The organism is Mesorhizobium album (assembly GCF_033977205.1).
Classification (GTDB): Bacteria; Pseudomonadota; Alphaproteobacteria; order Rhizobiales; family Rhizobiaceae; genus Mesorhizobium; species Mesorhizobium album.
The window spans coordinates 1-43,747 of record NZ_JAVIIW010000054.1 but is presented as its reverse complement, the minus strand read 5'-3'; the positions used below and the strand labels follow the sequence as shown (position 1 = coordinate 43,747).

At 64.4% G+C, this 43,747-nt stretch carries 39 protein-coding genes, 1 tRNA gene and 1 pseudogene; 18 read left to right on the top strand and 23 right to left on the bottom strand.

Annotated features, from left to right (window positions below):
* Positions 1–142: 142 nt before the first annotated feature.
* Together RFN28_RS29980 and mscL are read right to left on the bottom strand one after the other, a co-directional pair.
* Entirely contained in the window at positions 143–1,309 is a 1,167-nt protein-coding gene (locus tag RFN28_RS29980) for a pyridoxal phosphate-dependent aminotransferase (protein WP_320290749.1), read from the bottom strand.
* Positions 1,310–1,411: 102 nt separating this feature from the next.
* Positions 1,412–1,831, bottom strand: coding sequence for a large conductance mechanosensitive channel protein MscL (gene mscL, locus RFN28_RS29975; protein WP_320290748.1), 420 nt, complete (start codon positions 1,829–1,831; stop codon positions 1,412–1,414).
* 244 nt (positions 1,832–2,075) lie between these two features.
* Here mscL and RFN28_RS29970 point away from each other — a divergent pair, with 244 nt between their 5' ends.
* The gene (locus RFN28_RS29970; RefSeq protein ID WP_320290747.1) at positions 2,076–5,561 is read left to right on the top strand and encodes a PAS domain-containing hybrid sensor histidine kinase/response regulator; all 3,486 of its coding nucleotides are present in this window, start codon (positions 2,076–2,078) and stop codon (positions 5,559–5,561) included.
* A gap of 120 nt (positions 5,562–5,681) precedes the next feature.
* Here RFN28_RS29970 and RFN28_RS29965 read toward each other — a convergent pair whose 3' ends face one another.
* Positions 5,682–5,804, bottom strand: coding sequence for a hypothetical protein (locus RFN28_RS29965; protein WP_430679202.1), 123 nt, complete (start codon positions 5,802–5,804; stop codon positions 5,682–5,684).
* 10 nt (positions 5,805–5,814) lie between these two features.
* Between RFN28_RS29965 and RFN28_RS29960 the strand changes: the two genes are divergently transcribed.
* Complete coding sequence (locus RFN28_RS29960; RefSeq protein ID WP_320290746.1) at positions 5,815–6,492, top strand: O-methyltransferase; 678 nt, start codon at positions 5,815–5,817, stop codon at positions 6,490–6,492.
* 137 nt (positions 6,493–6,629) lie between these two features.
* Here the strand turns inward: RFN28_RS29960 and RFN28_RS29955 are convergent, their stop codons facing one another.
* Positions 6,630–7,289 carry a response regulator transcription factor gene (locus tag RFN28_RS29955; protein WP_320290745.1) on the bottom strand — a complete coding sequence of 220 codons (660 nt, stop codon included), beginning with the start codon at positions 7,287–7,289 and terminating at the stop codon, positions 6,630–6,632.
* A 118-nt stretch (positions 7,290–7,407) separates the two neighbouring features.
* Complete coding sequence (locus RFN28_RS29950) at positions 7,408–7,845, bottom strand: hypothetical protein (RefSeq protein WP_320290744.1); 438 nt, start codon at positions 7,843–7,845, stop codon at positions 7,408–7,410.
* A gap of 113 nt (positions 7,846–7,958) precedes the next feature.
* Here RFN28_RS29950 and RFN28_RS29945 point away from each other — a divergent pair, with 113 nt between their 5' ends.
* Both RFN28_RS29945 and RFN28_RS29940 read left to right on the top strand, forming a co-directional pair.
* Positions 7,959–8,309 (top strand): DUF952 domain-containing protein, encoded by a 351-nt coding sequence (locus tag RFN28_RS29945; RefSeq protein ID WP_320290743.1) that lies wholly within the window; start codon positions 7,959–7,961, stop codon positions 8,307–8,309.
* On the top strand, positions 8,306–9,385 hold the full coding sequence (locus tag RFN28_RS29940) for a quinone-dependent dihydroorotate dehydrogenase (RefSeq protein ID WP_320290742.1): 1,080 nt from the start codon (positions 8,306–8,308) through the stop codon (positions 9,383–9,385). Before RFN28_RS29945 ends, RFN28_RS29940 begins: the two co-directional genes overlap by 4 nt.
* On the opposite strand, the gene RFN28_RS29935 is transcribed toward RFN28_RS29940, so the two are convergent.
* Positions 9,378–10,718, bottom strand: coding sequence for an MATE family efflux transporter (locus tag RFN28_RS29935; protein ID WP_320290741.1), 1,341 nt, complete (start codon positions 10,716–10,718; stop codon positions 9,378–9,380). The genes RFN28_RS29940 and RFN28_RS29935 overlap by 8 nt on opposite strands.
* Before the next feature lie 161 nt (positions 10,719–10,879).
* Here RFN28_RS29935 and RFN28_RS29930 point away from each other — a divergent pair, with 161 nt between their 5' ends.
* Complete coding sequence (locus RFN28_RS29930; protein ID WP_320290750.1) at positions 10,880–11,782, top strand: histone deacetylase family protein; 903 nt, start codon at positions 10,880–10,882, stop codon at positions 11,780–11,782.
* 11 nt (positions 11,783–11,793) lie between these two features.
* On the opposite strand, the gene RFN28_RS29925 is transcribed toward RFN28_RS29930, so the two are convergent.
* Positions 11,794–12,063, bottom strand: coding sequence for a DUF6460 domain-containing protein (locus tag RFN28_RS29925; RefSeq protein ID WP_320290740.1), 270 nt, complete (start codon positions 12,061–12,063; stop codon positions 11,794–11,796).
* A gap of 245 nt (positions 12,064–12,308) precedes the next feature.
* Here RFN28_RS29925 and RFN28_RS29920 point away from each other — a divergent pair.
* Together RFN28_RS29920 and RFN28_RS29915 are read left to right on the top strand one after the other, a co-directional pair.
* Positions 12,309–12,382, top strand: a tRNA-Gly gene (locus RFN28_RS29920).
* A gap of 250 nt (positions 12,383–12,632) precedes the next feature.
* A complete protein-coding gene (locus RFN28_RS29915) occupies positions 12,633–13,892 on the top strand; it encodes a D-amino acid dehydrogenase (protein WP_320290739.1) in 1,260 nt (419 codons plus the stop codon).
* Positions 13,893–13,911: 19 nt separating this feature from the next.
* Here the strand turns inward: RFN28_RS29915 and RFN28_RS29910 are convergent, their stop codons facing one another.
* The 7 genes from RFN28_RS29910 to RFN28_RS29880 all read right to left on the bottom strand — a co-directional run bounded on the left by RFN28_RS29910 (position 13,912) and on the right by RFN28_RS29880 (position 21,063).
* Positions 13,912–15,276, bottom strand: a complete 1,365-nt coding sequence (locus RFN28_RS29910; RefSeq protein WP_320290738.1) for an FGGY-family carbohydrate kinase — start codon at positions 15,274–15,276, stop codon at positions 13,912–13,914.
* Entirely contained in the window at positions 15,273–15,587 is a 315-nt protein-coding gene (rhaM, locus tag RFN28_RS29905; RefSeq protein WP_320290737.1) for an L-rhamnose mutarotase, read from the bottom strand. Before rhaM ends, RFN28_RS29910 begins: the two co-directional genes overlap by 4 nt.
* A complete protein-coding gene (locus tag RFN28_RS29900; protein ID WP_320290736.1) occupies positions 15,587–16,588 on the bottom strand; it encodes an ABC transporter permease in 1,002 nt (333 codons plus the stop codon). The genes rhaM and RFN28_RS29900 overlap by 1 nt, the downstream gene beginning before the upstream one ends.
* Positions 16,585–17,562 carry an ABC transporter permease gene (locus tag RFN28_RS29895; protein ID WP_320290735.1) on the bottom strand — a complete coding sequence of 326 codons (978 nt, stop codon included), beginning with the start codon at positions 17,560–17,562 and terminating at the stop codon, positions 16,585–16,587. The genes RFN28_RS29900 and RFN28_RS29895 overlap by 4 nt, the downstream gene beginning before the upstream one ends.
* Complete coding sequence (locus RFN28_RS29890; RefSeq protein WP_320290734.1) at positions 17,559–19,118, bottom strand: sugar ABC transporter ATP-binding protein; 1,560 nt, start codon at positions 19,116–19,118, stop codon at positions 17,559–17,561. The genes RFN28_RS29895 and RFN28_RS29890 overlap by 4 nt, the downstream gene beginning before the upstream one ends.
* Positions 19,119–19,202: 84 nt before the next feature.
* Positions 19,203–20,198 (bottom strand): rhamnose ABC transporter substrate-binding protein, encoded by a 996-nt coding sequence (gene rhaS / locus RFN28_RS29885; RefSeq protein ID WP_320290733.1) that lies wholly within the window; start codon positions 20,196–20,198, stop codon positions 19,203–19,205.
* A 55-nt stretch (positions 20,199–20,253) separates the two neighbouring features.
* Positions 20,254–21,063: a DeoR/GlpR family DNA-binding transcription regulator gene (locus RFN28_RS29880; protein ID WP_320290732.1), complete on the bottom strand. Its 810-nt coding sequence runs from the start codon at positions 21,061–21,063 to the stop codon at positions 20,254–20,256.
* Positions 21,064–21,250: 187 nt separating this feature from the next.
* Between RFN28_RS29880 and RFN28_RS29875 the strand changes: the two genes are divergently transcribed.
* The 3 genes from RFN28_RS29875 (at position 21,251) to ggt (ending at position 26,791) form a co-directional block, all read left to right on the top strand.
* The gene (locus RFN28_RS29875) at positions 21,251–23,353 is read left to right on the top strand and encodes a bifunctional rhamnulose-1-phosphate aldolase/short-chain dehydrogenase (protein WP_320290731.1); all 2,103 of its coding nucleotides are present in this window, start codon (positions 21,251–21,253) and stop codon (positions 23,351–23,353) included.
* Between the two features lie 160 nt (positions 23,354–23,513).
* Complete coding sequence (rhaI, locus tag RFN28_RS29870; protein ID WP_320290730.1) at positions 23,514–24,806, top strand: L-rhamnose catabolism isomerase; 1,293 nt, start codon at positions 23,514–23,516, stop codon at positions 24,804–24,806.
* 245 nt (positions 24,807–25,051) lie between these two features.
* A complete protein-coding gene (gene ggt / locus RFN28_RS29865) occupies positions 25,052–26,791 on the top strand; it encodes a gamma-glutamyltransferase (protein WP_320290729.1) in 1,740 nt (579 codons plus the stop codon).
* A gap of 59 nt (positions 26,792–26,850) precedes the next feature.
* Here the strand turns inward: ggt and RFN28_RS29860 are convergent, their stop codons facing one another.
* The 3 genes from RFN28_RS29860 to RFN28_RS29850 all read right to left on the bottom strand — a co-directional run bounded on the left by RFN28_RS29860 (position 26,851) and on the right by RFN28_RS29850 (position 30,571).
* Complete coding sequence (locus RFN28_RS29860) at positions 26,851–27,198, bottom strand: hypothetical protein (RefSeq protein ID WP_320290728.1); 348 nt, start codon at positions 27,196–27,198, stop codon at positions 26,851–26,853.
* Positions 27,199–27,365: 167 nt separating this feature from the next.
* Positions 27,366–28,715, bottom strand: coding sequence for a sigma-54-dependent transcriptional regulator (locus RFN28_RS29855; protein ID WP_320290727.1), 1,350 nt, complete (start codon positions 28,713–28,715; stop codon positions 27,366–27,368).
* On the bottom strand, positions 28,712–30,571 hold the full coding sequence (locus RFN28_RS29850; protein WP_320290726.1) for a sensor histidine kinase: 1,860 nt from the start codon (positions 30,569–30,571) through the stop codon (positions 28,712–28,714). Before RFN28_RS29850 ends, RFN28_RS29855 begins: the two co-directional genes overlap by 4 nt.
* A gap of 234 nt (positions 30,572–30,805) precedes the next feature.
* Between RFN28_RS29850 and RFN28_RS29845 the strand changes: the two genes are divergently transcribed.
* Both RFN28_RS29845 and RFN28_RS29840 read left to right on the top strand, forming a co-directional pair.
* Positions 30,806–32,137, top strand: coding sequence for a dicarboxylate/amino acid:cation symporter (locus RFN28_RS29845; protein WP_320290725.1), 1,332 nt, complete (start codon positions 30,806–30,808; stop codon positions 32,135–32,137).
* Positions 32,138–32,267: 130 nt separating this feature from the next.
* A complete protein-coding gene (locus tag RFN28_RS29840; protein ID WP_320290724.1) occupies positions 32,268–32,849 on the top strand; it encodes a histidine phosphatase family protein in 582 nt (193 codons plus the stop codon).
* Between the two features lie 173 nt (positions 32,850–33,022).
* Here the strand turns inward: RFN28_RS29840 and RFN28_RS29835 are convergent, their stop codons facing one another.
* The 3 genes from RFN28_RS29835 to RFN28_RS29825 all read right to left on the bottom strand — a co-directional run bounded on the left by RFN28_RS29835 (position 33,023) and on the right by RFN28_RS29825 (position 36,364).
* Positions 33,023–33,787 carry a pseudouridine synthase gene (locus RFN28_RS29835; RefSeq protein ID WP_320290723.1) on the bottom strand — a complete coding sequence of 255 codons (765 nt, stop codon included), beginning with the start codon at positions 33,785–33,787 and terminating at the stop codon, positions 33,023–33,025.
* A gap of 299 nt (positions 33,788–34,086) precedes the next feature.
* Positions 34,087–34,572: a hypothetical protein gene (locus tag RFN28_RS29830; protein WP_320290722.1), complete on the bottom strand. Its 486-nt coding sequence runs from the start codon at positions 34,570–34,572 to the stop codon at positions 34,087–34,089.
* Between the two features lie 88 nt (positions 34,573–34,660).
* On the bottom strand, positions 34,661–36,364 hold the full coding sequence (locus RFN28_RS29825; RefSeq protein ID WP_320290721.1) for an AfsR/SARP family transcriptional regulator: 1,704 nt from the start codon (positions 36,362–36,364) through the stop codon (positions 34,661–34,663).
* Positions 36,365–36,488: 124 nt separating this feature from the next.
* Here RFN28_RS29825 and RFN28_RS29820 point away from each other — a divergent pair, with 124 nt between their 5' ends.
* Together RFN28_RS29820 and RFN28_RS29815 are read left to right on the top strand one after the other, a co-directional pair.
* Entirely contained in the window at positions 36,489–37,154 is a 666-nt protein-coding gene (locus RFN28_RS29820) for a peroxiredoxin (protein WP_320290720.1), read from the top strand.
* Positions 37,155–37,280: 126 nt separating this feature from the next.
* Positions 37,281–38,423, top strand: coding sequence for an NAD(P)/FAD-dependent oxidoreductase (locus RFN28_RS29815; RefSeq protein ID WP_320290719.1), 1,143 nt, complete (start codon positions 37,281–37,283; stop codon positions 38,421–38,423).
* Between the two features lie 90 nt (positions 38,424–38,513).
* On the opposite strand, the gene RFN28_RS29810 is transcribed toward RFN28_RS29815, so the two are convergent.
* The 3 genes from RFN28_RS29810 to RFN28_RS29800 form a co-directional block, all read right to left on the bottom strand.
* Positions 38,514–38,954 carry a hypothetical protein gene (locus RFN28_RS29810; RefSeq protein ID WP_320290718.1) on the bottom strand — a complete coding sequence of 147 codons (441 nt, stop codon included), beginning with the start codon at positions 38,952–38,954 and terminating at the stop codon, positions 38,514–38,516.
* Between the two features lie 312 nt (positions 38,955–39,266).
* Positions 39,267–40,052, bottom strand: coding sequence for a glucose 1-dehydrogenase (locus tag RFN28_RS29805; RefSeq protein ID WP_320290717.1), 786 nt, complete (start codon positions 40,050–40,052; stop codon positions 39,267–39,269).
* 17 nt (positions 40,053–40,069) lie between these two features.
* Positions 40,070–40,801 (bottom strand): FadR/GntR family transcriptional regulator, encoded by a 732-nt coding sequence (locus tag RFN28_RS29800; protein ID WP_320290716.1) that lies wholly within the window; start codon positions 40,799–40,801, stop codon positions 40,070–40,072.
* Positions 40,802–40,979: 178 nt separating this feature from the next.
* Between RFN28_RS29800 and uxuA the strand changes: the two genes are divergently transcribed.
* The 4 genes and pseudogenes from uxuA to RFN28_RS29780 all read left to right on the top strand — a co-directional run.
* Positions 40,980–42,164 carry a mannonate dehydratase gene (gene uxuA / locus RFN28_RS29795; RefSeq protein WP_320290715.1) on the top strand — a complete coding sequence of 395 codons (1,185 nt, stop codon included), beginning with the start codon at positions 40,980–40,982 and terminating at the stop codon, positions 42,162–42,164.
* Between the two features lie 164 nt (positions 42,165–42,328).
* Positions 42,329–42,715: pseudogene (locus tag RFN28_RS29790) on the top strand (ATP-binding cassette domain-containing protein); the annotation flags it as partial.
* Positions 42,716–42,848: 133 nt separating this feature from the next.
* On the top strand, positions 42,849–43,127 hold the full coding sequence (locus tag RFN28_RS29785; RefSeq protein ID WP_320290714.1) for a hypothetical protein: 279 nt from the start codon (positions 42,849–42,851) through the stop codon (positions 43,125–43,127).
* 196 nt (positions 43,128–43,323) lie between these two features.
* Positions 43,324–43,747, top strand: a 424-nt coding sequence (locus RFN28_RS29780) for an ATP-binding cassette domain-containing protein (RefSeq protein ID WP_320290713.1), incomplete at its 3' end; no start/stop codon positions are given.

Here is a 43,747-nt window from a genome sequence, read left to right as displayed (position 1 = left end):
CGCCGAGCTGCAGGACGCGCTGGTCGAGACCTGGGATGCACTCGGCATCCCCTACGGCGCAGCAGGCCGCCCTGCCGTCGCCGAGAGCGATCGCATCGTTCCGCTCTTGGTGCCGAAGTCAGGCGGCTGAACTCGCCTTGCCTCACACCGCCTTCATCCATTTCGCCAGGCGATTTGCCGCTTCCTCGAGCTGATCGAGACGGCGGTGGAAGCATAGCCTGAGGAAGGCTTCGCCGCCGGGGCCGAAGGCGGTGCCCGGCGCCAGGCCGACATTGGCGTTGTCGACGATGTCGAAGGCGGCGGTGCGGGAATCGGTGATGCCGTCGACAGTGAAGAGCAGGTAGAACGCGCCTTGCGGCACGGTGAAGCGCGCCCTGCCGGTGGCGCCCAGGATATCGCAGACGAGGTCCCTTGCCGCCCGCGCCCGCTCGACTTGGCTCTCGATGAAGCCGTCGCCCTCGTCGAGAGCTGCGACTGCGCCGCGCTGCATGAAATGGGCGACGCCCGAGGTCGAATATTGGATCAGGTTCTCGAACACCTGCTGCAGGGACGGATGCGTCTTGATCCAGCCGACGCGCCAGCCGGTCATCGCCCAGTTCTTGGAGAAGCTGTTGACGAAGAGGATGCGATCCTCATCGGCCATCACGTCGATGAAGGACGGCGCCCGGCCATGGCCGTAGTGGAACAGCGAATAGATTTCGTCGGCGATGATCCAGAGATTGCGGGCGCGGGCGAGATCGAGGATCGCTTTGAGCGTTTCCCTGTCGGCGGTCCAGCCGGTCGGGTTGGACGGCGTGTTGATGAACAGCGCCTTGGTCCGCGGCGTGATTGCCGAAGCGATCTTGTCGACATCGCAGGACCAGCCATTGCCGGACTGGTCGAGCACGACCGGCACGGGCGTAGCACCAGCAACACCGGCGGCGGCGGCGAAATTCGGCCAGGCCGGCGAGAGGTAGATTACCTCGTCGCCGCGGCCGGCGAGCGCGTCGATGGCGAGCTGGATGGCATGCATGCCGGAGCCGGTGACGATGAACTCTTCCTCGGCGAAGCGCTTGCCGAAATGCCTGCCGTAGTAGCGGGCAAGCGCTTGCCTGAGCTCGGGAATGCCCTTCTGCCAAGTGTAGAAGGTCTCGCCGTTGGCGAGCCCCTGGGCGGCGGCATCGCTGATGAAGGCGGGCGTCGGCAAATCGCCCTCGCCGGCCCAGAGCGGGATCAGGCCTTCGCGCAAGCGGCCGTGGTTGACGACGGCGACGATGCCGCTTTCGGGGGCGGCAAGGGCCTCAGTGCGCAGCGACTGAATCAAGGTCATGGACAAATCCGTGGTCGTCTTTTCAGCGCTCTTACCAGATAGCGAAATGAAAAACCCCGGCCGCGAGCGGCCGGGGTTTTGGTCCAGAGTGTCCGTCCCAGGTTACTTCTTGGCGAGCAGGTCGCGGATTTCGGTCAGAAGCTGGACATCCGCCGGCGGCGTCGCGGCGGCAGGCGCGGGCTTCTCGGTCTCAAGCCGCTTGCGCAAATTATTCACGGCCTTGACCATCAGGAAGATAATGAAGGCAAGGATGAGGAAATTCAGCGCCACTGTGATGAAGTTGCCGTACGCGAAGACTGCGCCTTGCTTGCGCGCGTCGGCCAGGTTCGTTGCAGTCACATTGTGAGAAAGGCCAATAAAATAGTTAGAAAAGTCGACACCTCCGAGCGCGCCGATAAATGGCATGATGATGTCGTTGACCAGCGAATCGACGATCTTGCTGAAGGCGGCGCCGATGATGACACCGACGGCCAAGTCCATCACATTGCCCTTGGAAATGAATTCCTGAAATTCTTTCAGCATTCGACCCTCCTTGCCATGGTGTCGTGCTGCCGCCCTTTGCCCTCCGGCGCCGACGCAAGTCCCACAATAACAAAACGCCCCGGTTGCAAAACCGGAAAAAGGGAAAAGCCACCGGTTTGCGTTTATCCGGGTTGTGTTTCTGCATCAGCCACATATGCGTCGAAAGCCGCGATGGACTTGGGCCTCAAGCTGTGATTGCGTTTCCTGACCGGATGAGGAACCGGTCAGGGAGGAAGTTCGAACCGTGCAAGGCTGGTTCGTCGTCATAATCGCCATCGCCTATGTGACGCTGCTTTTCGCCATAGCGAGCTTCGGCGACCGGCGCTCGGTGGCGGCCGGGCTCGGACGGGCACGGCCCTTCATCTACGCGCTCAGCCTCGCCATCTACTGCACCTCCTGGACCTTCTTCGGCTCGGTCGGCCTTTCCTCCGAGCGCGGCCTCGAATTCCTCGGTATCTACACTGGCCCAGTGCTGGTCTTCGTCTTCGGCTTCCCGCTGCTCAACCGCATCGTAAAGCTGGCCAAGAGCGAGAAGATCACCTCGATCGCCGACTTCCTCGGCGCCCGCTACGGCAAGAGTTTCACCGTCGCGGCGATCGCGACGCTGATCGCGACGATCGGCGCCGTGCCCTATATGGCGCTGCAGCTCAAGGCGATCTCCGGTTCGGTCAGCCTGATGATCGAGCACTATACCGGCTCACCGCCTTCCTTCGATCCGTTCGTCAGCGACATCTCGCTGGTGGTGGCGATGCTGCTGGCGCTGTTTGCCGTTCTCTTCGGCACGCGCCACGCCGACGCCACCGAGCATCAGGATGGACTGGTGCTCGCAGTGGCGGTCGAGACCGTGGTCAAGCTCGCCGCTTTCCTTGCCATCGGCCTGATGGTGACTTTTCTCATCTTCGGCGGCCCGGGCGACATGATGACGGCGCTCGCAGGCAACGGCCAGGTGCGCCGGGCCATGGGCTACAACACCTCCTTGGCCACCTGGCTGGTGCTGACAACCTTGAGCGGCTTCGCCATCCTGCTGCTGCCACGCCAGTTCTACGTGACCATCGTCGAGAACCGCAGCGAGGCGGAGCTGCGCACCGCGACCTGGCTGTTCCCGCTCTATCTCGTGGCGATCAACCTGTTCGTGCTGCCGATCGCCTTTGCCGGCCTGTCGCTGGTCGGCACAAGGACCAGCAGCGACCTTTACGTGCTGTCGCTGCCGCTGTTCAGTGGCCACGACGTGCTGGCCATGGCCGCTTTCATCGGCGGTCTGTCGGCGGCGACCGCCATGGTCATCGTTGAGAGCGTAGCGCTGTCGATCATGATCTCCAACGACCTCGTCATCCCGCTGTTCGTGCGCCGGCTGCTCAAGACCACGTCTTCGCAGAATGAGGACTGGTCGACGCTGATCCTCAACGTCAGGCGGGCGTCGATCTTCATCATGCTGTTCATCGCCTTCCTCTACTATCGCGAGAGCACCAACAGCGCGCGGCTGTCCTCGATCGGGTTGATGTCGTTTGCCGCGATCGCCCAATTCGCGCCGGCGCTGATCGGCGGGCTGATCTGGCGCCGCGCCAACGGCCGGGGCGCCGCGCTCGGCATGGTCGCCGGCATTGCGGTCTGGGGTTACACGCTGCTGCTGCCTTCGCTTGTCGGTCCCGGCTCCGACTTTGTCGTCCATGGCCTGTTCGGCTTCGAGGCGCTGAGACCTCAGGCGCTGTTCGGCACCGTCGGCGAGCCGCTGAACCACGGCGTGCTGTGGAGTCTCTCGGTCAACACACTGTTCTTCGTGCTGGGCTCGCTCTCCCGCGCCTCGATCCCGCTGGAGCGCATCCAGGCGGCGATCTTCGTGCCGCGCGAGGCAGGCCCGATGCCCAGTCTCCGGCGCTTCCGCACCGCCGTCACCGTCAACGACCTCAAGGACACGATCTCCCGCTATCTCGGCGTCGAGCGCACCGAGCGTTCCTTCCAGTCCTTCGAGAAGAACGCCGCCGTCTCCCTGCACGGCAAGGAACAGGCCAGCATGGACGTCATCCGCTTCTCGGAGCAATTGCTGGCGAGCGCCGTTGGCTCGTCCTCGGCGCGGCTGATCCTGTCGCTGCTCTTCCGCCGCAACGACCGCGATTCCAAGGATGCCTTCAAGCTGCTCGACGATGCCACCGAGGCGCTGCAGCACAATCGCGACCTTTTGCAGATCGCGCTCGACCAGATGGAACAGGGCATCACCGTCTTCGACCGGGATTTCCGGCTGATCTGCTGGAACCGGCAATACCGGGCGCTGTTCGACCTGCCGGACGAGATGGGCCAGGTCGGCGTCTCGCTCGACCAGATCCTGCGCCACCTCGCCGAGCGCGGAGACATTCCCGCCGACCAGCGGGTGACGATGCTCAACCGGCTGACCAGCTTCGTCAGCCCCTGGCAGATGGAGCTCAAGACCAGCGGCCGCATCCTGGAGCTGCGCTCCAACCCGATGCCCGACGGCGGCATCGTCGCCACCTATGCCGACATTTCCGGCCGCGTCGAGCAGGACCTGGCGCTGAAGCGTGCCAATGAATCGCTGGAACAGCGGGTCAGGAGCCGGACCGCCGAGCTCACCCGCGTCAACGAGGAGCTGGCGCAGGCGCAGATGCTGGCCGAGGAGGCAAATCTCAGCAAGACGCGCTTCCTCGCCGCCGCCGGCCACGACATCCTGCAGCCGCTCAACGCCGCCCGGCTCTACTGCTCCTCGCTGATCGAGAAGGCCGGCAAGGGGCCGGCCGGCAAGGCCGCCATCAACATCGAATCTTCGCTCGAGTCGGTCGAGACCATCCTCGGCGCGGTGCTCGACATCTCGCGGCTCGATGCGGGCGCATTGAAGCCCGAGGACACCGCCTTCAGCCTCGGCGGGCTGCTCAGCCAGATCGGCAACGATTTCCGGCCGCTTGCCGCCAGAAAGATGCTCGGCCTGAAGATCATGCCGTCGTCGCTCGGCGTCATGACCGACCGCAACCTTCTGCGACGGCTGATCCAGAACCTCGTTTCCAACGCCATCAAATACACGCGCGAGGGCCGCATCCTGGTCGGAGTGCGGCGGCGCGGCGAACTGGCGGAAATCCAGGTGATCGACACCGGCATCGGCATTGCCGGCGATAAGCTGAACACCGTCTTCCACGAATTCACCCGGCTGGACGAAGGCGCGCGCGAGGCCGAGGGCCTCGGCCTCGGCCTCTCGATCGTCGACCGCATTGCGAGGGTTCTCAGGCTCGAGATCCGCATCTACTCCGATCCCGGCAAGGGCACGCGCTTTTCCGTCATCCTGCCGGTTGCGGCGGTCGCGGCACCCCGGCGCGAGGTCGAGAAGGCGCCGGCGCGCGCCGCCTCGTCGCTCGCCGGGCTCAATGTGCTGTGCATCGACAACGACGCGCGCATCCTGGACGGCATGCGGCTGCTGCTAGAAGGCTGGGGCTGCAGCGTCGAGACGGCTTCGGGATCGGGCGATTTGCTGAGGCCCGGCGCGGTTAGGCCGGATGTCGTGCTTGCTGACTACCATCTCGACGGCAGCACCGGTCTCGACGCGATCGGCAGGCTGCGCGCCGCCTACGGCCGGGACCTGCCTTGCGTGCTGGTCACCGCCGACCGCTCCAGCGAGGTGCGCGCTGCGGCAGGTCAGCTCGACATTCAGGTGGTCAACAAGCCGCTGAAGCCGGCCGTGCTGCGCTCGATGATGGCAAGGGTGAGGGCGCTGGCGCCGGCGGCGGAGTGACGTCGAGGCTCGGTCTAGAGCAATTCCAGGAAAAGTGTGTAACGGTTTTCCGTCCGGAATTGCGTAAAAACAAATAGTTAGAGCAGTACAGCGTTTCCGTGAAACGATGAACTGCTTATCTCAGTCTTGATGGCCGAGGCTTTTGAGATAGGCGCAGAACATATCGGCGAGTGCGTCCGAATACGCTTCGATCTCAGCTGGTGTTCGCCGGCTGGCTGAGAAATCCGGTCCTACCGCCGCCAACGTCGTGATGATGAGCTCGCCTGCCCTGGCACGAACAGCTTCCGAGGCGGCGGCGCTCGCGCCGCTCCTCGCCCGCCTGTTCAAAGAAGCCGCCTCGGCGACCAGCCCGGCTATAGCCCGGTACTCGCGCGAGGAACGGGCGCGCCTGCTCGGCAGCAAGACCGAATATCTCGATTTCTACGGCAGCCTGAAGGACCTCTGGCTCGCGGTTTCGCCGGAGACCGGCACGCTGCTCTACATGCTGGCGCGCAGCACGGGAGCGCGCATCATCGTCGAGTTCGGCACCTCGTTCGGCATCTCGACGCTCTACCTTGCCGCGGCGCTGCGCGACAATGGCGGCGGTCGCCTGATCACGACGGAGTTCGAGCCGTCCAAGGTGATGCGCGCCAAAGCCAATCTGGCGGAAGGTGGCCTTATTGACCTGGTGGAGGTCCGCGAGGGCGATGCGCTGGAGACGCTCGCCGCCGACCTGCCCGACCGAATAGACCTTCTGCTGCTCGACGGTGCCAAGGCGCTCTATCCGGAAATCTTAAGCCTGGTAGAGAGCCGGCTCAGGCCTGGCGCGCTGGTCATCGCCGACAATGCCGACTTCTCGCCCGAATATCTGCAGCGGGTGCGCTCGCCGGCGGGCGGCTACATGTCGACGCCGTTCGGCGACGATGTCGAACTGTCGATGCGGCTCGGCTGAACAAGCCCGGCAACGGAGGGGAAATTTTGAGTTCTAAAGCATGTCTCCCGAAAGTGGGAACCGGTTTCGGGACAAAGACATGCGTAAAATCAAAAAACTAAAGCGCATGGAGCGAATCTGAAAGATCGCGACGCGCTTTAGCCCACCGGCTGCAGCGGGTCGTTGCCGATCTTGGAGAGCTGGATGACCGCCTGGGTGCGGCTGTCGACGCCGAGCTTCTGCAATATGGCCGAGACATGCGCCTTGATGGTGGCCTCAGAGACGCCGAGCTCGTAGGCGATCTGCTTATTGAGCAGGCCTTCCGCCAGCATGCCGAGCACGCGCGTCTGCTGCGGCGTCAGCGCCTGCAGGCGCTTGATCAGGTCCGAGATTTCCGGATCGCGCTCGACGCCGAGCTCGATGCCGGCGGGCGCGGCAATGTCACCGGCAAGCACCGCCTGCACGGCATCGCGGATTTCTTCCATGCTTGCCGATTTGGAAATGAAGCCGGAAGCGCCGAGATCGAGCGCGCGGCGGATGGTCACCGGATCGTCATGCGCCGACACTACCACCAGCGGCACCGACGGATGGATGCCGCGCAGCGAGATAAGGCCCGACAGGCCGCTGGCGCCCGGCATCGAAAGGTCTAGCAGCACCATGTCGATATCTTCATTGGCGATGACCAGCGCCTTGGCGCTTTCGAAATCGCCGGCTTCGTGGATGACTGCTACGTCGCCGATCCCGGCAAGCGCCTCCTTCAAGGCGCCGCGAAAAAGCGGATGGTCGTCGGCAATGACGAAAGTGTGGCCCGGCGGCAAATATTCCTCCCCGGATCCCATCGGTGATTATGTGCTTCTTGCGGGATCGGAATAATTATGCGGCGGCGCGGCCGGTTTTCAAGCGGCAAAGGCCGCGCCCGAGTTTCCCCAGAGCGATTCAGGTCTTTTGCGGGTCGGGCTTCGCGCTGCCGTCGCCGTTTTCCTTGTCCATGTCCTTGACGATGTCCATGAAGCGGCGGAAGAAGCGCTCCATGTAGTTCATCGTCTTATTGAAGTCCTCCTCGCTGGGCAGGTTGGATTCGAGCCGGGCGGAGGGAGTATTCTCGAGCTTGGCGACGCGCTCATCCAGCGCCTTGACCGAGCTCTGCAGTCGGTCGATCTCTTCCTGGAAGGCTGCGCGCTCGTCGGTCGCCATCTTGCAGACCAACTGGCCGGTGCGCTCCTCGCAGATCGACATGGCGCCGGTCCTGGTGTCCATGCGGACATAGCCGTTGGCAGACTTTTCGAGCTGGTAGCGGTCCGTCTCTTCGGAAGAAGCGGAAGCCGCGACCAGCGAGCAAAGCGCCGCCGGGATCAGGATGTGTTGCAGACGCATGTTGTTTATCCTCCATGAGCCGTTGAGCAACAATATCACAGGTTTGCGCCTGAAATGGGGACGAGTCGCGGTCGAGCCTTCCCCATGTCTGCGGTTCGGACTATAGCGCGACAATGTCTCAGATTATCTACAAGATCGCGCCTGAGGCGCTCTGGCGCGAGGCGGAACAGAACGGCCGCTTCAAAGGAGCGGCGATCGACATTGCCGACGGCTTCATCCATTTCTCCACCGCTGCCCAAGTGCGCGAGACGGCGGGCAAGCATTTCGCCGGCCAGGCGGACCTGCTTTTGATCGCGATCGACGAAGCAAAGCTCGGCGAAGCCTTGAAATACGAGGTGTCGCGCGGCGGCGCGCTGTTCCCGCACCTCTACGCTCCGCTCGGCCTCGATGCCGTTCTCTGGGTCAAGCCGCTGCCGCTCGGGGCGGATGGCCGGCATGAATTTCCCAAGCTGGAGGACGAATGACCGTGCTCGACCGGATCGGCCAGAAACTGCTTTTCTCATTCGATCCGGAAACCGCGCATGGCCTCTCCATCGCGGCGCTGAGATGCGGCCTGCCGGTCGTCTCGCTTCCCCCGCGCGATGCACGGCTCAAGGTCAGACTTTGCGGCCTCGACTTCCCGAACCCACTCGGCATGGCCGCAGGCTACGACAAGAACGCAGAGGTGCCGGACGCGCTGCTCAGGCTCGGCTTCGGCTTCGCCGAAGTCGGCACGATCACGCCGCTGCCGCAGCCGGGCAACCCAAAGCCGCGCATCTTCCGGCTGACCGCCGACGAAGCGGTGATCAACCGGCTGGGCTTCAACAATGAGGGCCACGCTGCCGCCGAAAAGCGGCTTGCGGCGCGCAGGGGGCGCTCAGGCATCGTCGGCGTCAATATCGGCGCCAACAAGGACAGCGCCGACCGCATTGGCGACTATGAGCGCGGCGTTGCCCGCTTCGCGCCTTATGCCTCCTATCTGACGGTCAACATCTCCTCGCCCAATACGCCCGGTCTGCGCAACATGCAGGCGCGCGAGCAACTCGGCGAGCTGTTGTCGCGCGTGATGGCGGCGCGCGCCACGGCCTCGGCGCAGCCGCCTGTCTTCCTCAAGATCGCGCCGGATCTTGTCGAAGCCGAGCTGGAGGACATCGCCGCCGAGATTGCCGAAAAGAAGATCGACGGCGTGATCGTTTCCAACACGACGCTGTCGCGCACGGGATTGCGCACAACTAGTCTGGCTGGCGAGGCCGGCGGACTCTCTGGCAAGCCGCTGTTCGAGCGCTCGACCGCGGTCCTCGCCCGCATGCGCAAGCTGCTTGGCCCAAAAATAGCGATCATTGGCGTTGGCGGCGTCAATTCCACCGAGACGGCGCTGGAGAAGATCCGCGCCGGCGCCGACCTCCTCCAGCTTTATACCGGTATGATCTATGCCGGTCCGGCATTGCCGGGGCGCATCATTGGCGGCATGGCCCGTTTCGCTGAGAGGGAACGCCTCGGCTCGATCGGCGAGTTGCGCGACACGGCCTGTGAGCGTTGGGTCTCGAAGTCTCTCAGCTAAAAGCGGTTCTCGCCCTCAGCCGCAGCACGGTGAACAGGCTCAATCCGCGCACCAGCAGGAAGACATGCAGCGCGGCCCACAGGCCGTTGTTGCCGAAGGCGGGCGCCAGCGTGATCAAAGCGGCGGTGAAGGCCAGGAAGGACAGAAGCATCATGTTGCGCATGTCGCGCGACCAGGTGGCGCCGATGAAGACACCGTCCATCTGGAAAGCCAGCACACCGCTCAGCGCCGTGAACGCGGCCCAGGGCAGATAGGCGTCGGCGGCCGCGCGGACATCCGCAGAGGTCGTCACCAGCGCCACCAGATTGGCCCCGGCCGTCAGCAGAACAAGACTGGCGACGGCCGCCAGGCCAAAGCCCCAGATCAGCGTCAGCCGCACGGCCTGGCGGAAGGGGGTTGCCGCATGCGCGCCGATGGCGCGGCCGGCCAATTGCTCGGCGGCGGTGGCGAAGCCGTCGAGGAAATAACCGGCGACGAGGAAGAAGTTCATCAGCACGGCGTTGGCGGCGAGCGTCACCGTGCCGAACTGCGCGCCCTGCCGGGTGAACAGCGCGAAGGCGGCAAGCAGCGAGAAGGAGCGGATCATGATGTCACGGTTGAGCGACAGCATGCGCCGGTAGGCCGGCAGATCGAGGATGCGCCGGCGCGACGGCCGCTCCAACTTGCGGAACCGCGCAAGCACGATGGCAAGGCCGAGCAGCATGGCCAGGAACTCACCGGTGACGGTCGCCCAGGCAACGCCGGCGACGCCCCAGCCGAGCTCGAGGCCGAGGAGGAAACAGAGCAGGATGTTGACGCCGTTGAGCACCGCCTGCAGCATCAGGCCCAGCCCGCCTTCGCCGCGCCCCAGCACGTAGCCCAGTATGGCGTAGTTGATGAGCGAGAAGGGTGCGGCGAGCAGCCTGATGCGGATATAGACCGACATCGCGGCGCCGACGCGCGGCTCGGCGCCCATGAACCACTGACCGCCCACCGCAAAGAGCGGCGCAAGCGCTGCAAGCACCACGCCGGCGACGATCGCGATCAGCACGGCCCGCCAGAGGACCGCCTGTTCCTCCAGCGCATCGCCGCGCCCGAAAGCCTGCGCAACCAGCCCGGTGGTGCCGGAGCGCAGGAAATTGAAGGTGGTGAAGACGACATCGAAGACCAGCGCGCCTGCGGCCAGGCCGCCGAGAAGGGCCGCGTCGCCGAACTGGCCGACCACCGCCGTGTCGACGAGGCCGAGCAGCGGCGTCGTCAGATAGGCGAGCGTCATCGGCACCGCGATCGCCAGCACCGAGCGGTTGGTGACGATGAAGGATCTGGCGTTGATCTGGGTCGCACCCTTGTCCAAGGATCGCTGCCTTAATTGTTGCGGCTTGATCGAACAGCCGATGTGCCGCAGTTTGCCGCTGCCGCGCAATCGCCATCGACTGGCGGCCAACCGAATTCCCGGACTGGTGCAGAAACACTGGCGCAGGAAGACTGGTGCAGGAAGAACTAGCCGCCCCCATCATGCCTTTGCAGATCGTCCACCACTCCGACTATGACGCCGGCTTCGCCGTCAACCACCGCTTTCCAATGAGCAAATATCCGCTCCTGATGGAGGCCTTGCGGCGCCGCGGGCTCGCCATGCCGCGAGCGCTTTCGATGCCGGAGCCGGCGCCGCCAGCGTGGCTGAAGCTCGCGCATGCGGCCGACTATGTCGACCAGGTGCTCGCCTGCGAAGTGCCTGAAAAGATCGAGCGCGAAATCGGCTTCCCGGTCGGGCAGCGCGTGTCGCTCAGGGCTCAGCTTGCCACCGCCGGCACAGTGCTGGCCGCGCGGCTGGCGCTGAAACACGGTATTGCCTGCAACGCCGCCGGCGGCAGCCATCACGCCAGGCGCGCTCAGGGTGCAGGCTTCTGCACCTTCAACGACGTTGCCGTCGCTTCGCTGGTGCTGCTTGCCGAAGGCGCCGCCCGCAACATCCTGGTCGTCGATCTCGACGTGCATCAGGGCGACGGCACCGCGGACATTCTTCAGGACGAACCCCGAGCCTTCACCTTGTCCATGCATGGCGAGCGCAACTACCCTGCGCGCAAGATCGCCTCGGATCTTGATGTCGCCCTGCCCGACGGCACCGGCGACGCGGCCTATCTCGATCGGCTCGGTGACATCCTGCCGGAACTATCGGAAAGGAGGCGCTGGGATATCGTCTTCTACAACGCCGGGGTCGACGTCCATGCCGAGGACAAGCTCGGCCGGTTGGCGCTGACCGACGACGGCCTGCGCGTCCGCGACGGGATGGTGATCAGCCATTTCCGCGCTCGCGGCATTCCGCTGTGCGGCGTCATCGGCGGTGGCTATTCAGCCGACGTGCCGGCGCTTGCCGAGCGCCACGCCATCCTGTTCGAGGCGGCAGCCGGCTATGCGTGATGCTGTCCGGGCTATTTCCTGTAGTTGGCGATCCTGATGAGGATGAAGGCCGGCACGACGATCGCGGCGCCGAGCAGGATGTAGCCCAGGAAACGATCGATGGCGTGGAAACCGAGGTTCCACAAGTCGATGAAGAACTGCCGGATGCCATAGAATACGTCCATCGGCGTCCAGCCGAAGGCGTGCATGACGAGGCCGACGAGAAAGGAAACCACCAGCAGCTTCACGAGCACCTTAAGTGGCGTATCGCCGAGGAAGCGTGTCAGTGCGGACAAGGCCATTCTCCGGTTCGAGCTGCCCCGATTCGGGCAGGATGGTCCCAGAAATACGCACTCGGTTGTCCGGCATCAAGCAGTGCGGCGCCGTTAGCTCCGGGCGAGCCGGAGAGCGGTCTTCCGTGGCAGCACCGATTTCCGCCACGCGCGGACGGAACTACGGCGCGCACCCTTGGACGTCGAAACATACCCAGATCTTGCAACCGGAGCCGATTGCTTGAGGCACCGCCGCCATGCTAACGAGAGCGCGCGCGGGTATGATGTAATGGTAGCTTGTCAGCTTCCCAAGCTGAACGCGCGGGTTCGATTCCCGCTACCCGCTCCATGATGCCTCGCGATAATGGCGGCACCTGTTAGAGCGCGTCGTGCTGATACAGCTTCAGGGCGCGCGTTTGAAACTTATGTTTTATGCATGCTGTTCGCCCAAAACCGCTGAGCGCTTTGGGCCGACATGCAATAGAAACAGCAAGCCGTTGGGCCAGGGGCTCGTCCGGCGTTTCGGGACGCGCTATTCAAGCTTCCTGAAACCGGTGCGCTCAGGCGCATCGCCCTGTTCGATCCTTGAGAGGGGTGGCATGAAGATTTTGGTGCTCGGAGCCGGCGTCGTTGGCACGGCGGCCGCCTACTATCTGGCAAGCGACGGCCATGAGGTGACGGTCATCGAGCGCCATGAGGCGGCGGCGCGCGGCACCAGCCAGTCGAATGCCGGCCTGGTCTCGCCGGGCGATGCCACCGCTTGGGCCTCGCCGGCGGCGCTCAAGACCTTCCTGCGCGGGCTCTGGAATCACGACCTCGGCATCAAGGTCAGGCTGCGCCTCGACCCCTATTTTTATGCCTGGAGCCTGCGGTTCCTGCGCGAATGCACGGTGGCGCGGCTGCGCGCCAACACCAACGTCAAGCTCCGGCTCGCGCTCTATTCGCGCGACTGCATCAATGCCCTCTCGGAAACGACCGGCATCCGTTACGACGAGCGCAAGAAAGGCATCCTCTACTTCTTCCGCTCGCAGAAGAGTTTTGACACCGGCACCGACAATTACCGCTATCTCGGCGAGCACGGCCTGCCGATCGAGATTGTCGGCCGCGACCGGCTGGCCGAACTGGAACCCGGGCTCGCCGGCGTGAAGGACAAGATCGCCGGCGGCATCTATTCGCCGATCGACCAGACCGGCGATTCCAAGCAGTTCGTCGACAAGCTTGCCGCCTATGCGGCAGAGAAGCTCGGCGTCAGATTCCTGTTTGGCACGACGGTCCAGGGCCTCGATATCGAAGGCGATCACGTGCGCGCGGCCATGACCTCGGCCGGTCCGCTTACGGGCGACGCCGTTGTCATCTCCATGGGACCGGAAAGCGGCCTCATCGGCCGCCGCTACGGCATCGACCTGCCGGTGTATCCGGTGAAAGGCTACACCGCGACCATCCCGCTGGAAGACGAGGGCAAGGGGCCGACAATGGGCGGCGCCGACGAAGACCGGCTGATCGGCTATTCGAGACTTGGCAACAATCGCTTGCGCATGTCCTCGACGGCGGAATTCACCGGCTTCGACCGCAGCTTCAAGCCACGGGATTTCAGAACCATCCTGGAGACCGGCAAGGACCTTTTCCCGGACGCCTTCGACGAGAACAAGGCCGTGTTGTGGGCCGGCTTGAGGCCGATGATGCCGAACTCGGTGCCGGTCATCGGCCAAGCGAAATACCGCAACCTCTACCTCGACACCGGCCACGGCCATGTCGGCTGGACCATGGCCTGCGGCTCCGGAAAATTCCTCGCCGACATCGTTGCCGGCCGCAAACCGGAGATCGATCCGAGGGGTTTGCTCTACGGGACAGCCGGCTGAACCAGTTAGGTGGCCCGGGTTAGAGCTTTACGGCCTGCTGCCACGCCCGCGCATAATCGCTCCAAGCGCGCTCAGCTGGCGCTCCAGTCCGCTCGCCCTTGCTCATAACGGTAGCGCCACGCGACGCCAGCAAGGCGGCGCCGATGCTGGTCCCGGTAGACGTCTGCGACGCAATGACCGGCCTGCCTGTCGCGGCCGCCAGCATTCGGATGAAGAGCCGATTCTGCGCAAAGGGTCCTTCGACCGTCGTCGGTCCGTCGCCGCCGATCAGCTCGAGGCAGGTCGCGGTCATCAGCGCCAGATAGAACGAAACGGTGGCGAAGCGCTGACCGGGGCTTGACGCTTCGGCGTTGCGCCACTGCGCAGCCCGATGCGGAAACGGCCCGGAACCCTGCTGAGTGGAAGGCAGCAGCAAGACCTGTCGCGCAAGCACAGCAGCGACGTCGGCCTCTGTCCACTCCTGCGGTTGGCGGTCGGTCAGCAAAGAGAACTCGCGCCCGCCCATGAAGCGCGCCGAAGGGACTGGGTCGCCGAGCGCATTGACATTGACCAGCGTGTCGCGCGCCGGGTCGAGCTCGACCTTCCGGCCGCCGACCGCCATCGACACCACCCAGGTGCCGGTCGAGACGACGGAGAAGGGCGGCCGATCGGACAACAGATGCGGCAGCAGCGAAGCATTGGAATCGTGCAGGCCGCAGAACACCGGCGTTTGCGGATCGAGACCGGTCTGTCGCGCGATCGCCGGCAGGATCGGCCCGAGCCGGTCTTTCGCCGGCCGCACCGGCGCCATCAGCCGGCGCCAGCCCATCTTGTCGACCAGCGAAGAATAGTCGGCCTGCCACGGGTTCCACAGATCGGTGTGGCAGCCGAGCGATGTCACTTCGTTGGCCGCGACGCCGGTCAGTCGCAGCGCCCAGTATTGCGGGTACATCAGGATCGCCGCGGCATGCGCGAACTCGGCAGGAAAGCGCTTCTGCTGCCAGCAGAGCTGCGCGCCGATGTTGAGGCCGGCCGGCAGGCGCGGCGTCCCTGTCTCGGCAAAAGGCGGGCGGACGGCGTCATAGTCTTGCGCCAGCTCGTCGATGCCTGCGAACTCATAGTCGATCACCGGCAGCGCAAGCCTGCTTTCGGCATCGACCAGCACCGCTGTGGCGCCATGCGTCGTGATGGAGATAGCGTCGATGCGCTGTTCGCGGTGGAGGACGCAGAGGCTATTGAGGATGAAGGCCCACAGGCGCTCGACATCGTGACGCGGGTAGGGGCCGTCCGTAGCGACGGCATTGGCCGTGCGACGCACGGCAATCTCGGCCATGCGCTCCAGGTCGACCAGCGCCAGCTTGGCGTTGGTCTTGCCGATATCGACGACGGCGACGTGGCGGATCATGCCATATGGAACATTGTTTCCAGCGGCACCGCCACCGGCTCGTTGTCGGCCTTGGTCTCCATCACGTCGGCCATATGCGCCCACCAGCGCTGCATCACCGGATGCCTGGGCAAGTCCGCCATGCCATGGTCGTCGCGGCGCCACAGCACCCCGAACAGGATATTGGTCTCCTCGTCGAGATGGATCGAATAGTCGGAAATGCCGGCCTGTTTCAGCAGCGCCACCAGTTCAGGCCAGATCTCGTCGTGGCGGCGCCTGTACTCGGCCTTCATGCCGGGATTGAGCTTCATCTTGAAGGCGTATTTTTCCATCAGACGAAGCGTCCTTCGCGCAGCCGCCGCCAGAGGATGGGCAATGCGATCACGATGATCAGCAGCAGGCCGATGAAGATTGACATGACGATGCCGGGAACGTTGAGCAGGCCGAGGCCGAAGGTCACCAGCCCCATGATGAAGGCGGCAAGCACGACGCCGAGGATGCTGCCCGCGCCGCCGAGGATCGACACACCCCCAAGCACCACCATGGTGATCGCCTCCAGCTCGTAGCCCTGCGCGATCGACGGCCTCGTCGAGCCGAGTCTCGAGGTGATCAGCACCGAGGCGATGCCGGACATTAGTCCGGTCAGGCAGAACAGGATGAATTTTATGCGATCGACGCGCACGCCGGAGAACTGGCAGGCGACCGGGTTGTTGCCAATGGCAAAGACCCGTCGCCCGAAGCTGGTGCGATGCAGCACGAACCAGTAGATGAGCGCCGCGACAAGGAACAGCGCCAGCTCGAACGACACCACCCACCACACATAACCCTGGCCGAAGAAGGCGAAACTCCCCGGATAGCCTTTATAGGCCTGGTCGCCGAGGATGATGAAGGCGATGCCGCGGAACAGGCTCATCGTGCCGATGGTGACGACGATCGACGGCAGGCCGAGCCGGGTGACCAGCAGCCCGTTGAAGGCGCCGCAGCCGAGGCCGACAGCGATGCCGATCGCTACCAGCAAAGGCGTTCCCGCGCCAGCCTGCACGGCCATACCCATCATCGTCGAGGCGAGCGCGACGATCGCGGCGACCGATAGGTCGATCTCGCCGGAGATGATCAGAAGTGCCATCGCAAGCGCGATCAGGCCCTTTTCGGTGAAGTTGAAGGTCAGGTCCGACAGCGACCACGGATCGAGGAAATAGGGTGAGGCGAAGCTATTGATCGCGAAGATGAGAACCGCGATGACGACGAGCAACGCCTCCCAGGAGAAGATCGCGGAGGAGAGCGGCTTGTCGAGCCGGTCGGGGATGTGGCGTGGGTGCGGGGTATCGGTCATGCCGCTTCCGCCTTTCTGAGGATGATGCGGCCTTGCCGGCGCTCGCCGCGCGCGTTGAGCACCACGGCCAGGATGATGGCGCTGCCCGAGATCGCCATCTGCCAGAAGGGCGAGATGTTGATGACCGGCAGCGCGTTGGAGATGATGCCGAGGAACAGCGCGCCGAGCACCGCGCCGCCGACCGAGCCGATGCCGCCGGCAATCGATATGCCGCCGATCACGCAAGCCGCGATGATGCTGAGCTCATAGCCGTTGGCGACCTCGACCGAGGCGATCACGTAGCGCGAGATCCATAGGTATCCGGCGAGCCCGCCGATCATGCCGGAGATGCAGAAGACGATGAACTTGGTGCGGCCGACATCGATGCCGGCATAGACAGACGCGGTCGGGTTGACGCCGATGGCGTAGATCGAGCGGCCGATCGCCGTGCGCGTCATCGCCAGGAAGAACAGCGCGATGACCAGAAGCGCGATCCAGGATAGCACCGGCAGGCCGAGGAAGGCGGCGCGCTGGAAATTGATGAAGTCCGGGCTCATCTGGTCGGCATTGACCCAGGCGCCGCCGGAAACGACGAAGGTCGCGCCGCGATAGATGGTGAGCGTGCCGAGCGTGACCACGATCGAGGGGATGTTCAGCCGCCACACCAGGAAGCCGTTGATGGCGCCGAGCACCAGCCCGACGGCGAGCGCGATGACGATCAGCGCCGGGATTGGGATCGCCGGATGCGCGGCGTTGAGCATCGCCACCACCATGCCGGTGAAGCAGAGGTTGGACGCCATCGAAAGATCGATCGAGCGCGTCAGGATCACCACCATCTGACCGAGCGCCAGGATCATCAGGATCGACGTGTCGTTGAACACTTGGCGCAGATTGGCCGGATCGGCAAAGCCCGGGAAGCGGGTCGAGATCAGGCCGATCAGCACGGCGATGCCGGCAAGCAGCCAGATCTCGCGATATTTGAGAAAATTCTTCATGCCGCGATCCCCGCTGCTGTCCGGACCAGCGTCTCGGCATCAAGGCCTTTGTTGTCGTAAGTGGCCGCGATGCGGCCTTCGCGCATGACGACGACACGGTCCGACATGCCGAGAATCTCCGGTAGTTCCGACGAGACCATGATCACCGAAAGGCCTTGCGCGACGAGCTCCGCCATGAAGCCGTGCACGGCGGCCTTGGAGCCGATGTCGATGCCCTTGGTCGGCTCGTCGAGGATGATGACCTTCGGCGTCGTCGCCAGCCATTTGGCGATGACCACCTTCTGCTGGTTGCCGCCGGAAAGCGTGCCGACATCCTGGCTGAGCGAGGAGGCGCGCAGATCGAGCCGCTCGGTATAGGAGCGGGCAAGCGAGAATTCTTCCGCGAGCCTCAGCATGCCGGATTTCGAGGTGCGCTTCAGCGAAGGCAGGGACACGTTCTGGAAGATCGGCAAGCCGATCACCACGCCCTGCTTGCCGCGCTCTTCCGGCACGTAGACGATGCCGGCCTCGATCGAGTCTGCCGCCGATTTCGGCGTGATCGCTTGGCCGTCGAGCAAGATGGTGCCTCGGCTCGTGCGGGTGATGCCGGCGATCGCCTGCATAACCTCACTGCGTCCGGCGCCGACCAGGCCGTAGAAGCCGAGGATCTCGCCCTTGCGCAATTCGAAGCCGATGTCATCGAACTCGGTCGGATGCGACAGGCCGGACACGACAAGCACCGGCGCGCCGATCTTCGGCTCGCGCTGCGGAAAAATGTGGTCGACGTTGCGGCCGACCATCATGCGCACGATCTCGTTCTGGCCGGTGTCCTTGAGCAGGCCTTCGCCCACCATCTCGCCGTCGCGGAAGACGGTGTAACGGTCGGCGATGCGGTAGATCTCGTCGAACTTGTGGCTGATGAAGAGCACGGCCTTGCCCTCGCTCTTCAGGAATTCGATGAGCAGGAAAAGCTCCTCGATCTCCTTCATCGAGAGCGCCGCCGTCGGCTCGTCCATGATGACGATGCGCGCATCGATCGACATGGCGCGCGCCACCGCCACCAGATGCTTGTTGGCGATGCCGAGGTCCTTCAGCCGCGTGTCGGCGTCGATATGGCCGGCGCGCATCGTCTCCAGCACTTCGCGCGCATTTTTGCGCATGGTGCGCCAGTCGATGGTGCCGAAGCGGGTGCGCGGCGCATGGCCGAGGAAGATGTTTTCTGCGACCGACAGGTCGTCGAACAGCACCGTCTCCTGGTGGATGGCGGTGATGCCGTGGCCGAAGGCGGCATGGGCGCTGGGCAGCGTCGTCGCCTGGCCGTCGATGCTGATTTCGCCTGAATCGGGCTGGTAGATGCCGGTCATGATCTTGACCAGCGTCGACTTGCCGGCGCCGTTCTCGCCGATCAGCGCCGTGACCTGCCCCGGATAGAGCGACAGGCTGACATTGTGCAGCGCGCGCACGCCGGGAAAACTCTTGGAGATGCCGGAGAGAGTCAGGCGCGGGGCGGCGTTCTGGGCCGGGCTTGAAGGGTCGGGCCGGTCCGTCTCCACTTTGCGATGGGCTGTCGTGTCCATATTCGTATCAGGCCCTGAAGTAAGGTCCGTTTGAAGATGCGGCGGGACAATTGTCCCGCCGCATGAGCTCGAAGTCACCCAGGATCAATAGATCTTGGAGAACTTCTCGATGTTGGTCTTGTCGAACTGGAAGGGCGGAGCCATGGCAGCCGAGTTGGTGTCGTCGAGCGTCACCTTGCCGACGCGGCCGATCGACAGCGTGGCGCCCGGTTTGGCCTCTTCCTTCTTCACCGCGAGATCATGGGCGAGGTAGATCGCCGAGTAGCCGAGGTCGATCGGGTTCCACAGCGCCACCGCCTGGCTGGCGCCGTTGTCGATGAACTTCTTGAACTCGGACGGCAGCGCCAGACCGGTAACGTTGACCTTGCCGATCAGGCCTTCGTCGGTCACCACCTGCGCAGCCGCGACAACACCCACCGTGGTCGGCGCGATGATCGCCTTGAGGTTCGGATAGGACTTCAGCAGGCCCTTGGCCTCGTCGGTGCTCTTGGCCGAATCGTCATCGCCATAGACGGTGGCGACCAGCTTGATCTTCGGGAACTTCTCCGGCAGCACCTTCTTGGCCGCCTCGATCCAGGAGTTCTGGTTGGTCGCGGTCGAGGAGGCCGACAGGATGGCGACGTCGCCGCCTTCAGGCAGGTAGTCGGCGGCGAGCTTGATGATGGTCTCGCCGATCAGGTTGGTGTCGGACGGGTTGAGGTGGAGCTGGCGGCCTTCCTTGGCGACGCCCGAGTCCCACGAGATCACGGTGATGCCGCGATCCATCGCCTTCTTCAGCACCGGCACCAGCGCATCGGCGTCATTGGCCGAAACGGCGATCGCGTTGACCTTCTGCGCGATCAGCGAGTTGATCACCTCGATCTGCGCTTCCGCCGTCGCCTTGGTCGGGCCGGTGTAGATGACGTCGACATCGCCCAGTTCCTTGGCCGCTTCCTCGGCGCCCTTGTTGGCGGCGTCGAAGAAGCCGTTGCCGAGCGACTTCACCACCAGCGCGATCTTGACGTTCTCGGCATAGGCGGCATTCACGAACATGGCGGCGGAAAAGGCCGCCGTGACCAGCAGTTTCTTCAAAAAGCTCATCGAATATCCTCCCTTGAGCGTTGCATTCCATCGCCGCTGCGGGCGCGAGTTCTCCTCAGGCCTGCAGTGAAGATTCTTCCTTGTCGCTTGACTGTTTGCGGGCGACGACCAGCGCTACGCCCGCGGTTTCCAGCATCTTGGCTTCGCGGTCCTCGATGCCGTCGTCGGTGATCACGGTGGCGATGCGCGACAGCCCGCACAGGATCAGGCTGGAGCGCATGCGGAATTTCGAGGAATCGACCAGCACCACCAACTCGTCAGCCTGGTCGATCAGCTTCTGCTCGGCCTGGATCAGGAGCGGATCGCCCTCCATCAGCCCGAGCGGTCCGAGCCCCTGTGCGCCCATGAACATGCGCCGCGCATAGAAATTGCGCGTCACGTCATTGTCGAAGGGCGACAGGATGATGTTCTGCTCGCGGTAGATCGTGCCGCCCGACAGCATCACCGTGTTCTTCGAGTGCTTGAGCAGATGCTCGGCGATCGGGAAGGAGTTGGTGAAGATCGGCATGCGGCGGCCGGTCAGGAAATGCACCATCTGGAAGGTGGTGGTGCCGCCGTTGATGATGATCGGCTCGCCGTCTTTGCAGAGGTTCACCGCCTCGCGGGCAATCGCCCGCTTCTGCGCCGCGTTCAGCGTCTCGTTGACCGAGAAGGGCCGGCCGGCAAGGCCGATGAACTGCGGCGGCGAGATCGCCTCGGCGCCGCCGCGCACCCGGCGCAGGCGCTTCTGCACATGCAGCGCCGCGATGTCGCGTCGGATCGTCGCCTCGGAGGAGTCCGTCAGCTCGACCATTTCCTGCACCGTCACCACAGGCTTTTCCTGGACGGCGGACAGAATGATCCTGTGGCGTTCTTTCTCGTGCATGGTTCCTCCCTGCCTGTCCATCAGGCACTAGAAAACGCGCAGTGTCAATCATTTCCGATCACATAATTTCATTGTGCAATGCAATATGATCGATATTGATCGTTTGTGATTGACAAGCGGGCCGCTTGCGTAGACATTCCCGGCGAGAAAGAGGAGCGCACGGTCCGCGCTCCAAGGGAGGATACCTATGCTCGACAAGCGCTCCGGCTCGCGCCTCGCCAATCTGTGGGACGATGCAAAGGCCGAGGGGATGAGCGGCCCCGAGCTTCTGGTCTATCGCTCGAACACGCTGGGTTCCGACAAGCGCGTCACCAATTATGGCGGCGGCAACACCTCGTCCAAGGTCTGGCAGAAGGACCCGCTGACCGGCGAGGATGTCGAGGTGCTGTGGGTCAAGGGCTCCGGCGGCGACAGCGCCTCGATCAAACTCGACGGTTTTGCCACCCTCTACATGGAGAAGCTCCGCGCCTTGAAGGGCCTCTATCGCGGTGTCGAGCACGAAGACGAGATGGTGGGTTATCTGCCCCACTGCACCTTCAACCTCAATCCGCGCGCGGCCTCGATCGACACGCCGCTGCACGCCTTCGTGCCGAAGCCTTGCGTCGATCATATGCATCCCGACGCTATCATCGCCATTGCCGCAGCCAAGGATTCGAAGGCGATCACCAAGGAGGTCTTCGGCGACGCGATCGGCTGGCTGCCGTGGAAGCGGCCGGGCTTCGAACTCGGCCTATGGCTGGAGAAATTCTGCCTCGAAAACCCGGAGGCCAAGGGCGTCGTGCTCGAAAGCCACGGCCTGTTCACCTGGGGCGACACGCCGAAGGAATGCTACGAGACGACGATTTCGGTGATCAACCAGGCGATCGACTGGTTCGAGCGCAAGTCGCAGGGCAAGGCGATCTTCGGCGGCGAGGTGGTGAAGGCGCTCGACGCGCCGGCCCGTCGTGCCATCGCCGCCAAGCTGATGCCGCGGATCCGCGGCCTGATCTCCGAGAAGAGCCACAAGCTCGGCCATTTCGACGACCAGCCGGCGGTGCTCGAATTCGTCAACTCCAGGGACCTGAGGCCGCTGGCGGCGCTCGGCACTTCCTGCCCCGACCATTTCCTGCGCACCAAGATCCGGCCGCTGGTGATCGAGTTCGATCCGGCAAAGCCGGATGTCGACGCCGTCATCGCGCGCCTCGCCGACGACATCGCCGAATACCGCGTCGGCTACCAGGCTTACTATGACGCCTGCAAGCACGCGGACTCGCCCGCCATTCGCGATCCCAATGCCGTCGTCTATCTGATGCCCGGCGTCGGCATGTTCACCTTCGCCGGCGACAAGGCGACGGCCCGCATTTCCGGCGAGTTCTATGTCAACGCCATCAATGTCATGCGCGGCGCCTCGACGGTCTCGTCCTATGTCGGTCTGCCCGCACAGGAAGCCTTCGACATCGAATACTGGCAGCTCGAGGAAGCGAAGCTCCAGCGCTTGCCAAAGCCGAAGGCGCTGGCCGGCCAGATCGCGCTGGTCACCGGCGGCGCGGGCGGCATCGGCCGCGCCACCGCCAACCGGCTGCTGCGCGAAGGCGCCTGCGTCGTGGTCGCCGATATCGACGAGGCCGCGCTCGCCGCTGCCAATGAGGAGCTTTCGAAAGCCTATGGCAAGGACTTCGTCCGCCCGGTGCGGATCGACGTGACATCCGAAGACCAGGTTGCAGCAGGCTTTGCCGAGACTTCGGTCGAATTCGGCGGCATCGACATCCTGGTTTCCAATGCCGGTCTGGCCTCCTCGGCGCCGATCGAGGAGACGACGCTGGCGCTGTGGAACAAGAACATGGACATCCTGTCCACCGGTTATTTCCTCGTCTCGCGCGAGGCCTTCCGGCTGTTCCGCGCGCAGAAGATCGGCGGCAATGTCGTCTTCGTCGCTTCCAAGAACGGCCTCGCCGCCTCGCCCAATGCCGCCGCCTATTGCACGGCCAAGGCAGCCGAAATCCATCTCGCGCGCTGCCTCGCGCTGGAAGGCGCGGAGGCGCAGATCAGGGTCAACGTCGTCAATCCCGACGCTGTGCTGCGCGGCTCCAAGATCTGGAGCGGCGAATGGAAGGAGCAGCGCGCCGCCGCCTACAAGATGTCGACCGACGATCTCGAGGAGCATTACCGGTCTCGCTCGATGCTGAAGCGCTCGGTCTTCCCGGAGGACATTGCCGAAGCGATCTATTTCTTCGCCTCGGACATGTCGGCCAAGTCGACCGGCAACATCATCAACGTCGACGCCGGCAACGCGCAGAGCTTTACGCGGTAAACTATCGACGGCGGCGCTGCCCTCACCCTTATCCTCTCCCCGTGAAGAACGGGGAGAGGGCGCCGACGCAGGAGCTTCTTCCTTCTCCCCGTCTCTATACGGGGAGAAGGTGCCGGTAGGCGGATGAGGGGTAGCGCCGACGAATATTGGGGAGGATACAATGTCTGAACAGATCATCTCAGCCGAGCTCGTCTCTAGCCACAACGCCGCGCGCAAAGCCGATCTGGAGCGCGACTACGCCTCGCTCGGCGAGCGCCTCGACCGGCGTGGCATCGCCATCGATGCCATTCGCGACAAGGTCGAGAAATTCGGCGTCGCGATCCCGTCCTGGGGTGTTGGCACCGGCGGCACGCGCTTTGCCCGCTTCCCCGGTCCCGGCGAGCCGCGCGACATTTTCGACAAGATCGAGGACTGCGCCGTCATCAGCCAGCTGACGCGGGCGACGCCGACGGTCTCGCTCCACATCCCGTGGGACAAGGCCGATCCGAACCGGCTGAAGCAGGCCGCCTCCCGTTTCGGCCTCGGATTCGACGCCATGAACTCCAACACCTTCTCCGACGCCAAGGACCAAAAGCTCTCCTACAAGTTCGGCTCGCTGTCGCATGCCGATGCCGGTACGCGCCGCCAGGCGGTCGAGCACAATCTCGAATGCATCGAGATCGGCAAGACGCTGGGCTCAAAGGCGCTGACGGTGTGGATCGGCGACGGCTCGAACTTCCCCGGCCAGGTCAATTTCGCAAAAGCCTTCGAGCGCTATCTCGACGCGATGCGCGAAATCTATGCCGGCCTGCCGGCCGACTGGCGGCTGTTCACCGAGCACAAGATGTACGAACCGGCTTTCTATTCGACGGTCGTGCAGGACTGGGGCACCAACTACATTATCGCCAAGGAGCTCGGCGACAAGGCCTATTGCCTTGTCGACCTCGGCCATCACGCGCCCAACGTCAACATCGAGATGATCGTGTCGCGGCTGATCCAGTTCGGCAAGCTCGGCGGCTTCCACTTCAACGATTCCAAATATGGTGACGACGACCTCGATGCCGGCTCGATCGATCCTTACCGGCTGTTTCTGGTCTTCAACGAACTGGTCGATGCCGAGCTTTCAGGTGCCAAGGGTTTCAACCCTGCGCATATGCTCGACCAGAGCCACAACGTCACCGATCCGATCGAAAGCCTGATGCTGTCGGCCGTCGAGGTGCAGCGAGCCTATGCGCAGGCGCTGCTGGTCGACCGCAAGGCGCTGGAAGGTTTTCAGGAAGAGAATGACGCGCTGATGGCGACGCAGACGCTTAAAAGCGCCTACCGCACCGATGTCGAGCCGATCCTTGCGATGGCGCGGCTGAGGACCGGCGGCGCCATCGATCCGGTAGCGGCGTATCGGGAAGCCGGCTACCGGGCGAAAGTGGCGGCGGAACGGCCGGCCGTTGCCGGCGGTGGCGGCGGGATTGTTTAAGGCCGAGCCAAGCCCCCTCATCCGGCCGCTTCGCGGCCACCTTCTCCCCGAGGGGAGAAGAGGTTGGCGTCGCCGCTGACGAGCTCCTCTCCCCTCGGGGAGAGGTCGGATTGCCCCGAATTGCTCTTCGCAATTCGGTTGGCAATCCGGGTGAGGGGGCAGCCCAACGCTTCTTCAATTGTTATTGGACTAACTCCCCCCAACGGTCTTTCCTAAGCGTCCCCACGCCCCGGAGAGTCCTCGCCATGCATCTCACCCGCCGGACGCTGATCGCCGTCAGCCTTTCCCTCACCTTTGCCTTTACGCCATCGGCCGTTGTCTTCGCCGCCTCGCCGGCGCCCGCCAAGGGCGAGCACGGCATGGTGGTGACCGCCCAGCATCTCGCTACCGAAGTCGGCGTGGACGTGCTGAAGAAGGGCGGCAACGCCGTCGATGCCGCGGTCGCCGTCGGCTATGCGCTCGCCGTCGTCTATCCGACCGCCGGCAATATCGGCGGCGGCGGCTTCATGACCATCCGGCTGAAGGACGGCCGCTCGACCTTCATCGATTTCCGCGAGCGCGCGCCGCTTGCGGCGACCAAGACCATGTATCTCGACAAGGACGCCAAGCCGATCAAGGGCACCAGCCTCGACGGCTATCTCGCCGTCGGCGTGCCGGGCTCCGTCGCCGGTTTCGAGATGGCGCGCGAGAAATACGGCACGCTCTCAAGACAGGAGCTGATGGCGCCGGCAATCGCTTACGCCAAGGACGGCTTCGTCCTCAACCAGGGTGACGCTGCCTCCTTCGCGGGCGGCGCCGCGCGGCTGGCCAAGGACCCGGCCGCAGCCGCGGCCTTCCTGAAGCCCGACGGCAAACCCTATGGCGTTGGCGAGAAGCTGGTTCAGCCGGACCTTGCCGCCTCGCTTTCGGCGATCTCGGAAAAAGGACCTGACGCCTTCTACAAGGGGCCGATTGCCGATGAAATCGTCAAGGCAAGCGGCGCCAAGGGCGGCATCCTCGCCAACGCCGATTTCGAGCAATATGCGGTGCGCGAGCTGAAGCCCGTGACCTGTTCCTATCGCGGCTACGAGATCATTTCCTCGCCGCCGCCGAGCTCGGGCGGTCTCATCATCTGCGAGATCCTCAACATCCTGGAAGGCTACCCGCTCTCCTATCTCGGCGCAGGGTCGGCCGAGACGGTCCATGTCATGGTGGAAGCCATGCGCCATGCCTATGTCGACCGCAACTCGGCGCTCGGCGATCCGGATTTCGTCGACAATCCGGTCTCGAAGCTGCTCGACAAGGGCTATGCCAAGGACATCCGCGAAAAGATCGACCCGTTCCGCGCCGGCGTCTCGAAGGAGCTGATGCCGAAGGGTTTTGGCGAGTCGAAAGAGACAACCCACTATTCGATCATCGACAAGGACGGCAATGCGGTCGCGGTCACCTATACGCTGAACGGCTCCTTCGGCGCCGGCGTCGTCGCCGGCGGCACCGGCATCCTGCTCAACAACGAGATGGACGATTTCACCCAGAAGCCCGGCGTGCCCAACCTCTACGGCCTGGTCCAGGGCGAGGCCAACGCCATCCAGCCGAAGAAGACGCCTTTATCCTCGATGAGCCCTACGATCGTAACCAGGGACGGCAAGCCGTTCATGGTCATCGGCAGCCCGGGCGGTTCGCGCATCATCACCATCACCCTGGAAGCGATCGTGAACGTCATCGACCATCGCATGAACATCCAGGAGGCGATCGACGCGCCGCGCATCCACCATCAATGGCTGCCGGACACCGTCTATGTCGAGCCGTTCGGGCTTTCGCCCGACACCGAAAGGCTGCTCGCCGGCATGGGCTATCACCTCGATCTCGGCGACCAGACCTGGGGCCAGGCGGCCGGCATCCTGGTCGGCGGGAAGAGCCTGCCGGAAATCGAAAAGGGCGGCGGCGCCAGCTACAACGGCGCCATCGACAGCCGCGCCGCGTCCGGCGAAGCGCTGGGGTATTAGAGCATGATTCCGAAAAGTGGAAACCGCTATTCGGAAAAGATCATGCTCAGAGAATAAACTCAAATCACCAGCGTAATGGTGGATGCGATCAGCATCACGGCGGCGATGGCGACGAACAATGCGTAGATGCGCGGCCGATCAAGCAGCAGCGCATTGCCCGAAATCCAGGCGGAGGTGGCACCGCCGAGCGCGAACAGGAAGCCGTTGCGATGGCCGAACGACATGGATGCGGCCATCAGGCCGCCGATGATCAGCGCGCCGAACACGATGATGACGGCAACCGCGTATTTCTCGAAATCATTGCCCGCGCCCATCGCCGGCCCCATCGCATTGAGATTGGGCAGGTCGTCCGGATCGTACGGGTTGGCCGAGCCGTATTCGTCTTGACTGAGGGATTCGCGCATCATTCGTTCTCCGCAGGGCGGCAACAAACCATCAACGCTTGCCGAGCGCAACCGGCAACGCCATCGCGGCTATGCGTTCGCCCCCGGGCTGGTGCCGACGTGCCACGGTGTGCCACGGTTTCCGGCGAGCCTCAACGGCCGAGGCTGCGCGGCGGTTCCACCGGTTTGATCTATCTGGAAAAATCGCTGCGCACGATGCCGTGCCGCTGCAGCTTGTCGTAGAAGGTCTTGCGTGGAATTCCTAGCGCCTCGATCGTGCGGCGGACGTCGCCGTCGTTGCGACCAAGTGTCTCGCGGATGATCTCGGCCTCATAGCGCTCCAGCCGTTCCGGCAAGGGCAGGGAGGCGTCCGAATCTGTCGGCTGAGGGGAGGGGCTGCCACCGATCTCCTCCAGTCCGAGCACGAAGCGCTCGGCGAAATGCGCGAGCTCGCGCACATTGCCCGGCCAGTCATGCTCTCTCAGATGGCGCTGCACGGCGGCGGGCGCTGCGGGCACGGCGCGGTGGAAGCGGGCGGCGGCGCGCTCGGCGAAATAGCCGAACAAGAGCGGCACGTCGTCCCGGCGCTCGCGCAGCGGCGGGATCGAGAGCGTCACCACATTGAGCCGGTAATAAAGGTCCTCGCGGAAAGCCCCGCGCTGGCTCGCGTCTCCGAGATCGACCTTGGCGGCGGCAACGACGCGCAGGTCGACCGGCCGGATTTCGTTGGTGCCGAGCGGCGTCACCTCGCGCATTTCCAATACGCGCAGCATCTGCACCTGCGTCGAAGGCGGCATGCTTTCGATCTCGTCGAGGAACAGCGTGCCGCCGCTCGAATGCTCGATGCGGCCGATCCGCTTCTTCTGCGCGCCGGTGAAGGCGCCGGCCTCGTGGCCGAACAATTCGCTCTCGATCACGGTTTCCGGCAGCGTGCCGCAGTTGAGCGCGACGAAATTGCCCTTGGCGCGGCGGCTCCAGCGGTGCAGCAGGTTCGCGACCACCTCCTTGCCGGAGCCGGTCTCGCCGGTCACCAGCACATCGACATCGGTGTCGGCGATTTGTCTCAGCGTGCGGCGCAGCCGCTCCATCGCCGGCGTCTGGCCGATCAGCGGCAGCCCTTCCTGCGCCTGCTCGGCCGCCTCGCGCAGGGCGCGGTTCTCCATCACCAAACGGCGCTTTTCCGCCGCCCGCCACACGCTCTGGGCCAGCCGGTCGGAGGCAAAAGGCTTGGTGATGAAGTCATAGGCGCCATCCTTGATCGCCTTGACCGCCATCGCGATGTCGCCATGCCCGGTGATGAGGATGACGGGAATGTCCGGATCGAGATCGACCACGTGGTCGAACAGCTGCAGGCCATCCATTTCGGGCATGCGGATATCCGACACCACGACGCCGGCAAAGCCGGCATCGAGGCCGGCAAGTGCTTCGCTTGCCGAGGCAAAAGCAGACACAGCAAAGCCGGCGAGCTCCAGCGTCTGTCTTGTCGCCTTGAGCAGGTCGCTGTCGTCATCGATCAGGATGACCGGATTGCCGTTCGTCATGTCGGGCCAGCCTTCGAGAGATGGATGGTGAAGCGGGTGCCGTTGCCGCTGCTTGCCACGTCGATGCGGCCGCCATAATCGGCGACGATATCTTTCGAGATGACAAGGCCGAGCCCAAGCCCCCTGTCCTTAGACGTGTTGAACGGTGTGAACAGCGATTTCAGGATCGCGGGCGGAATGCCCGGCCCGTTGTCCGACACCAGGAGCGCCACGTCGCCGGACGTTTCTGAAGCGGACACTTCGACCCGTGCATCGTCGCGGCCTTCCAGCGCTTCCAGCGCGTTCTGGAACAGGTTGATCAGCACCTGCTCCAGCCGCAGCCGGTTGCCCATCACTTTGAGCGTCGGTGGCGGCAGTGTGATCGCCAGCGCGTCGAGCCGGCCGGCGAAACGGCTTCTGAGCAATACGACCGCGCCCTCGATGACGCCGCGCAGTTCGACCGGCTCGGCGGCGGTACGGCCCTTGCGGGCGAAGGCTTTCAGTTCCTCGGTGATGGTTCCGATGCGCTCGGTAAGCGCCGCAATGGCGCCGAGATTCTCTTCCGCCGGTGCCGACTGCTTGCGCTCCAGGAAGACGCGCGCATTGTCGGCATAGGCGCGGATCGTCGCCACCGGCTGGTTGATCTCATGCGCGACGCCGGCTGCGACCTGTCCGAGGGTCGCAAGGCGGTTGGCCTGCACCAGCTCCTGCTGCATGACCTGGAGTCTCGCCTCGGTGCTGCGGTGATCGGCGATCTCGGCCTGCAGGCGGTCGCGCGCCAGGCTGAGATCCTGCGTGCGCTCGACGACGCGGCGTTCGAGCTCTGCGCGCGCCGCCTGCTCGGCGGCGATCCGCATCTGCGCGGATTGCCGGCGCCAAAGGAGAAAGCCGGCGAGAGCAATGAGCGGGACAAGGACGCCGAGTGCCAACAGCCGCATTTCGCGCTGGGCCGAGGCGATCGGCGCTTCCGCGGGGACGAGATAGTCGAGCCGCCACGGTGTGGAGGGCACGGCCGTCGACAGCCGCAGATATTCCGCATCGCTGCCGCCGGGCGTGATGGCATGGACCAGCGCGACATCGGCGCTGAGCGTTTGCGGCTTGGTGATCGGCAACGGCACCAGCGGCGCGCCGCCGAACTGGTGGCTGGCGCGGATGCCGGCAAGCACCGGCTGGCCAAGCGGCGCGGTCGTCATGAAGCGCCAGGAGGGCACACTGGTGACCAGCACCACGCCATGCTCGTCGCTGACATAGGCCGGGCGGTTTGCTTCGTGCCAGTCGGACTCGAGCTGGTCGAATTCCATCTTGACCACGACGACGCCGAGCGGCGCCGCGGCGGTGCCGACGCGGCGCGAGATGTAGAGACCCGGACGCTTGCTGGTGTTGCCGAGCGCGAAATACTCGGCGGTGCCGGACTGCATGGCGCCGGAGAAATAGGCGCGAAAACCATAGTCGTTGCCGACGAAGCTCACCGGCTCGCGCCAGTTGCTAGAAGCGATCGCAAAGCCGTCCGTGCCGGTGACGTAGAGCACCGAGGCCTTGGTGCCGGAGACCAGCCCTTCGAGCTTGCGGTTGAGCACGTCGATCGCAGCGGGGCTGCGCACAGTCAGCGCGTCATGCACCTGCTGGTCCTCGGACAGAAGCAGCGGCAGCGCGCGCGGATTTTCCAGCACCGCGCGCAGTAGCGCGACCTTGAGATTGGCGTCGGTGCGCCCTTGCGTGGTGAGCGCCTCGATCTCGGTCGTACGCCCGTAGAGGCCGGCGCCATAGAGCGCCGCGAGCACGATGAGCAGCGCCACCGCGGCAAACAGCAGCCAGGCACGGCGCGCGCGACCCGCAAGCAGTTCGGGCGGCAGGGCAGCGGCGGGGCGTTGCAGCATGCCGCATTTGTGCATGATTTCGCACAAAGCACAATTCGACTTATGCGGATTGCCGCACTGTCGATCCTGACGATACGCGTTGTTGGATCGAAAACCCGTTGAAAATCAATGGAAAGGTGGGTTTCGCCGAATCTGGCACGTCCGTTGCAAATGCATCCGCAGCAGCCGCGAGGCTGTGGAGGTCAACTGCCCTGGGAGGTCGAGCTTCTCGATCGGGGCTGAACGGAGGACATTATGCAGACGGCAATCGCCGCCGCGGAACCGCGCGGCAAAATTCCCTTTTACCGGCATCTTTACGTGCAGGTCCTGGCGGCGATCGCCGCCGGCATCCTGCTCGGCCATTTCTATCCCGATATCGGCGCCTCGCTGAAGCCGCTTGGTGATGCCTTCATCAAGCTGGTCAAGATGGTGATCGCGCCGGTGATCTTCCTCACCGTCGCCACCGGCATCGCCGGCGTCTCGGACCTGCACAAGGTCGGCCGCGTCGCCGGCAAGGCGATGATCTATTTCCTCGTCTTCTCGACATTGGCGCTCGTCGTCGGCCTGGTCGTCTCCAACGTCATTCAGCCTGGCGCCGGCATGCATGTCAATCCTGCGACGCTCGACGCCTCGAAGGTCTCGACCTTCACCGACAAGGCGCATGACACGACGATCGTCGGCTTCCTGATGAACATCATCCCCGACACCATCACCGGCGCCTTCGCCCAGGGCGATATCCTGCAGGTGCTGTTCTTCTCGGTGCTGTTCGGCGTGGCGCTGGCGCTTGTCGGCGAGCGCGGCCGCCCGGTGGTCGATTTCCTGCAGGCGCTGACCGCGCCGATCTTCCGCCTCGTCGCCATCCTGATGAAGGCGGCTCCGATTGGTGCCTTCGGCGCCATGGCGTTTACCGTCGGCAAATACGGCATCGGCACGATCGCTAACCTCGCCATGCTGATCGGCACCTTCTATCTCACGTCGCTGCTCTTCGTGCTGGTCGTGCTGGGCGCGGTCGCATGGTGGAACGGCTTCTCCATCCTGGCGCTGATCCGCTACATCAAGGAAGAACTGCTCCTGGTCCTTGGCACGTCATCGTCGGAGGCAGCGCTTCCCGGCCTGATGGCCAAGATGGAGCGCGCCGGCTGCAACCGCTCGGTGGTCGGGCTGGTCATCCCGACCGGCTATTCCTTCAACCTCGACGGCACCAACATCTACATGACGCTGGCAGCACTTTTCATCGCCCAGGCGACCGACACGCCGCTCACCTTCGGCGACCAGATCCTGCTTTTGCTGGTTGCCATGCTGAGCTCCAAGGGCGCTGCCGGCATCACCGGCGCCGGCTTCATCACGCTTGCCGCCACACTCTCGGTCGTGCCCTCGGTGCCGGTCGCCGGCATGGCGCTGATCCTCGGCGTCGACCGCTTCATGTCGGAATGCCGCGCGCTCACCAACTTCGTCGGCAACGCTGTCGCGACCATCGTCGTGGCGCGCTGGGAAGGCGAGCTCGACCAGAAGCAATTCGCCGCCGCCATGGCCGGCCAATTGCCGGAAGAGGCAGACTTGTCGCTGTCTGGCCTGCAGCCAGCCTGACCCGTTAGCATCCTCCCGAGCCTGGACAGGCCGTGGCTCCGCCGCGGCCTGTTCATTTTGCCGGCCGCCGCATAGGGTGGCGCCGGCCGGCATCCTTGTCGGCGGCGCATTCAAGCGTGAGGGTCGGCGAATGAGCAGCGCGTTTCCCGAAATCTACCTTGTCCGTCACGGCGAGACGGGATGGAGCGCTTCGGGCAGGCATACCGGCCGCACCGATATCCCGCTGACCGCAAAGGGCGAAGAAGCCGCGCGCGGGATTGTGGACCGCCTCACGGGCCTGACCTTCCAGGCGGTCTGGTCGAGCCCATCGCAGCGCGCCTTCGACACCTGCCGGCTCGCAGGCTTCGGCGAGCACGTGGTGAAGAAGCCGGATCTGCAGGAATGGGATTACGGCGCCTATGAAGGCATGACGAGCAATGACATCCTTGCCGGGCGCCCCGGCTGGCGGCTGTTTCGCGACGGCTGTCCAAATGGCGAGACGGCCGCCGATGTCGGCGCCAGGGCCGACGCGATCATCGCCGGACTTCGCGCTGTCGCCGGCAATGTGCTGATATTTTCAAGCGCGCATTTCCTGCGCGTGCTTGCGGCACGCTGGGTCGGCCTGCCGCCGGAAGGCGGCACGTATCTCGTGCTCGACACCGCGAGCCTCAGCGTCCTCGGCTATGAGCACGACCTGACCGAGCCGGTCATCCGCAGGTGGAACCAGAAGTAGCGATCGCGGCCTCCCCCCTCATCCGGCCGCTTCGCGGCCACCTTCTCCCCGAGGGGAGAAGAGGCTGGCGTCCGCGCTGACGAGTTCCTCTCTCCATCGGGGAGAGGTCGCATTGCGCCGAATTGCCCTTGCAATTCGGCTGGCAATCCGGGTGAGGGGGAATGCCTCGCGCCTTAGGCTGCCAGCATCGCCAATTCCTCGGCTGTCAGGTGCCGGGCCTTGCCTTTCGCCAGATCTCCGAGCTGCAAGGCGCCGATCGCTACCCGCACCAGCCGGAGCACCTCGATGTCGAAAGCGCCGAGCAGGCGGCGGATCTGGCGGTTGCGGCCCTCGTCGAGCACGATCTCCAGCCACGCCGTGCGCCCGCCGCTGCGCAAGAGTTCGATCGAGCTTGCCGTCAGCAATTCGCCATCGACGATGGCGCCTGCGCGAAACCGCTCGAGCATCGCTTCGTTGGGCGCGGAAGCGATCTGCACATGATAGGTCTTGGCGACATGCGAGGCTGGATCGAGCAAGCCGTTCGCCCAGCGCGTATCGTTGGTCATCAAGAGCAGGCCTTCGCTCGCCTTGTCGAGGCGGCCGACCGGAGACACGAAGGGTAGGTCGAGATCGGCAAGGCAGTCATAGACCGTGCCGCGTCCTTGGGGATCGTCGCGGGTGGCCACCAGCCCGCGCGGCTTGTTGAGCATCAGGTAGACCTTGCGCTCGGCGACGACGCGCTCGCCGTCGACGGTGACGCGGTCGCGGTCGAGATCGATGCGCAGCGCCGGGTCGCGGGCGACCTTGCCCGCCACGCGCACGCGCCCCTCGGCGATCAGCAGCTCGGCCTGCTTGCGCGAGCACTGCCCGAGCTTCGACAGCGCCCTGTTGAGGCTGACTTTTGCGGCCGAGCCGCCTTGCTTGGATTCTCGCCGCGCGGGGATGGGCTTGCGTGTCATTCCCGCGCAGATGCCATGCATGGCAAGGGTCGTGCAAGCGACGCCTCAAATCGTGGCAGCGCGATTGCATCTACGCGATTCCGAACGGAGGCCGCTGCGCATCATGCCTGGAATTGCTTTTTAGAACTTCAAATTGAGGCTGCCCTTGATGATGCGGCCCCCGCAAAAGATTGCATGCCGGCGAGAACCACATGTCGATCCTGCCGGTGACGGTCACCTGCGCGGTGCAGGCAGCATTTCGGGTGAAGTAGGATGCCGGCCTTTGCAGGCGCGAGCAGGGCGGCCTGATCGCGACGAAGTCATGGTTCCGGCGGCGAGCTCAGCCGCCGGTAAGCGACGCCGTCGAAGGTCGCCGTCGCGAAGCTCTTGACCGACATCTTGCGTTTGCGCCCGTCGCTGCAGGCATAGACCGGCCAGCCGGCCTCGCTGCATTCGCTTGCGAGGCAGATGCGGGCAAGGCAGTTCCCGACCGTCAGCCGGAAGCCGCCCTTGCCGGCGAAGCCCTGCAGAAGGCTGCCGTCGGCCGAGCGCCACGTCCGCTGGCGAAACTCCGGCCGCAAGGCCGAGGGTTCGAGAGGGGCGGCGAGGTTGGCCGTGCCGGTACGCGCCATGAGCTGAAGACGGTAGCGGGCCATTCCGGTCGCATAGGCGGTCACAAGGTCGGACTCAGCAAAATAGGCGGCCGTCAGACCGGAGTTGTCAAGCAGATGATGCAGTCGCTCGCCTGCTTCCGTTGGCCCCACCAGGGCGACAAGGGCGACAAAAGCCAGGCAAGCGCGCAACATCTCGTTTTCCAGCAGCCATGCATATCCGGCCTGCCAGCGCCCCCGGCTGCCTTCCATACCATCCCGCCAATCGCCCTCAGGCGCAAGATCAGGCGTGGTTTCCCATTCGAGCCAAGCATCTGGCCTGGTCGCGCGGCCGGCCGAGCTCCTCGTAGCGGCCGGCTGCCTCCTCGAAGGCTGCGAGCGCTCGAACCTCCTTCTTCTGCGCCCGCCGTTGTACGCCGCGCGCTTCCCAAAGTGCGGCCGCCCATGGCCCGCCATGCCACATGCCCGCGATGCGCTCGGCCTCGTTGAGGCGGCGCTCGACCTGTTCGAGCTCGCCCGCTTCGGCAAGAGCGATTGCCGACGCGGTGCGCAGCGCCATCGAGCAGGGCTGGCAGGCGCCGGGAGTGAGCAGCCGGTCGCCGGCGAGGATCTCTTCCGCCACCATCTTGGGCGTCGATGCCGCCCGCACGGCGAGCGCCTGCATGCGCATGATGAGATGCGGCGACAGCCAGGAACGCTCGGCATCGGCGAGGCCGCGCTGGATGAGCCGGCTGGCGCGCCACTTCTGCCCGCGCTCCAGCGCGATCTCGGCCAGCCGCTCGATGGCCAACACACGGCCGGCGACCGCGTCCGCCTCGAGCAGCAGCCGCTCGGCCTCGGTGAGGAAGCGCTCGGCCTCGTCGAGCTCTCCCGAAAACAGGGCCGCCTCGCCGAGCAGCAGGCAGGCGAGCCCGCGGCCGGCGCTTGAAGCCGCTTCCTCGGCCACTGTGAGCAGCTCCCGCGCCAGCCCCGCCACTTCGGCATGGCCCTTGGCGCTGCACAGGCAGAACTCGGACAGGCAGAGGTGACCATCGAAGACATGCTGCACGAAGGCCGGCCTTGCGCGGACCCATTCGATGAACTCGGAGCGGAACAGCTTCGGCCACTCGGCGCGCATCATCGAGGCGATGCCCAGAAGCGCGCTCGCCTCGCCGACCTCGCGCGGCAGGTCGGCTCCGAGCGCGAGGTCGCGCGTCTGCCTGGCGATCTCGCTCGCTTTGTCGAACTCGCCACTTTGCAGGTGCACCAGGCCCCAGGCAAGCGACGTGCGGACGCGCTCGGTGGGGCTGACCGTATCGGCGCCGGAAAGCGCCAGCGCCTTTTCGTAAAGCGCGATGGTCGCGGCACTCGGCCCGACGCCGAGCTCGGCATGCAGATTGCCGCGCAGCTGGTTGAACTGGCGGATCGCCTCGACCCGGTTGCCCGCATCGAGTGCGGCCTGCATCAGCGCGCATTGTGCCTGCTCGTCGGCCGGATCGAGCGCGATCAGCCGCTGCCACAGCTCGCCGGCGCGCAACAGGTCGCTGTAGCGCTGGTGCAGCTGCGCGCGCGGCGCGTCGAGCCATTCGACGAAAATGTCGTCTGGCAGCAGGCTGCCGCCATAGAGATCGGCGGCGCGCTCGTAGGCGTTTTTGTCGCTGTCGCGCAGCGCAGCCTTAGCGGCCGTCTCGAAGCTTTCGGCATCGATCTCGAGTTCGGCGTTGGGCGCAAGCGCGACGATATCGTTGCTGACCTCGATCAGCTCGTGGATGCCGAGCGTGCGGCGGGCGAAGTAGATGGCCTTGCGCAGGCTGGTGGCTGCAGCCTCAGGGTCGGCGTCGGGCCAGAAAATCTCCATCGCCTGTTCGCGGTGGATGCGATGGCCGGGCTTGAGCGCAAGCAGCTTGATGAGCGCCGCGGCGCGGTCCCGCCGCCAGTCGGCCGCCGGGATCGGCCGGCCATCGACACTGACGGCGAAGCGGCCGAGCAGATGGATCGAAACGCGCATGAACGCACCATCGGGAGCAAGGTCGGACGCCGTCACCAGCCTGGGGACGCCGGGGAACGCTGGCGGAACACAGATTTCCTAATATGCCCTTGCAATCTAATTCCAACCGGAAAGGAACGCAAACATGTCACTCCGTATCGCAGACGTTGCTCCCGACTTCACCGCCGAGACGACTGAAGGCCCGATGTCCTTCCACGAATGGCTCGGCAAGGACTGGGGCATCCTGTTCTCGCATCCTAAGGACTACACGCCAGTCTGCACCACCGAGCTCGGCTACATGGCGCATCTCAAGCCCGAGTTCGACAAGCGCGGCGTCAAGGTCATCGGCTTGTCCGTCGACCCGGTCGAGAAGCATGCCGGCTGGGCCAAGGACATCGCCGAGACGCAAGGGATCGCACCGAACTTCCCGATGATCGGCGACCCGACGCTCGCCATCTCGCAGCTCTACGACATGCTGCCGGCTTCGGCAGGCAACAGTGCCGATGGCCGCACCGCCGCCGATAACCAGACGGTGCGCAATGTCTACGTCATTGGCCCGGACAAGAAGATAAAGCTCGTCATATCCTACCCGATGACGACGGGCCGCAACTTCGACGAGGTGCTGCGCGTGGTGGACTCCCTGCAATTGACGGCCAAGCACCGCCTTGCGACGCCGGTCAACTGGCAGCCCGGCGAAGACGTCATCATCGCGGGTTCGGTGTCGAACGATGAGGCCAAGCAGCTCTATCCGCAGGGCTGGAAGGAACCGAAGCCTTACATCCGCATCGTGCCGCAGCCTGTGCTGACCTGACAGGCAGGCTTGGGTGGCGGGCATCGGCGGCGAGGGCAGGGAGAGACGCGTCCTCGCCGCCAATGCAAAGCAATGAGCGAATTCAATCCGGCGCCTCAGCATGGCGCCAAGACGTGGGGAACCAAGATGAGCACTGCAAACAAACCGCGCATCGTCATCCTCGGGGCAGGCTTTGGCGGCCTGGAACTGACGACGCTGCTGTCCGAGGCGATGGGCGACGGCATCGACGTCACGCTCATCGACAAAAGCGACGCCTTCGTATTCGGCTTTTCGAAGCTCGACGTAATGTTCGGCTTGAAGGCGCCGGAGGCGGTGCGCCTGCCGTACAACAGCTACGCCAAGCCGGGCGTGCGCCTGCTGAAGCGCACCGTCACCGCGATAGACCCGGAAAGGCGCCGGGTCACCACCGATGACGGCGTCTACGATGCCGACTACCTGATCGTGGCGCTTGGCGCCGAATATGATTTCGACGCCACGCCTGGGCTGTCGGGAACCAATGAGTTCTATTCGGTTGCCGGCGCGGAGCGGCTTCGCGACGTGCTTCCCACTTTCAAGAACGGCAAGGCGATGGTCGGCGTCTGCGGCGCACCCTACAAATGCCCGCCGGCACCAAGCGAATGCGTGCTGATGCTGCATGATTATCTGGCGCGACAGGGTGTGCGCGAGGTCTGCGAGATATCGCTGGTACTGCCGCTCGGCAGTCCGGTACCGCCATCGCCCGACACATCGAGGGCATTGCTTGCCGCCTTCGCCGAGCGCGATATCAGGTTCATCCCGAGCCGTCGTGTCGCCTCTGTCGACAACGCACGCAACATCGCGGTGCTCGACGACGGCACGGAGATGCCCTTCGATCTCTTTCTCGGCGTTCCCAAGCACCGTGTCCCGCCGGTGGTGCTGGAAAGCGGCATGGCGGAGAACGGCTGGATCCCGGTCAATCCGCGCACGCTCGAAACGAAGTATGAGAACGTCTACGCCGTCGGCGACGGCGCCAATACCGGCACGCCCAAGGCCGGCGTGTTTGCCGAGGGTGCCGCGCGCGCCGTCGCCAGCGCGCTCGTCGCAAAGCTGCGCAGGAGCGGCAGCGGCACGCTCTATGACGGCTTCGGGACCTGCTACATCGAATTCGGCGGCGGCCGCATCGGCAAGGTCGAGGTCGATTTCTTTTCGGGCCCCGCGCCGACCGGCAACTATTACGAGCCCTCGGTGGCGCTGCGCGCCGACAAGGATAAATTCGGTTCGAGCCGACGGTCGCGCTGGTTCGGCTTGTGAAAAGAAGACAGCGAAGCGTTGGGTGGCTCGGGGCGCGGCTGTCGCGGGAGAAGCCCCGCCGGCAATCCGGACACGCCCTGTCAGCGCTGCTCAGCCGTTGGCAGAGGGCGGCAGCTCGAACAGGGTGGCGCCGTTCTCTCGGCCTCGCTCGACATAGCCGATGATCCGGAACCATCTCGCGACGTCGGGTCCATGGAGCCAGCTGCGCGAGTGTACGGGAAGGTTGCCGGCGAGTGCCTGGATGTGGCGGATATGGCGCTTGCAGAAGCGGACGGTGGCCGCCCTGAAGAAGTCCTCCTGCGCGGCAAACAGGGTGTCGGCCGCGTCGGCGTGCTCATGCCAGGCGATGATGGCGACGGCCTTGTCGCCTTCGACCAGCGCATGCGCCCGGCCTTCCTTCAGGTTCATCATCAGATTGTCGTAAGCGGCCTTACTGTCCTTGCCGGCCGCCAGGTACTCGTCCGACATTCGTTTGGACAGGTCGCGGAAAACATCCTCGAGGTCTCCGACCGTCGCTGCGCGTGCTCTCATTTCTCCTCCTGAAAGCCCGGCGGGCAGTTTGCCCTATCGATGGGGGATAACCAAGCAAATGAAATCCGCCATCGGCCCAAGGCTCGCAAAAATGCATTTCACCCGGCAGCGATGGCCGGTGCCGAAGTCATGCGGACACCGGCTGACTTTCGCGGGACGAAGCAGAATGACTCCGCCGCCTGCCGCCCAAAGGCGTCGTTGGCCAATCGCTGCCAGATCCTCCACCGGATATAGGCCGGCACGTGGATCATGAAATAGGGCGTTCGCCAGTAAACAGAAGCCTGCTTCAAAGGCGAAGACCGATCTTCATGTCTACTTCACGCCAATGCCCGCGGTCAGGCCGCCGTCTATTTTGTAATCCGCGCCGGTGCAGAAGCTCGCTTTCGACGAGCACAGAAAGGCGATGAGCTCCGCCACTTCCTCCGGTTCGCCGATGCGGCCAAGCGGATGCGCCGCGCCGAAGCGTCTGTAGGCTTCCTCGACATCGGCGTCGCTGCCGTTTTCGCCACGCGCGGCCTTCTCCAGGATCGGCGTGCGGATCGAGCCCGGGCTGACCGAATTGACCCGGATGCCGGCCGCAGCATAGTCGAGCGCCAGCGAACGCGTCAGCGTATGGATGGCGCCCTTGGTCGTGGCATAGGCGGCGACGTTCTGCTGACAGGCGAACCCCTGCACCGAGGCGACGTTGACGATGGCGCCGCCGCCGCGCTTGATCATTTCGGGGATGCCGAAATGCGCCGTCAGGTAGATCGAACCGACATTGACCGTCATCGTCCGGTTCCAGGTTTCCCAGTCGGTCGTCGTGGTGGTTCCATAGGGATGGACCGCCGCCGAATTGACGATGACATCGAGGCCGCCGAAGCGGTCGACGCCGGCCGCGACGGCGTCGCGGACCTGGTCGGAAACGGACACGTCGGTGTCCATGACAAGCACGCCGGCTTCGGAGCTTTCCAGTTCCGCTCTCATCGCCGCATTGGCCGCGCGGTCGATGCCGCAGGCTATGATCGCGGCACCGCCTGCCGCAAGGCGCCTGGCGGTTGCGAGGCCAATTCCGGTCGTCCCGGTCACCAGGGCCACCTTGCCGTTGAAATCCTTCATCGCGGAAACTCCTTCAGTCACGTGGCGGAAGCCGGCTCTTCCGGCAGGAATCGCAGGGCGAAATCGAGATGGCGGCTCATCAGGTAGGCATAGGCCAGCCTGTCGCGTGCGCGGAGTGCTGCGATGATCTCGCCATGCGCGGCGCGGGTGTCGGCCAGCACCGGCCGCATTTCCTTGCCGATGGTCATGATCCGCAAGATCACCGGGGAAAGGAAGGAATAGATATCCGTCAGCATGCGGTTGTCGGCCAGTCCGATCAGCGCCATGTGGAAATTGAAATCATTCTCGGCTGCCTCCTCGATCGAGCAGCTCTCGAGGATCCGGGCGTTGATCGCGTCGAGCGCCTCGATCTGTTCGCTCGTGGCATTGAGCACGATGTGGTCGCCGATGCCGACTTCGATGATGCGCCTAAAACCCTGGATGTCGGCGAAGGACGAGCGCGAGACATCCATGTGCGCGGCGAAGAAATTCTGGATAGCGATGCTCTGCCCGTCGGCCAGGACGGCGCCGACGCGGGGTTTGGGTTCGATCAGCCCATAGGTGCGGATGGTGCGCAGCGCCTCGCGCACCGTGTTGCGGCTGGCGCCGGTGATTTCGCTGAGCTCGCGCTCCGTCGGCAGCACGTCGCCGACATTCAATTGCCGCGCGCGGATGAGGTCGAGGATCCGCCCCGCCGCGGCGTCGACCGCGGACCTGCCGCCGGCGCGGCGGCGGGCGGCATTGTCGCGCACGGCCTGAGCGTTTTCCAATGACGTTCCTTCCGAATTGTTGGACCAACATATCGTAAGATTTGAGGAAAACAACCGACTTCGGCCTCTTGTCGAGTTTTTCCAGGCCGACAGCGTCGGCGAGTGCCGCAATTTTTAATTTGACTCCCATTGTGGTCCAACAATAAGTTGCCGCTCTCTCTCGAAAAGGAAAGCGGCAATGGAACAATGCTGGCGTTGGTATGGTCCGGACGATCCGGTGACACTCGATCACGTCAAGCAGGCGGGTGCGACCGGCGTCGTCTCTGCCCTGCACGCCATCTATGACGGGCGCGCCTGGCCGCTGGAAAACATCCTGGAGCGCAAGCGGGTCATCGAGGCGGCGGGGCTGACATGGTCGGTCGTCGAGAGCATTCCCGTCCACAATTCGATCAAGATCGGCTCGCCTGAACGGCTCCGTTATGTCGGCTTCTACAAGGACACCATCCGCGCGCTGGCCAAGGCCGGCATCGCGACGATCTGCTACAATTTCATGCCCGTGGTCGACTGGACCCGCACGGATCTGGCGTACCGCCTTCCGACGACGGGTTATGCGCTGCGCTTCGACGCCATCGATTTCGCGGCTTACGACCTGTTCGTGCTGAAGCGCACGAACGCCGAAGCCGGCTACACGTCGGCCCGCATCGCCGAAGCGGAAACGCGGCTGAAGGAGCTCGGCGAGGAGAAGATCGACAGGATCGAGCGCAACCTGATCGCCGGCCTGCCCGCCACCGAGCGCAGTTACGACCGCGACAGTTTTCGCGAGGCCTTGGCCGAATACGACGCAATCGGGCCGCAGGAATTGCGCGACAACCTCGCCTGGTTCCTGCGCGAGATCATCCCGGTGTCCGAACAGGAAGGGGTGCGCATGTGCATCCATCCCGACGATCCGCCCTTCTCGCTCTATGGCTTGCCGCGCATCGTTTCGACGGCCGAGGATGCGCGCTTCATCCTCGATGCCGTCGACAGCCCTGCCAACGGCCTGACCTTCTGCACCGGCTCTTACGGCACGCGCGCCGACAACGACATCGTCGCCATGGTCAAGGAGTTCGCCGGCCGCATCCATTTCGTCCACCTGCGCAACGTCACCATCGAGGAGGATGGCTCCTTCCATGAAGCCGAGCATCTCGAGGGCGGCACTGACATGGCGCATGTCGTCCTCGCTCTAATGCAGGAGGAGGCGCGCCGTCGGAAGGAAGGCCGCGCCGACTGGCGCATTCCGATGCGGCCGGACCACGGACATCTGCTCGCCGACGATATCGGCAAGACCAGGATCAATCCCGGTTACTCGCTGATCGGCCGGCTGAAGGGCCTCGCCGAACTGCGCGGCATCATGCGGGCCGTCGAGCGGTTCGGGCTGGCTTGAGATTGCCGGGCTGCGGCGAGGATCGCAATTTTGCGCGTCGGCTACGGATGGCTTTCTGCTCGGCATCGCCTTCGACAGTGCCGGCAATTGTCTCGCCTGCGATCGCAGGCATGCCGTGATCTTTCGCCGGGACGTCACGACAGGTCACTTCCGCGGGCATCAGCGTGCGATTGCGCACACGGGCGCTCATCAGGAAGGTCCGCCTCGAAGGGAAGGAAGACACCTATCCGGGAGAATTGTCGGGGGGCCAGCAGCAGCGTGTCGCCATTGCGCGCTCGCTCGCCATGCGCCCGGATTTGATGCTGTTCGACGAGGTGACGGCGGTGCTTGACCCCGAGACCGTCAAGGAGGTGCTCGTCACCATACGCGAACTGGCACGCGAAGGGATGACGTGTATCCTGGTCACCCACGAGATGGGTTTCGCGCGCGAGATCGCCAACCGCATCTATTTCACCGATCAAGGCGTCATCGTGGAGCACGGCTCGCCGCAGGAAATATTGGACCGCCCGCGGGAGGCGCGGACGAAGGCATTCCTCGAACAGGTGCTGTAATCGTCTCGTCATGGCACGCGGTTGTCCTGACACGCATAGGGGCGTCCGCCCGCACGATCAGGTCAGGGTGGCAAGTGATCAGGCAAGCGCCTACTTTAAAGAGGGTCGGTGTCTGTGAGGCGCGGAGGCGCGTATGCGACTCAAAGTCGAAACCCGGCAAGACCGCGACATCGAGGTGCCCCGGAGGTTCTGCCTCAACCGGGTTCAGGTGGATGTCGTCGAGATGGTCGACCAATGGTTCGGTGCCGATTACCGCTACTGCAAGGTCAAGGGCAGCGATGGCGCACTCTACATTCTGCGGTACGACGAACGCCGATCGGAATGGGACCTCACGATGTTTGCAAGCGAACGGGCGCAGGCCGTTGCGGCACAAGCCGGCGGCAGGGCTCGTCCGCCGCGCGTGGCCATGTAACCGCCGTCACAACTGGCCTTGGATGGCAGTGCCGCGCGAAGATGTGGTGTGCGTCGCGCAGCCGGAGGCAGCCCTGTGACGGGTGGCGCTGCTTGGCGTCGATGTCGACCGCACTATCTCCATCACGTCATCGTAGGTGCGGCGCTTGCCGCGTTCGCGGGCACTCGAGCTCTTTTGCCAAGGAGGGCCACGGCTGATGGATATGCAAGGCTCCGTGCGCGATATCATCCTGCAGGTCGAGCACCTGTCGATGAAGTTCGGCGGCCTGGTCGCCATCGGCGACCTGTCCTTCCAGGCCAGGCGCGGCGAGATCACCGCGCTGATCGGCCCGAACGGCGCCGGCAAGACGACGGTGTTCAACTGCATCACCGGCTTCTACAAACCGACCGAAGGCATGATCACGCTCAACAAGCGCAACAGCTCGACCTATCTCCTCGAGCGCCTGCCCAACCACGAGATCCCGGCGCGCGCCAAGGTGGCGCGCACCTTCCAGAACGTCCGCCTGTTCCCAGGCATGACGCTGCTCGAAAACCTTTTGGTCGCCCAGCACAACAAGCTGATGAAGGCCTCCGGCTACACCTTCCTCGGCCTGTTCGGCTTCCCGACCTATCGCCAGGCGT

Coding starts and splice junctions, on each gene's coding strand:
- RFN28_RS29890 (WP_320290734.1), bottom strand. CDS start 19,118: ATGGACACGACAGCCCATCGCAAAGTGGAGACGGACCGGCCCGACCCT.
- RFN28_RS29830 (WP_320290722.1), bottom strand. CDS start 34,572: ATGTTGCGCGCTTGCCTGGCTTTTGTCGCCCTTGTCGCCCTGGTGGGG.
- RFN28_RS29945 (WP_320290743.1), top strand. CDS start 7,959: ATGTCTCAGATTATCTACAAGATCGCGCCTGAGGCGCTCTGGCGCGAG.
- RFN28_RS29925 (WP_320290740.1), bottom strand. CDS start 12,063: ATGGCCTTGTCCGCACTGACACGCTTCCTCGGCGATACGCCACTTAAG.
- RFN28_RS29950 (WP_320290744.1), bottom strand. CDS start 7,845: ATGCGTCTGCAACACATCCTGATCCCGGCGGCGCTTTGCTCGCTGGTC.
- RFN28_RS29880 (WP_320290732.1), bottom strand. CDS start 21,063: ATGCACGAGAAAGAACGCCACAGGATCATTCTGTCCGCCGTCCAGGAA.
- RFN28_RS29900 (WP_320290736.1), bottom strand. CDS start 16,588: ATGACCGATACCCCGCACCCACGCCACATCCCCGACCGGCTCGACAAG.
- RFN28_RS29915 (WP_320290739.1), top strand. CDS start 12,633: ATGAAGATTTTGGTGCTCGGAGCCGGCGTCGTTGGCACGGCGGCCGCC.
- RFN28_RS29840 (WP_320290724.1), top strand. CDS start 32,268: ATGAGCAGCGCGTTTCCCGAAATCTACCTTGTCCGTCACGGCGAGACG.
- RFN28_RS29820 (WP_320290720.1), top strand. CDS start 36,489: ATGTCACTCCGTATCGCAGACGTTGCTCCCGACTTCACCGCCGAGACG.
- RFN28_RS29930 (WP_320290750.1), top strand. CDS start 10,880: ATGCCTTTGCAGATCGTCCACCACTCCGACTATGACGCCGGCTTCGCC.
- uxuA (WP_320290715.1), top strand. CDS start 40,980: ATGGAACAATGCTGGCGTTGGTATGGTCCGGACGATCCGGTGACACTC.
- RFN28_RS29960 (WP_320290746.1), top strand. CDS start 5,815: ATGAGCTCGCCTGCCCTGGCACGAACAGCTTCCGAGGCGGCGGCGCTC.
- RFN28_RS29835 (WP_320290723.1), bottom strand. CDS start 33,787: ATGACACGCAAGCCCATCCCCGCGCGGCGAGAATCCAAGCAAGGCGGC.
- RFN28_RS29805 (WP_320290717.1), bottom strand. CDS start 40,052: ATGAAGGATTTCAACGGCAAGGTGGCCCTGGTGACCGGGACGACCGGA.
- RFN28_RS29825 (WP_320290721.1), bottom strand. CDS start 36,364: ATGCGCGTTTCGATCCATCTGCTCGGCCGCTTCGCCGTCAGTGTCGAT.
- RFN28_RS29875 (WP_320290731.1), top strand. CDS start 21,251: ATGCTCGACAAGCGCTCCGGCTCGCGCCTCGCCAATCTGTGGGACGAT.
- ggt (WP_320290729.1), top strand. CDS start 25,052: ATGCATCTCACCCGCCGGACGCTGATCGCCGTCAGCCTTTCCCTCACC.
- RFN28_RS29895 (WP_320290735.1), bottom strand. CDS start 17,562: ATGAAGAATTTTCTCAAATATCGCGAGATCTGGCTGCTTGCCGGCATC.
- RFN28_RS29810 (WP_320290718.1), bottom strand. CDS start 38,954: ATGAGAGCACGCGCAGCGACGGTCGGAGACCTCGAGGATGTTTTCCGC.
- rhaI (WP_320290730.1), top strand. CDS start 23,514: ATGTCTGAACAGATCATCTCAGCCGAGCTCGTCTCTAGCCACAACGCC.
- RFN28_RS29980 (WP_320290749.1), bottom strand. CDS start 1,309: ATGACCTTGATTCAGTCGCTGCGCACTGAGGCCCTTGCCGCCCCCGAA.
- RFN28_RS29785 (WP_320290714.1), top strand. CDS start 42,849: ATGCGACTCAAAGTCGAAACCCGGCAAGACCGCGACATCGAGGTGCCC.
- RFN28_RS29845 (WP_320290725.1), top strand. CDS start 30,806: ATGCAGACGGCAATCGCCGCCGCGGAACCGCGCGGCAAAATTCCCTTT.
- RFN28_RS29940 (WP_320290742.1), top strand. CDS start 8,306: ATGACCGTGCTCGACCGGATCGGCCAGAAACTGCTTTTCTCATTCGAT.
- RFN28_RS29815 (WP_320290719.1), top strand. CDS start 37,281: ATGAGCACTGCAAACAAACCGCGCATCGTCATCCTCGGGGCAGGCTTT.
- RFN28_RS29855 (WP_320290727.1), bottom strand. CDS start 28,715: ATGACGAACGGCAATCCGGTCATCCTGATCGATGACGACAGCGACCTG.
- rhaM (WP_320290737.1), bottom strand. CDS start 15,587: ATGGAAAAATACGCCTTCAAGATGAAGCTCAATCCCGGCATGAAGGCC.
- RFN28_RS29860 (WP_320290728.1), bottom strand. CDS start 27,198: ATGATGCGCGAATCCCTCAGTCAAGACGAATACGGCTCGGCCAACCCG.
- RFN28_RS29910 (WP_320290738.1), bottom strand. CDS start 15,276: ATGATCCGCCACGTCGCCGTCGTCGATATCGGCAAGACCAACGCCAAG.
- RFN28_RS29850 (WP_320290726.1), bottom strand. CDS start 30,571: ATGCTGCAACGCCCCGCCGCTGCCCTGCCGCCCGAACTGCTTGCGGGT.
- mscL (WP_320290748.1), bottom strand. CDS start 1,831: ATGCTGAAAGAATTTCAGGAATTCATTTCCAAGGGCAATGTGATGGAC.
- rhaS (WP_320290733.1), bottom strand. CDS start 20,198: ATGAGCTTTTTGAAGAAACTGCTGGTCACGGCGGCCTTTTCCGCCGCC.